The sequence below is a fragment of the Bacillus sp. N447-1 genome, assembly GCF_022701035.1.
GTDB classification, from domain to species: Bacteria; Bacillota; Bacilli; order Bacillales; family Bacillaceae_G; genus Bacillus_A; species Bacillus_A cereus.
Map to the genome: position 1 here is coordinate 3,568,509 of NZ_CP065509.1, position 55,101 is coordinate 3,623,609.

A 55,101-nucleotide genomic window follows, 5' to 3' on the forward strand; every position below is an offset into this window, starting at 1 on the left:
TGATGCCAGAAGAAGTAGGCGATGAGCCATTAGCACTTCAAAAGTATTTAGTAACTAATGCGAAGAAAATCGGCTTAATGGTAGCTGGATTAGCTGCTCAAAAATACGGTAAAGCATTAGATAAAGAGCAAGAAATTCTTGTAAATATCGCTGACATCGTAAGCAATCTATACGCAATGGAATCAGCTGTTCTTCGTACAGAAAAAGCAATCAAAACAACTGGTCTTGAAAAGAATAAACAAAAAGTGTTATACACTGAAGTATTCTGCCAAGAAGCATTTAACGAAATCGAAGCAGATGCGAAAGAAACACTTATCGCAGTTGAAAACGGCGACATGCTGCGCATGATGTTATCATCATTACGTAAATTAACTCGCCACACACCACTTAACGTAATTCCGAAGAAACGTGAAATCGCTGCGAAAATTTTAGAAGATGAGCGTTACACAGTTTAATATCTTTAAAGAACAGTAGTCGTTTATACGGCTACTGTTCTTTTTTTGAAAAAAAGAAATTTTTAGTGACATAAAACTAATACCATTAGTATAATAAAACTAATGGTATTAGTTTTCGTGAAAAGGGAGATGGGACTATGAGGATGATACATGAAAAAACGTTATATCAATTGTCATTTTTGCCAAGAGCGTTTCCTGTAAATTGTTACTTTGTAGAGGAAGAAGATGGTTTAACTTTAATTGATGCGGCTTTGCCATATAGCGCAAAAGGTATTTTACAGGCGGCTGAGAAAATAGGAAAACCAATTACTAAAATTGTATTAACACATGCGCATGATGATCACATTGGTGCATTAGACGCATTAAAGGAAGTACTTCCTCATGTTCCAGTCTATATTTCTAAGCGGGACGGAAAGCTCTTAGAAGGAGATACGACGTTACAAAAGGATGAACCGAATATACCGATAAAAGGCGGTGTACCTAAAAAATTAAAAACGGTACCTGATGTTTTATTGGAAGATGGAGACCGAGTTGGATCGCTTCTTGCGATTATGACACCGGGACATACGCCGGGCTCCATGTCGTTTCTTGATGTAAGAAATAAAGCTCTTATTGTTGGGGATGCATTTCAAACAAGAGGAGGTATGGCCGTTTCGGGACAAATAAAATTTTGGTTTCCGTTTCCGGCGATGGCAACGTGGAGCAAAGAAATATCATTACAAAGTGCAGAGAAGTTAAGAGAATATGAGCCTTCCTTGCTTGCGGCAGGACATGGAAAAATGATAAACGATCCAGTGGCTTTCATAGAGCTTGCTATTAAAGAAGCGAAGCGGAATATAGAAAGTAAGAAAGAGGGGTAATTGATGTCACCGAGAATCGGACTTACATTACAGAAAATTGTAGAAACAGCTGCAGAAATTGCAGATACAAATGGAATACAAGAAGTAACGTTAGCTTCATTAGCGCAAAGATTAGGGGTACGTTCGCCCTCACTATATAATCATGTAAAAGGGTTACAAGATGTACGGAAAAATCTTGGCATTTACGGAATTAAAAAGCTGCATAACAGACTGGAAGAAGCTGCCGAGGATAAACGGATGGATGAAGCAATTCATGCTTTAGGAGAAGCGTATGTAGCATTTGTCCGAAAACATCCTGGACTATATGAAGCAACTTTTTTACGAGATGAAGAAGTAAGAAAAGCAGGTGACGGAATTGTAAAGCTTTGTCTTCAGGTTTTACAACAGTATGGCTTAGAAGGAGAGAATGCACTTCATGCGACACGCGGATTCAGAAGTATTTGTCATGGATTTGCTTCGATTGAACAACAGGGCGGATTTGGTTTGCCGTTAGATTTAGATATAAGTTTACATGTATTGTTGGAAACGTTTATTAAAGGGTTACGTGAATAAGAAGCGAGGCAAACAAAAACCTTAGAAGTGATTCTAAGGTTTTTTAGTGCATATAATTCGAAAAGAGCGGTAGGCTTTTTCTCATTACATGATATTATTTTACAGGTTTGAAAAATGTGTATATGGCTAAGAAAAAGCAAACGAAACTGAATACGGTAGGATCTTGATATGGACTAGGCTCAGAGCCCTTCTGGATTTCTGTAAGGAAGTCATGTGTTTTCATGTTCATTGCTCCTTTAACTAATAAAATTTATATGATGCGAGGGTTATGGTGGATAGATAAGAAATTTTTGGAATTTCATCTAATAATTATTATATAGTAATCTAATTCCAAAAACTATATAATACAAAGCTTTCATGATATGTAAAATTGCATATTATTCTTTTTGAAAAATTTGTTATATTATCTATATATTTGTATTAAAGGGTTTTTTGTTAAGGTAATGAAAACAAATGGAGGAATAGTATGAGAAAAACAGTATTAGACGCGTATAATGCAGAAAGAGAAGTAGATAACATAACATATAAAAATCTAGTTGTAACGATTGCAAGCATTCTAGGGTTCTCACTCTTAGGGGGATTATTCCTTGCTTTAGCCCTTGGAATTTTTGGAGAAGAGGTATTACGTGCTAATTTAGAGGGATATTATTTACTTCTATTTGATGCAGCTGTTGTTACTATTGTTTTATTTGCGTATAAACCAGTGCTTCATTTTATTAAGAACATATGGGATGTATCTATTTTAAAAAATGGGAAAACCTACTTGTATTTATTAATAGGTTTTATCATCATTGCATTAACTCAGTATGTAATGTTAGAGTTATTTAGCTTTGAAAGTGCAGAGCAGCAACGAGATCAATTAGGGAGCTTAGGACTTCAAAATAGTCTACAAAGTATTATATATGTGTTAAGTGTTGCTATAATTACACCAATTAAAGAAGAAATTTTATATAGAGGTATTTTGTATCGATTTTTTGAAAAGAAATATAGTTTTCTAGTTGGTATCATTATTTCTTCCTTTATCTTTGGGATTCTTCATGGTGGTTTTCCAGTTACGGCAATGATTATGGGGATTGTATTTGCTATGTTATATAAGAAAACACAATCTATTTTACCTAGCATCATTTTACATATTGTATGGAACCTACTTGTGAGTATAAGTATGATTGTTTCTTTATAAAATTGAATGAATATTTAGCATAAAAGATGAATGGCCTAGCTATTCATCTTTTATTTTGTTTATATGTAGGAAAAGTTGATGAATACAATCCAAAAAGAACCAAATACTAATGATGAATGAACAAAGAAAGGCGGGTATGTTATATGCAAAACTTAACAGAGCTTGAAGTAGAAAATTTACGTCATTTAATTGGTGGACACGCAACAATTATTAACAAGTTGGAGCAGTATGCACAGACGTGTACAGATCCACAACTGAAACAAATGCTACAAAAAGATGCGCAAGATGCACGAAATACGAAACAGCAATTAATGACTTTCCTAGGATAGGAGGAAGCGGAAAATGAATGAAAAAGATATGGTAAATGATTATTTAGCAGGATTAAATGCAAGTTTAACAAGCTATGCAAATTATATTGCTCAGTCTGATAATGAACAGTTACATCAAACGTTAATTCAAATTCGTAATCAAGACGAGGCGCGCCAACGTAATATGTATGAGTACGCAAAGCAAAAGAGTTATTACAAACCGGCAGCACCTGCTAATCCGATGATTGTACAGCAATTAAAAAGCCAATTAAGTGCGGAATAACAGGAAAAAGAAAACGAGCGAATTTATTCGCTCGTTTTCTTTTTGTATATGTCAATAAATACATAATAAATATTTTTCCAGTTGTAACAAATATGACGAAAATGGAATATGACAATTCACAAAAAGGACAAAAACTTTGTTCAACATTTCACAAAGTATCCATGGTTTCTATCGTGGGAACCTCTATAATTAAGAATGTAAAGAACAAAAGAAATAGATTATATGATCAATTAGGAGAGATTGCTATGAAAAGACATACAAGAAAAATTGCAATTATCGGTACTGGATTAGTTGGATCCAGTTGTGCGTATTCCATTGTAAATCAAGGAATTTGCGAAGAGCTATTATTAATTGATATAAATCATGAACGTGCAGTTGGGGAAGCAATGGATTTATCACATTGCATTAACTTTACAAATACAAGAACAAAAGTATATGCAGGAAGCTATGAAGACTGCAAAGATATGGACATTGTCATTAGTACAGCAGGGCCAGCACCAAAACCAGGGCAAAGTCGCTTAGATACTTTAGGAGCGAGTGCGAAGATTATGGAAAGTGTTGTTGGTGGTGTAATGGCAAGTGGATTTGATGGTATTTTCTTACTTGCATCGAACCCAGTTGATATTATTACATATGAAGTGTGGAAATTATCTGGATTACCTAGAAATCGCGTAATCGGTACTGGTACATCACTAGATTCTTCTCGCTTAAGAACAATTTTATCTGAAATGCTACATGTAGATCCTCGTAGTATTCATGGGTATTCATTAGGAGAACATGGTGATTCTCAAATGGTTGCTTGGTCTCATGTAACTGTTGGTGGAAAGCCAATTCTGCAAATTTTAGAAGAACAAAAAGAGCGATTTGGTGAAATAGATTTAGATGAAATTGTTGAGAAGACTGCAAAAGCTGGCTGGGAAATTTATAAACGTAAAGGAACTACTTATTACGGGATTGGAAATTCTCTAGCATATATTGCGAGTTCAATCTTTAATGATGATCACCGTGTCATTGCTGTATCAGCCATTTTAGATGGTGAGTACGGTGAATATGATATTTGTACAGGAGTACCAGCTATTATTACTAGAGACGGTATAAGAGAAGTTGTAGAACTCAATTTAACAGAGGATGAAGAATCTCGATTCGCAAAATCAAACGATATTTTACGTGATTATATGAAAACAATTGGTTACTAACTTATAGGAGAAGGTGAAACAAATGAAGGAATATATAATGTCTCGTGTATTTAAAGCATCTGCTGGAATCGCACAAGGTATTTTCGTATCCCTCGGAATTGGTTTACTGATCGAAAATATAGGAAGAATTGTTGATATACCATTACTTATTACAATCGGAGTTGTTGCAAAATCACTAATGGCACCGGCAATTGGTGCTGGAATTGCTTTTATGCTCGGTGCAAACGGTCTTGTAATCTTCTCGGCGATGGTAGCCGGAGCGATTGGTGCCGGATCCATTTCGATTACTGAAGCTGGTCTAATTATTAAAACAGGTGAGCCAATCGGTGCATTATTAACAGCAACTTTAGCTGTATATATTGGTAAACGTTTAAGCGGAAAAACTGCGTTAGATATGATGCTCGTTCCATTTGCGGCCATATTAGGTTCTGGTTTAGTAGGCATTTGGTTATCTCATAATATTACTCCTGTTTTAAATGCAGTTGGAGCGTTTATTAAAGATAGCTCAGCTGGTAGCCCATTCATCGCTTCTATCGTCATTGCAGTAGTTTGGGGACTATTACTTATCTCTCCAGCTTCATCAGCTGCGTTAGCAATTGCACTTAGCTTAGACGGTGTTGCAGGTGGTGCAGCTCTTGCTGGATGCGTTGCTCAGTTTATCGGATTCTCTGTCATCTCAGCAAAAGAAAACAATTTAGGTGGCATATTAGCTCAAGCACTTTGTACTCCGAAAGTACAGTTACCAAATATCACTAAAAATCCAATGATTCTCGTCCCAACTGTCGTCGCCAGTGCTATAGTCGGTCCAGTATCAGCATTAATTTTCCAACTGGAAGCAGGAAAGGAAATTGCAGGTCTTGGATTAAGTTCTCTTATAGCACCAATTAATTTAATTTCCAGCCAAGGATGGGAAGTTCTCCCGGCGATGGTAATTACTTATATCGTCATTCCAGTAGCTGTTTCTTATATACTTTACATTGCTCTTAAAAAAGCAGGTCGTATTCATTCTGGTGATATGACTGTACCGCAATCTTAAATTGAAAATCTCCTTAATAATAGATAAAAGCAGACTGAAGCCACAGTCTGCTTTTTTGTCATGCTACATTCTATGATTTTGTTTTACTGGAACTTTTATTGGTTCTTTTGCTAATAAGAGCTGAACTCCGAAGTATAGTATGCTTGCAAGTGTCATTCCAGAAACGGCATCTAAAAAGGCATGCTGCTTCGTAAATAGCGTTGATAAAATAATAAGTGTACCGAAGAAAGTAAGGATGTAATATTCAAAAGCATGTTGTTCTCTACGCTTAAAGGCAGCTAACATAATTACAAATGTAGTAAGAACGTGAATGCTAGGGAAACAGTTTACCGGTTGATCGATACTATAAATATAGCGAACTAGTTCAGAAAATACATCTGTTCCAACGACAGTCGGACGCGGTACAGTTGTTTGCCAAAAATAATAAATAGAAAAACAAGCAAGCTTTCCAAAAATAACACTACTTAAAGTAACATAATATTGCTTTCGGTCAGCAAAACAGTAATAAATAAGTGCGCCGTATAAGTATGGAAACCAAAGTAAATAAGGAATAATAAATGCTTTTACAAATGGAATCCAATCATCTACTACAGTTGTAACGTCTACTGCGTGAACAGTCGATTTATTTAATACGTCGTAAAGGGGACTTACGAGTACGAGTAGAAGTATATAACTTAACGGAAGAAAAGATGAAAGTTTAAATTTCTTCATGTTGATCTCCTATGTTTAGTAATGTAAGTAAATTCAATTGATTATAATATAGAAACGTGAATTGGGCTATCGATTTTACTTACATTTTCTTGAATTAACCTTACGTTTTTGTCACTTGACTAAAAAGAAGGGTGAGGGTGCTAAATGAAGCGTTTATCATATTTTTTAGTTTTTATATTGTTATGCCTAGTAGGTGCTGGGTGTGCAAAGAATAACGAAGGAGAAAAATTAGAATATAACGGAAGAGCACTCGTAATTGGAGTTGTTGGAGAAAAGCCGAAAGATACGTTTAGGAATATAAAGTTTGAGGAAATGAAGTTAGAGGAACTGGAAAAGAAATCTAAGGAAGTAGATGGTTTTCTAATAATGAAAGATCACTTTCAAGAAGCCTCAACAGAGCAATATAAAAATGTATTTTCATCACTAAAGAAACCAGTGTTTTTTATCGGTTTACAAGATAAATCATATTCGATTTTTATTACAAAAGGGATAGAGTATAACAGTGCCCGAAAAGATGTAAATGCTATGTATACGCAAGGGTTTGCGAATATCGGAAGTGGTGAAGGACAACAATGGGCAATTGGTTTATCGAATGGTGGAAATACAGAAGAAAGTATTCATAATATGTATATCGTCGTATTTCAAACAATTGCAGATTATTTAAATAGATAATGAAGGAGCCTACAAAAGAGGCTTCTTATTTTTTTAATCAAACGTTTGTTTAAGCTGTATGTTCGGTAGGAAGAAACCGATGTAACTCAAGGGTTAACAAAGAAAAATAGAGAATTAATCAAACGTTTGTTTAAGCTGTATGTTCGGTAGAAAGAAACTCCTGTAGTTCAAAGGTTAAGAAAGAAAATGGAGAATTAATCAAACGCTTGTTTAAGATATATGTTTGGTGCAGAATCTAAAAAATTTATATATTTATTTTTTCTTAACAAATGGCGGAAAAATAAGAAAAATTCGCAGGATTATTAAAAATTATCACGAAATAAGTAAAAGTTTAGCGAATAATGGTTTGAAATAATAAAACGTTTTCTATATGATAAAGGTAAAGGTTAGTAAAAAAGTAGGTGAATTTATGACAGTAACATTTTATTCATATCCAAAGTGTGGCACATGTCAAAAGGCAAAGAAATGGTTTGAGGCAAACGATGTAGCATATGAGATGATTCATATTGTTGAAAATCCACCATCAAAAGAAGATTTACGTAATTTACATGAAAAAAGTGAATTACCATTAAAAAAATTCTTTAATACAAGTGGAATGCGTTACCGTGAACTTGGTCTAAAAGATAAGTTGAAAGATGCAAGCGAAGACGAAATGTATGAGCTTTTAGCATCTGATGGCATGTTGATTAAACGTCCAATTGTAACAGATGGAACGAATGTAACACTTGGTTTTAATGAAGAGCAGTTTGAAAGTGTGTGGAAAAAGTACCAATAAGGTATTTTTACATAATTAATACATTCACTGGAGGTACAGTCATGAGCATTCCAAATAATTTACGTTACTCTGAAGAACACGAATGGGTAAAAACTGAAGGTAATGAAGTTGTTATCGGTATCACTCACTTTGCACAAGGTGAGCTAGGCGATATCGTATTCGTTGAACTTCCTGAAGTAGGTGCAACAATCGAAGCTAACGAGCCATTCGGAAGCGTAGAATCTGTTAAAACAGTTTCTGAGTTATACGCACCTGTAAGCGGTAAAGTTGTAGCAGTAAACGAAGAATTAAGTGACCAACCAGAACTTGTTAACGAATCTCCATACGAGGGTGCATGGATGGTTAAAGTTGAACTTTCTGATGCAAGCCAAGTTGAGAAGTTATTAACTGCAGAAAAATATGCAGAAATGACAAACCAAGACTAATTATAGTCGACTAAAGGACAGCCTTTGTGCTGTCCTTTTTTATTTTTTGTGAAATAATGAAATTCAAGTTATATGTAAATAAATAAGCTATTATGAGAAAAACTGTTTTTTGGTAAGGTTTCATAAGTCTTCACAATCTAAACGAGCCGCTTGCGCTTTTCATTGTCCAGCTCCAGCTCCTAGCCCTTCATGTCTAAGAACCTTCCGCACGAGAAGACAAAAAGCGTCTTCTGTGCGAAAGAACCTTAGCCAACAGGGCTAAACAGTCGGTTCCGCTTTTCTTTATGATCCAGCTCCAGCGGCTAGATTGTTCGGTGGCTTCGCTTCTTCCTACAAGGCCAAAAGCGCCTTTACGTCAGAAGCTCCATCCCCCCTCACAATCTAAACGAGCCGCTTGCGCTTTTCTTTTGCAAAAATAAACAGGAAACAACATGAAAATAACGAATATACTATATACTAAGTTCAAGGTTGTATAGTATATGGTGATCGGGTGATGACATATGATTTATGTAGAAAAAGTCATTATTGTAGAAGGTACATCAGATAGAAGAAAGATTGAATCTATTATTCGTGAACCGGTGGAAATTGTTTGTACAAATGGTACAATTGGTTTGTCGAAAATGGATGAGCTCGTTGATCAGTTTTTTGATAAGGAAGTGTATGTGCTAGTGGATGCTGATGATGCTGGAGAAAAGTTAAGGAAACAATTTCGAAAAGAATTCCCGCAAGCCGAGCATATCTATATTGATCGCTCGTACCGAGAAGTGGCAACTGCGCCATCTACACACTTAGCAAATGTATTATGGGGAGCCGACATTGACGTTTATACAGAATATTTACGGTAAGGAATGATAGAAGTGATTGATTGGACAGGAGCCGAAGCTACAGCCCTAATAGAGAACGAAGAAAAAACAGTATTATATGTATATACTCCAATGTGTGGAACATGCCAATTAGCAAAAAAGATGTTAACAGTCGTTGAGATGACAATTGAAGATTTGAAAATTGGGATGTTAGATTTAAATTATGCTCCGCATTTAGCAAAAGAGTATGGGATTGAAAGTGTACCTTGTTTACTTGTTTTTGAAAATGGGACACTGATGAAGAAGATATACGCATTTCATTCGGTTGAATATTTATATACGGAATTAAAGTAGGCGGCAAAAATTTTGCCGCCTCGACATATTTCTTGGGAAATATGTCGAGATGCAGGATGGATACAGTATTTGTCGAGCGAAAATAACAGGATTGCTCTTTAGTGAGAGGGAATGATATGTAATAGAAAGTGATATGAAGGATGTGATTTAGGGTGAGATTATATTCTTTGCTTCAATCATTTGTAAATTACGCTAATGGTCAATATCATTTAGAACCGCTTTTAAGACAAGAAGAAAAAACTGTTAATTTTCGCTTTGGAGATGAAAGTTGTTCGTTACAAATTTCAAGAGATTATATAGAGTTGGTACATGAGGAAAGAGGAACGGAACAAATCATTTGCTTAGATGAAAAGGATATAGAACAATTGGTGAATGGAAATGTACGATTGCAAATGCTAATGAATGATGGACGTGTACAATATTCGGGAACGTACCGAACGATGTTATTAGTGGAATCGATGTTTCATATATGTAAACCGATGTCAGTAGGTGCTTAAAATTCTGAAGTTTCATTTTTTGCGAAAATTTCTGTTGACATGGTGAGTGTATATTGATACAATTCAAGTCATAAAATATAGACAATTTCATAAATTTCAAATCAGACGAAAATTGAATCTGATTTCTCTTATCAAGAGAGGTGGAGGGACTGTGCCCTGTGAAGCCCGGCAACCGTCAACTTATGTTGAAATGGTGCCAATTCCTGCAAAGCAAATGCTTTGAGAGATGAGAGAGAGGGATAATGTTGTTATATACGCATAAAAACCTTTCTGCTTCTCTAAAGCAGAAAGGTTTTTTTATTGTTTGAATGTGGAGGACATTCAAATAATAAAAGTAATGATAACAGTGGACTACACGCATTAAAAATAAAAAATTGCGGAGTCGACCTAAAATCTTTATGAAATCTAGCTCCAGCGGCTAGAACAGTCGGTCGTTTCATCCCTTCCTATGAGGCAAAAAGCGCCTCTACGTCAGGGATTCAAACGCCCTCTTGTTCTAAACGAGCCGCTTGCGCTTTTTATTTAAAAAAGGGGTGATACACCATGATTCTATTAGAGAATGTAAAGAAAATATATAAAGCAAAAAGCGGTGATGTCACTGCTGTAGATAATGCCAATTTAAAAATAGATAAAGGTGAAATATTTGGTGTTATCGGATATAGTGGCGCTGGAAAAAGTTCTTTAATTAGATTGTTCAATCAGTTGGAGAAACCAACTTCTGGCCAAATTACAATTGCAAATCGTGTCATTTCAGCAATTACAGGAAGCGAACTTCGTAAGGCAAGGCAAGAAATTGGAATGATTTTTCAGCACTTCAACTTACTTTGGTCACGAACTGTACGTGAAAATATAGAGTTTCCACTTGAAATTGCAGGTGTTGATAAAGCGAAGAGAAGAAAACGTGTTGATGAATTAATTCATCTTGTTGGATTAGAAGGAAGAGGAGACGCGTACCCATCTCAGCTGAGCGGGGGACAAAAGCAACGCGTCGGGATTGCAAGAGCATTAGCTAACAATCCACAAGTGCTTTTATGTGACGAAGCAACGTCAGCTCTTGATCCGGAAACGACAGATCAAATTTTGGATTTACTATTAGACATTAATAAGCGCCTTGGTTTAACAATTGTACTCATTACACATGAGATGCACGTAATTCGAAAGATTTGTAATCGTGTTGCGGTAATGGAGAAAGGAAAGATTGTAGAAACAGGTCCAGTACTTGATGTATTCCGTAATCCGAAGCAAGATATTACGAAACGATTTGTAAAGCAGTTAACGGATTCTGAAGATACAAATGAAACGATTGAAAGTTTAATTGAAAAATATCCAGATGGAAAAGTAATTCGTTTGCAGTTTATCGGTGAGGCTGTAGAAAGACCAGTGCTTCAACGATTGATGCAACGCAGTGACATAGAAGTTAGCATTTTGCAAGGAAATATCGCACAAACGAATAACGGTTCTTACGGTAGTTTAGTCGTTCATTTAAATGGTGAGGAAACAGCGATCCAGCAAGCAATAGAAGGAATTCATCAAGATCAAGTAGAGCTGGAGGTGATTGCACATGGATAAGTTACTTGCAAATGTTGATTGGAATCAAATGTTAGAAGCAACTGGTGAAACGTTATATATGACGGCAATCGCAGCTCTTGCGACATTTGTTTTAGGACTCATTTTAGGATTGTTACTCTTCATGACAGCAAAAGATAATTTATGGGAAAACAAATCAATTAATACGGTGATTGGAGCATTCGTAAATATATTCCGTTCTATACCATTCATCATTTTAATTATTTTATTAATCCCATTCACAAAGATTCTTCTTGGAACAATTCTTGGAGCAAGTGCAGCTTTGCCGGCTTTAATTATTGGAGCAGCACCATTCTACGCGAGAATGGTTGAAATCGCACTTCGCGAAATTGATAAAGGTGTAATTGAAGCTTCAAAAGCAATGGGAGCAAAAACAAGCACAATTATTTTGAAAGTGTTAATTCCAGAATCGTTACCAGCATTAGTATCTGGTATTACGGTTACGACAATTGCTTTAGTAGGCTATACAGCAATGGCAGGAGTTGTTGGTGCTGGTGGCCTTGGAACACTTGCTTACTTAGAAGGATTCCAAAGAGGGAATAACGATGTAACAATCGTTGCGACAATTTGTGTATTACTAGTTGTATTTTTAATTCAGTGGATTGGTGATAGTTTAACGACTCGAATAGATAAACGATAATAAAAAACGGGAGGATGCTTCAAATGAAAAAATTGTTACTTACGGCACTTATTTCAACTTCAATTTTTGGGTTAGCTGCTTGTGGCGGGAAAGATAAAGATGAAAAGAAACTTGTTGTGGGTGCTTCTAACGTACCGCACGCTGTTATTTTAGAAAAGGCAAAACCGTTACTTGAGAAAAAAGGAATTGAGTTAGAAATTAAAAAATTCCAAGACTACGTATTACCAAATAAATCGTTAGCGGATAAGGATTTAGATGCAAACTACTTCCAGCACATTCCGTATTTAGAAAAAGAAATTAAAGATAAAAAATATGACTTTGAAGTAGCAGGAAAAATTCATTTAGAACCAATTGGTGTGTACTCTCAAAAGTATAAGAGCTTAAAAGAGCTTCCGGACGGAGCGACAATTATTATGAGTAATTCAGTTGCTGACCATGGACGTGGTTTAGCAATTTTACAAAAAGAAGGTATTTTAAAAATTAAAGACGGAATAGATCCAGTTAAAGCAACTCCAAAAGATATTGCAGATAATCCGAAAAATCTAAAATTCAAAACGGATATCGAGCCTGGTTTATTGCCACAAGTGTATAACAATAAAGAAGGCGACGCTGTTTTAATTAACTCTAACTATGCAATTGATGCAAAGTTAAATCCGGAAAAAGATGCAATTGCAATTGAAGGAAATGATTCACCATACGCAAACATAGTAGCTGTTCGTAAAGGCGATAAAGATAAGAAAGAGATTAAAGCTCTTGTAGAAGTATTGCATTCTAAAGAAATTGAAGACTTCATTAATAAAGAATATAAAGGGGCAGTTGTTCCTGTAAAAGAATAATTGCTGAAAAGGGCTGGTGTATGCCGGCTCTTTTTATAACTACATAACCATTGGGGAGAAGGGGAAATCATATGAAAAAGGTTCTACTGTCAGTTGTTACAGCGTTGTCTGTATTTACATTAGCTGCTTGCGGAGGAAAAGAGGAGAATAAGCTTGTTGTGGGAGCTTCTAACGTGCCACACGCTGTTATTTTAGAAAAGGCACAGCCGATTTTAGAGAAAAAGGGTATTAAATTAGAAATTAAAAAATTCCAAGATTATGTGTTGCCGAATAAGGCTTTAGCGGATAAAGAAATTGATGCGAACTACTTCCAGCACATTCCTTACTTAGATAAAGAAATTCAAGAAAAGGGATATAAAATTGTAAACGCAGGAAAAATCCATTTAGAACCAATGGGTATTTATTCTAAGAAATATAAAAGCTTAAAAGACTTACCAGATGGCGGGACAGTGATTATGAGTAATAACGTAGCGGAGCGTGGCCGCATGCTAGCACTGTTACAAAAAGGCGGCGTTATTAAATTAAAAGACGGAGTAGATGTTGTTAAAGCAACAGTAAAAGATGTTGTAGAAAACCCGAAAAACTTAAAATTTAAAACAGATGTTGAACCTGGACTTTCACCGAAATTGTATGAAAATAATGAGGGAGATGCTTTATTTATTAATTCAAACTATGCAATTGATGCAAAATTAAATCCAACAAAGGATGCAATTGCGATTGAAGGATCAGACTCTCCGTATGCAAACATCATTGCAGTTCGTAAAGGTGATGAGAAGAAAAAAGAAATTAAAGAGCTAGTAGAAGTGCTACATTCAAAAGAAATTCAAGATTTTATTAATAAAGAATATAAAGGTGCTGTACTTCCGGTAAGTGAATAAATATAAGGAAAGGGCTGGAAAATTACCAGTCCTTTTTTCTTTATATAAATAAGAAGAAAGGTGTATCATAGAAAGATGTGAAGGAAATACTTATATACATTTGTGAAAAAACGGTTACTTTTTTTCGTCGTTTGCGATATCATTTTATTTGATATAAAATTAGAATGAGAATAAAATGAGAATATGAACGTTTTAGGAATTTTTAAAATGTATATATAGGATTAATGGAGGTATTGAGATGGCTGGTTCTACATTAACGGTTAAAGACTTACACGTATCAATTGATGGCAAAGAAATTTTAAAGGGTGTAAACCTTGAAGTAAAAGGTGGAGAAATCCACGCAATTATGGGACCTAACGGAACAGGTAAATCAACTTTATCTTCTGCAATTATGGGTCACCCAAAGTATGAAGTAACAGAAGGTAGCATCATCATCGACGGTGAAGATGTATTAGAAATGGAAGTAGACGAGCGCGCACAAGCGGGTCTATTCCTAGCAATGCAATATCCAAGTGAAATTAGCGGAGTAACAAACGCTGACTTCTTACGTTCTGCAATTAACGCACGTCGTGAAGAAGGCGATGAAATTTCTCTTATGAAATTTATCCGTACATTAGATAAAAACATGGAATTCCTAGAAATGGATCCAGAAATGGCACAACGTTACTTAAACGAAGGTTTCTCTGGTGGAGAGAAAAAACGTAACGAAATTCTTCAATTAATGATGATTGAGCCAAAAATCGCAATCTTAGATGAAATCGACTCAGGTCTTGATATCGATGCATTAAAAGTTGTATCTAAAGGTATTAACGAAATGCGCGGCGAAGAGTTCGGTTGCCTAATGATTACGCATTACCAACGTTTATTAAACTACATCACTCCAGACTTCGTTCACGTTATGATGAACGGTCGTATCGTTAAATCTGGTGGCCCTGAGCTTGCACAACGTCTAGAAGCTGAAGGTTACGACTGGATTAAAAAAGAATTAGGTATTGAAGACGAAACAACAGAGCAAGAAGCGTAAGAGAGGAGCATAAACATGACAATCGGTACATTACCTTTCGATCAAGAAACAATCCGTCAACGCGCAAGCGAAGTAAACGAAGCAGCTTGGTTGACTGAGTTCCGCTTACAAGCTCTTGCACAAGCAACTGAACTTCCAATGCCAACGCCTGATAAAACGAAAATTGACAAATGGGACTTTATCGGAAAAGGCGACGCTGCTAAGCAAGAGCCTGTAAGTTCTTTAACTGAACTTCCAGAGGCAGTGAAAAACTTAATCGATGAAAATAACAGCGTATTAGTGCAACGTACTGGTACAACTGCATTCGTTTCTTTAGCAGACGAAGCAAAAGAAAAAGGTGTTATTTTTACAGACATCGTAACAGCAGCAACTGAGCACGCTGAACTAGTACAAAAGTACTTAATGAAAGACGGCGTGAAAGTAGACGAGCATCGTCTAACTGCACTTCATGCTGCATTAATCAACGGCGGTGCATTCGTATATGTTCCGAAAAACGTTGTTCTTGAAACTCCACTTCAAGCTGTATTCTTAGTAGACGGCGAAGAAGCTAACGTATATAACCACGTATTATTCGTAGCTGATGCGAACAGTACTGCAACTTATGTAGAAAACTACGTTGCAAATGAAAATGCTAAAGGTATTGCAAATATCGTAGCAGAAGTAATCGTGGAACAAGGCGCACAAGTGAAATTCGGTGCGGTTGATCTATTAGCAAAAGACGTAACAACTTACGTTAACCGCCGCGGCGTTGTAGGACGCGACGGCCGTATTGATTGGGCTCTAGGCCTTATGAATGACGGAAACACAATTTCAGAGAATGTTACCAACTTAATGGGCGACGGTTCATATGCTGATACGAAAACAGTAACAATTGGCCGTGGTAACCAAACACAAAACTTTACAACTAAAGTTGTTCACTTCGGTAAACACTCTGAAGGTTGGATTTTAAAACACGGTGTACAAAAAGATAGTGCAACATCTATCTTTAACGGAATTGGTAAGATTGAACACGGTGCATCTAAATCAAATGCACAACAATCTTCTCGCGTTCTTATGTTAGATGAAAAAGCACGCGGTGATGCAAACCCAATTCTTTTAATCGACGAAGATGATGTAATGGCAGGTCACGCAGCTTCAGTAGGTCGCGTAGATCCAGTCCAACTATACTACTTGATGAGCCGTGGTATTCCAAAACGCGAAGCAGAACGTTTAGTCATCCATGGATTCTTAGCACCTGTAGTTAATGAGCTTCCAATTGAAGGAGTAAAGGCACAGCTTGTTGAGGTAATTGAAAGGAAAGTTCGCTAATGAATATTCATGAAATACGCAAACAGTTTCCAATTCTTGATCAAAAAGTGAACGGCAAACAACTTGTTTATTTCGATAGTGCAGCAACTTCTCAAAAACCAATTCAAGTCATTGAAACGTTAGAACGTTACTATAAAGAATATAATTCTAACGTGCATCGCGGTGTTCATACGCTCGGTACGAAAGCTACCGACGCGTATGAAGGTGCACGTGAGAAAGTTCGCAAGTTTATTAACGCGAAATCAATGGAAGAGATTATTTTCACACGCGGAACGACAACTGCATTAAATACAGTAGCAGCTAGCTATGGTCTTGAAAATGTAAAAGAGGGCGATGAAATCGTTATTTCTTACATGGAGCACCATAGTAATATCATTCCGTGGCAACAAGTTGCGAAGAAAACTGGTGCAACTTTAAAATATCTTCCGCTTCAACCAGACGGTACAATTTCTTTAGAAGATGTTCGTCAAACAGTTACACCGAATACAAAAATCGTTTCTATTATGCAAGTATCAAACGTACTTGGAACGATTAACCCTGTAAAAGAAATCGGAGCAATCGCACACGAAAATGGCGCAATTATGGTCGTTGATGGTGCACAAAGTACACCTCACATGAAAGTGGATGTACAAGATTTAAACTGTGATTTCTACGCATTATCTGCTCATAAGATGTGCGGACCTACAGGTATCGGCGTATTATATGGTAAAAAAGAATTGCTGAACAATATGGAGCCAATTGAATTTGGCGGTGAAATGATTGATTTCGTAGATTTACAAGAATCTACGTGGAAAGAGCTTCCGTGGAAGTTTGAAGCAGGTACACCGATTATCGGTAATGCAATCGGACTTGGTGCAGCAATTGATTTCCTAGAAGAAATCGGTCTTGATAATATTGAAAAGCATGAGCATGAATTAGCGCAATACGCTTTAGAAAGACTATCAGAAGTAGATGGCGTTACAATTTATGGTCCAAAGCATCGCGCTGGTCTTGTTACATTTAATATTGAAGACGTACATCCTCACGATGTAGCGACTGTATTAGATGTAGAAGGCATTGCAGTTCGCGCAGGACATCACTGTGCACAACCGCTTATGAAGTGGCTAAAAGCTTCTTCAACAGCACGTGCGAGCTTCTATTTATATAATACAAAAGAAGAAATTGATACATTTGTTGAATCGCTAATCAAGACAAAGGAGTATTTCACAAATGTCATTTAATAATTTAGATACGTTATATCGTCAAGTTATTATGGATCATTACAAAAATCCTCGTAACCATGGCGTGTTAGAAGATAGTGTTACCGTTAACTTGAACAATCCAACTTGCGGCGATCGTATTCAACTTACGATGAAAGTAGAAGAAGGTATTGTGCAAGAGGCGAAGTTTGAAGGTGAAGGATGTTCAATCTCAATGTCTTCAGCTTCAATGATGACACAAGCAGTAAAAGGTAAGAAAATTGAAGAAGCACTTCAGCTTTCGAAAATTTTCTCTGACATGATGCTAGGAAAAGAGTACGATGACAGCATCGATTTAGGAGATATTGAAGCATTACAAGGCGTATGCAAGTTCCCTGCACGTATTAAATGTGCAACATTAGCGTGGAAAGCGTTAGAAAAGGGCTTAAACGAAGATAAGTAATGTTAAAGGTTCCTAAAAACGAGGTTATCTAAGGAGGGACACACCAACATGGCGAAGCAACTGCCAGATATCGGCGATTATAAATATGGTTTCAAAGACAAAGACGTTTCGATTTTCCGTGCTGGACGCGGTTTAACAAAAGAGATCGTTGAAGAAATTTCACGTATGAAAGAAGAACCACAGTGGATGTTAGACTTCCGTTTAAAATCACTGGATAAGTTCTACGAAATGCCAATGCCACAATGGGGCGGCGACTTAAACGACTTAGATTTCGATGAAATTACGTACTACGTAAAACCATCTGAGAAATCTGAGAAGTCTTGGGATGAAGTACCTGATGAAATTAAAGCAACATTTGATAAATTAGGTATTCCAGAAGCTGAGCAAAAATATTTAGCTGGTGTATCTGCACAGTACGAATCTGAAGTTGTATACCACAACATGAAAGAAGACCTAGAAGCTCTAGGAATCGTCTTCAAAGATACAGATAGCGCATTAAAAGAGAACGAAGATATTTTCCGTGAGCATTTCGGAAAAGTAATCCCACCAACAGACAACAAATTCTCTGCATTAAACTCTGCAGTTTGGTCTGGTGGATCATTCATCTACGTTCCAAAAGGTGTTAAAGTTGATACACCACTTCAAGCGTATTTCCGTATTAACTCTGAAAATATGGGACAATTCGAGCGTACGCTTATCATCGTAGACGAAGGCGCACACGTACACTACGTAGAAGGTTGTACAGCACCTGTTTACACGACTAACTCACTTCACAGTGCGGTAGTAGAAATCATCATTAAGAAAGATGCATATTGCCGTTATACAACAATCCAAAACTGGGCGAACAACGTATACAACCTAGTTACAAAACGTGCGGTTTGTGAAGAAAACGCAACGATGGAATGGATTGACGGTAACATCGGATCTAAATTAACGATGAAATACCCAGCAGTTATCTTAAAAGGCGAAGGCGCTCGTGGTTTAACATTATCTATCGCGATTGCTGGTAAAGGCCAACACCAAGATGCTGGTGCGAAAATGATTCACTTAGCACCAAACACGTCTTCAACAATCGTTTCTAAATCGATTGCGAAGCATGGTGGTAAAGTAACTTACCGTGGTATCGTACACTTCGGACCAAAAGCGAAAAACTCTCGCTCTAACATCGAGTGTGACACGTTAATCATGGATAACCAATCTACATCTGATACAATTCCTTACAACGAAATCAAAAACGATTACGTTTCACTTGAGCACGAAGCGAAAGTATCGAAAGTATCAGAAGAACAATTATTCTACCTAATGAGCCGCGGTATTTCTGAGCAAGAAGCTACAGAAATGATCGTAATGGGCTTCATCGAGCCATTCACTCGCGAACTTCCAATGGAATACGCAGTTGAAATGAACCGCCTAATCAAGTTTGAGATGGAAGGTTCTATCGGTTAAATAGAAATGCGGAGCCGACTGTTCAGACCCGTTGGCTAAGGTTCTTTCGCACAGAAGATGCTTTTTATCTTCTCGTGCGGAAGGTTCTTAGACATGAGGGTCTAGGAGGCGAAGCTGGACATATTTAAAGTGGAAGCGGCTCGTTCAGAATGTGAGGGGGATGGAGCTTCTGACGTAGAGGCGCTTTTTGCCTCATAGGAAGAAGTGAAGTCACCGAACATTCTAGCCGCTGGAACTGGATAATATATGTATGAAGAAAGCGTCCTGCTGTGCAGGGCGCTTTTTTGTTTTGCGGATTTGTCTTGGCGTGGGAGAGGATACCCGGGTGGGTGTTCAGCTAAATATATCAACGATTTTTCAAATATATCGATCATAAACGGGAATATATCAACGATTATTTCAATATATCAACGTTTCGACAAGGAATATCGATTTGTCGACAAGATAAGGCAAAAGAAAATCCTCACATACCCCAAATATTTTATAAGAACAGAGAACGACTAGGTTTAAGACAAAGATACTGACAAATCCACTTGAACAACCACCCACTGAATTCTCTATTAAACTTTTTGACAAATCCACCCCTCCCTCCACTATCTGGAATTATTTCCTGCATTAGCAAAAGTTTCTCATATAAAAAGGACAATCTTTTGCTTTTTCTCACAATGCGAGTACAATGTAAAATAGCAAGAAAAGACGAAAAGTATTTACAGGATTATTGTGTGCGCATAGCGTAAATGGCAGTAAGGAACTGAGAGGAGGTTTTTTCTCTGAATACAAATAAAGAAACAATCATCCACCTTTATCATACAAACGATATACATAGTCATTTTGAAAATTGGCCGCAAATTTCTCGGTTTGTTCTAGGGGAGAAAAAGCGAAGACAGGAAGCGGGAGAGACTGTTTTGACGGTTGATATCGGTGATCATGTGGATCGTTTTCATAGTATTTCGGAAGCGACAAATGGCCTTGGGAATACGAAGCTTTTAAATGAGGCGTTATATGATTATGTAACAATCGGAAATAATGAAGGCATTACGTTAGCGAAGGAACATTTAAATCGGCTCTATGATAATGCTGGATTTGAAGTGCTTGTCGCAAATTTATTTGAAAAAGAAGGTGTACGTCCATCATGGGCAAAGCCTTATAAATTGCATACAACGACGGATGGGGTTACGATCGCTTTTATCGGATTGACGGTAGCTTATCCAGAGTTTTATCATATGCTCGATTGGCATATTGAAGATCCGCTTATCCATTTAGAGTCTATTTTAGAAGAAGTGAAAGATGAGGCACATATTACCGTTGTCCTATCTCACCTTGGAAAAAGTATGGATGAGTATATGGCAGAGCATTATGATATAGATGTTATTTTAGGTGCACATACGCATCATTTATTTGAGCGTGGTGTTCTACTGAACAATACTTTACTTTGCTGTTGTGAAAAGTGGGGACGTTACGTTGGCCACGTTCAGCTTACTGTGGATAAAGAGACGAAGAAGTTGTTGGAAAAGGACGGTAGAGCGATTAAGACGGAACGGTTAGGTGCTTATAGCGATCCGTTATCCACAATTGAAATACTGCAGGAAGAAAGTAAGCATATAATGGCAGAGCCTGTCGTTCATTTAAAAGAGTCATTACCGGTTGATTGGTTTCAGGAGACGCAGTTTTCTCATATGTTAGCAAGTGCGCTGAAAACATGGTGCGGTGCAGAAATTGGCATGGTGAATGCTGGTGTACTTCTTGAAGGGTTAGAAGAGGGTGTCGTAACGCGCGGAGATATTCACAGAATTTGTCCACATCCAATTAATCCGTGTGCTTTGAAAGTTCCAGGAAAGATATTAAGAGAAGTTATTTTGAAAGCACGTAAGCCGAATATGGAGAATCTTGAGGTGAAAGGATTCGGATTTCGGGGGAAAGTGATGGGGAAAATGATTTACGCGGGTGTAGAAGTAATTCCAGATACGATTCCTGGGAATAAAATTTTACTCGAAGACGTATTAATTAACGGGGAATCGCTGGAATTAGATCGTATATATACAGTAGGAACGATTGATATGTTTACATTTGGCTACTTATACCCAGAGCTATCCACACTTTCTGACAAACAATATTATATGCCAGAACTACTTAGAGATGTGTTAACAGATATGTTAATAACTTATAAATCTTCCGTTAAACTATAGGCTAGTTAACTTGTAACACTCATTTTTCTCTTGTCATACAGATAAGAAAGAGAGGAGTGTGAACTATGGTTAATGTGGAGCCAATTATAATTGATAATTATACGTTTATTGCGGTTAGCGTGAAACTTCCAAAGACAAATTTGCTAGCTGTAATGAGCGATAAAGGATATATTATGTGTGGTGCATTAGATGTAGGTCTTTTAAATGAGAAGTTAGGTGATCGAGGAATTATTGCTGGCCGTGCGGTTGGTGTAAGAACGATTGAACAACTTCTTGAAGCGCCGCTAGAATCGGTAACGACTGGAGCTGAAGCATTAGGCATTCCAGCAGGAACGATTGGAAAAGAAGCATTATTAAAAATGAGATAAGCATATATCGTCCCTCCTTCTTGCATAGAAATGATATAAGAAGGAGGTTTTTTTATGAGTATATTTCGCTCGAAAAACTCGCGGTTTCGAAGGGGACCTATTGCCTTTCGGTATATACTGCTTATGTCGTTTATTCTTTTTGTTATATTACTTACGCAAGGGTTGTGGATTGTGAATAATAATATTCAGCCGACCTTAATTAAATATGGGGAAGTAGAGACGCATAAAATGGCGACGGCAATTATGACGAAGGCAGTAAAGGATCGAATTAATGAAGGATTCGATGTAGATTCATTAATGAAAGTACAGAATGATAAAAACGGAAAAGTATCTACAATTAATTTAAATACAAAGCAAGTAAATGAAATCGTAACGTCAACGACCACGTACATAGAAAAATATTTGCAGCAAGTAGAACAAGGGAAGTTGAAGGAGCTAGGTATTTCTGAAAAAAACGGGGCGACTATGGCAGTTCCTTTTGGGCGTGTAACTGATAATGCGCTTCTTGGTAATATAGGACCAGATATTCCGATTCATTTCACGCCAATTGGGCATGTGAATACAGATATTAAACAAAAAATTGAGCCGCATGGGATTAATACTACAGCGATTCAAATTGTTATGGAAATGGAAGTAACATTGCAAGTAATTATTCCATTTCATACGAAAGAGATAACGGTGAAACAAAATGTTCCGATTGCGACGCGTATCGTTCAAGGGGAAGTGCCTACGTATTATGGAAGTGGAAGTGTTGCTGTACCTGATAAAAAGAAAACAGATAGTTAGTTGTAAATAAAGTGAAACCCGGATCAGCCAGGCTTTTAATGGATAAAAAATAACCGTAGCAATGCAGCTACGGTTATCGTTTTGTATTTGCTCGTTCTTTGCGTTCCCAAAGGCTTAAATGCATGTATGGATCGAAGGCCCATTCTGTATAGCCATTGTCTTTATATATGCCAAAATGTAAGTGGGGCGGAAATTTTCCGGCTGTACCAGGAGGTCCATAACCAGTGCTACCAACAAATCCGATTACTTTCCCTGGCTCAACAATTTGTCCAAGCTGTATTTCTTTTGAGAACCCGCCTAAATGAGCGTAATAATGGTAATTGTTATGAAGGTCGCGAATACCAATGCGCCATCCACCAAGGCGGTTCCAACCTTTCGTTTCAATAATGCCATAGCAAGTCGATCTTACTGGCACGCCATATCCGGCGAAAATATCTGTTCCTTCATGAATCCTTCTGCCGCCAAAACTTCTTCCAGCGCCGAAAGTACTACGGTAGCTATGGTCACTACGGATCGGAAGAGGAAAAGCATTTCCCTCTAAATTAATACGTCCATAATGTTTATAAATTTGGGCATATTCACTAATTAAATCAACTGTTTTTGCACGTCTATAATATTCCCAGAGCATAATTTTAATACGGTCTTCTGACGTTCCTTGTTTCCTTAAAATAGTCGCTGCGGTATGCAGAAGATCACGGTCGCTATTTGCATTTGCAAATCCATCTTTGTCACCATCTAAACCTATTCCGCCAAATAGAGAAATTGTATGGGGGAGAGTATCGTTACTATTAATAGGTCCAGCCCATATTTCTGGTTTGAAATAAAGGGAAATGATGGCATCTGGTTTTTTCGGAATATCTTTTCTTACGCTCCGTATATTTCTTTCATATTGATCCATTGCAGCTAAGTAATACCATGGAATGCCTGAAGACTGCTCGGTTTCTTTATATAGTGCCATGCGCTTTTCGTATATGCTTTGCTGATTATCTTCACCGTAAGCGATGTTTTGGTGGAGAAGAAAACAAATAGAAAGCAAAAGAGAAATTTTTCGAAGCATGAAATAGACTCCTTTCACAACATCACTCTTTTTAGTGTGGGATATACGGAGTATTTCATTATAGGGAACGATTGGAAAAAATCTTAGAATCTTCATTTGAGCAAATCGCTTTCATACGTTAGAATAGATATGTTACATTGAAAGAAGCGAACACGGTAAACTATTTCATATTGTGCGGAGTTGATAACCATGACAAAACAAACAGAATATAAGCGCAAGCCCGAATGGTTGAAAATTAAGTTAAACACGAATGAAAACTATACAGGCTTAAAGAAAATGATGCGTTCTAAGAATCTTCATACCGTTTGTGAAGAGGCAAAATGTCCGAATATTCATGAATGCTGGGCTGTAAGAAAAACAGCAACATTTATGATTTTAGGTGCGGTTTGTACACGTGCTTGTCGTTTTTGTGCGGTTAAAACAGGCTTACCAACTGAGCTTGATTTACAAGAACCAGAACGCGTAGCAGATTCAGTAGTACAAATGGGCTTAAAGCACGTTGTTATAACAGCGGTTGCACGTGATGATTTAAAGGACGGGGGAGCAGCTGTTTTTGCTGAAACAGTACGCGCAGTACGTCGTAAAAACCCATTCACGTCTATCGAAGTATTACCATCTGATATGGGTGGAGTAGAAGAAAACTTAAAAATGTTAATGGATGCAAAACCAGATATTTTAAACCATAACATTGAAACAGTACGTCGATTATCTGACCGAGTTCGCGCTAGAGCAAAATATGAACGTTCATTAGAGTTTTTACGTCGAGCGAAAGAAATGCAGCCTGATATTCCAACTAAATCGAGCATTATGGTGGGCTTAGGTGAAACGAGAGAAGATTTAATTGAAGCAATGGATGACTTACGTGCAAACAATGTGGATATTTTAACTCTTGGGCAATACCTACAACCATCTAAGAAGCATTTACCAGTTCTTAAATATTACCCACCAGCAGAATTTGCAGAGCTTAAAGAAATTGCACTTAGCAAAGGATTTAGCCACTGTGAAGCTGGCCCACTTGTGCGTTCTTCTTACCATGCGGACGAGCAAGTACGTTCTGCAAAAGAAAAAACAGCAGAAGCTAAATAATGAAAAAAAGAGAGCTAATGATTAGCTCTCTTTTTGTTTGTACTCTAAAACGGTATTTGGACATGTTAATAAAATCTTTTTTAATTCTTCTGTGGATAATTCAATTGTAAATTCAGGAACACCAGGTGTAATTAAAATTTTATCGTACGTATAAATAGCGTTATCCACAATAATTGTTACATCGTGTGAATATCCGAAAGGAGCCACACATCCCGGCGTACAACCAGTTTTGTCTCGCAGTTCATCAGGAGAACAGAGAGATAAGCGTTCTCCTGATAGTTCTTTCATCTCTCCCCGGTTGAGCCTTGTGCCCTCTAACGTAAAAAATACGTAATAATCTCCAGACTTTGATTTTAAAAATAAGCTTTTACTTGGAGTGCCTTGTAAGCCAAGTCTCTCGCGTACGATCCGATCGGTCTCATAATCGAGTACTGGTTCGTGTTCGAATTTTTCATAAGAAACATTTGTTTTATGTAGTAAAGCAAGTACGTCTTCGTACATATGAAATGATACCCCTTTCTATTGTTAGAACAGTCTCTTCTCGTGGCGTCAACTGAATGTTTTGGAAAGGGATATTACTTGGACGATGCTTCCCATAAGCGTTTTATGATACATTGTTCGTCGATTGTAATTTCGTAAATATCAGGATTCGTTAGAGTTCTCCATTCATTAAAGCCAATCGTATGATCAAAATGCTTTAAAATGAGCGTAAGTAAATTGCCATGTGTAACAAGTAGTGTTGTCGTATGGTTTAATTGTAAAACGTCTTGAATAAGCGATAGGGCCCGGTCTGTTGCTTGTTTTGTTGACTCTCCGCCTGAAAAGGCAATATCTATATTTGTAAAAGTAGATTCTAGTTTTTGCATCCAATCATCCATTGGAATGTTGCTCAATATGCGTTCAGTTAATCGTTCATCTTCTTGGATAGATAAGTTAGCTTGGAGCGCATAGGGCCGAATGGAATCGATAGCTCGGACAAATGGGCTTGAAATAATATGATCGATTTGTAGATGATTTTCTAAGAGGAATGTAGCAAGGGTGTTTGCTTGGTCTTTTCCATCGGTCGTTAATTCATCATCACGTTTTTGCCCAATTGCTGAACAATGTCGTATTACAATAATTTTCTTCATAATTCATCCCCATCTTTCAAGTTGACGCTATATACTTCGACAAATGTAGAAATAATTCCTTTTTATTGGAAACAGCATATTGATTTAAATATGTGGAAAAGTAATGTGGATAATGAACATTTGAGGTGCAATCATGAATAAAATGATATGTATTGTATTTAGTCTTTGTTTTTTTATACACTTGTCCACAACTTATGCAGAGTCGAATCAAAAACTAAATTATCCAAGCAATCGAAATAAGTCATTTGTGAGTGAGGATGTTTTTTATAAACAGTTAGATAAGAAAATCTATAAAGAATACAATAATGCAGCATATAGTGTTCGGAAAAAAATCTTATTTAAAGAAGTGGCTGATGAGGAATTTTCTTTCCTACAAAAAACAACCATGGGTTGTCGGAGTAGTGTGATGCTTCAAGATTTTTTTGTTCATCCTGATCGCCAAGTTTATTTTTTCGCTTCCTTTTCTCAAAATGAAGTAGAAGAGTTTCATAAGTACATCGTTATAGATGCAGAAACAAAGAGGGAGCTGCAAGAAGGAAAAAGCTATCACCATTGCGACAATCCATAAAAAATAACCCACCAATCGGTGGGTTATTTTTTACTCCGGCACACTCATTAATTTCGCTTTCATCTTGCGAATAAGAACGACAGCCCCAATTGTGAAGAGAAGGGTAATTCCTTCGGCAACAAAGATATTGATTGTTTTTGTTTGGTAAAGTGCCGCGAAAAAGTCTACAAATGCGTGGAATAGTATAGCGTATACTAGGAAGATATATTTCTTCTGTTTGACTGCGTATAAAACAAGCATTGTAAAGGCGATTTGAAGCACGAGTGCCATAATTCTTTCTAAGCTACCAAGGAAGTATAAGTAGGCAGGTTGCTGAATTAACATGTCCTGTAAAATGCTAAGCTCGGGTTTTTGTTCAATCAGTCGAGCGAAGCTACCATCGTTAATAGAATTAGCAAAGATTAATGCTTGTAATGCAGAAAAACCGCCAATTAAAATAGATTCAATTCCGCCGTGACCAATTCCATAAGCGAAGCCATCTTTATATTCTAGATATTTTTTTAGTAAGAAGAAGAAGGCAACGAAGCGTCCTAATTCTTCAAAAATACCAGCAGTCAATCCGCCATAAATTGCGAAGACAAACGGATTTTCTAAAAATGGAGCGATTGTTGGATTACCGCGCATAAATAGGTGGAATGGTGTTTCAAGAATTTGGGTGAATCCGATAAAGATAAGAACACCAACGCCGACCACTTTCCAATTCATATTATATTTTTTACGGAAATAAACGAGTACGATAATTGGGACCAGAATCGAGACAATGAGTTGAAAAATGATGCTGGCAATTACAGTATTTGAAACCATACTTTCACCGCTTTCTAATATATGTACATATCTATTATGCATGAAATAGGGGAGAGATGAAACTTTTAGAAAGAAAATGAATTTACTTATTGACTCTAACGTTGCGTCATACTTTATCGTATGTACTAAGGGGGAGATACAAATGACAATGAGAGTAAAAGAAGTAGCTGATTTAGTTGGAATTAGTGTGCGCACACTGCATCATTACGATGAAATTGGGTTGTTAACCCCAGACGAGACGACAGAGTCTGGATATCGTCTGTATTCCAATGAAAATTTAGAGACATTGCAGCAAATTTTGTTTTTTAAAGAGCTTGGCTTCCCTTTGAAGAAAATTAAAGAGATTATCATGAGTCCATCATTTGATCGCGAAGAGGCACTACAGCTCCATAAGAAGATGCTTCTTGAAAAGCGTGCCAGATTAGATAAGGTGATTGCGACGATTGATAAAACAATTCAGCATACAAAAGGAGAGATTGAAATGACGAATAAAGAGAAATTTGAAGGATTCGATTTCAGCCATAACCCATATGAAGAAGAAGCACGTGAAAAATGGGGAGACGCAGCTGTAGATAAAGCGAACGAATATGCAAAAGGTATGTCAAAAGAGAACCAAGAGGAGTTTAATGCTATTTATAGAAATTTAGCAACGCTTAGACACGATGCACCAGATTCTAAAGAGGCGCAGGCAGCTATTAAAGTATGGTACGATTACTTGCAAAACTTCGGTGAATATTCGTTAGATGCTTTTAAAGGACTCGGTCAAATGTACGTCGCTGATGAGCGTTTTACGAAAAATATCGATAAGTTTGGTGAGGGATTAGCGCAGTTTATGTGTGATGCGATGGAGGTTTATGCGGATCGTAATAAAAAATAAAAAGTAAAACAGGTGGAGATTTTCTCCACCTGTTTTACTTTTTAATCATATCATTCAAAGTCTGATCTCCCGTATTGTTCAAATGAGGATTTTTACTCATTTCTCGTTTTAACATATCGAGGCTTTGTGTATATTCTGTATCATTTAATGCGCCAGATTGAAGCCCTTGAATTTGAGAAATCAACTTTTGGTCTGTTGATACATATGCTTTATAATAGCGAGGAACGATGGACAAAGCAGCTCTATATACTTGATCCGCTACGAGTTTTGGATCCGTTGTGTTTGCACGGTATACAACGAACACTTCATCATCAGTAACGAGTGTAGCAGCGTTTGTAACGTCAGGAAGTTTGACTGTCATGCTTGTAATCATTTCAGCGACCTTCTCGCGATTAATGGCCCCTACTTGTTTGTTAGATACTTCATGCTTTTGTTTAGAAGAATAACCGACTCTTGTGAGTCTTGTATTTGTATTTTCCGTATGATACATGTCGTTTTTATTGGAAACAAGAACACGGCTTCCTTCTTCACGTTCCATTTCAGCTTTGTTCGCTGATTGGCAGCCTGCAAATAAGGAAAGAGTGAGAAGGGAAAGTAAAATTTGTTTTTTCACGATGTATCACCTCCTTCTCCATAGCATGTACTAATTTGCAATTTTTTGTATTTGAAATTGTTGGTTGTTATGCTTTGTGATACGATAAAAAGAAGAATGCTTAGAGAGGAAGTTAATGATGGAGCAAAAGCAAGAGCAAGAGATTCATGCTACGGTGAGCATTAATAATGTTCAGTACGAAGTAATTAAAAACTTTCGTGACGGTTTTAGTGAAGAAGCATTTAAAGAGCGCTATGCAGAAATTTTAAATAAATATGATTACATCGTTGGGGACTGGGGATATGAGCAACTTAGATTGCGCGGATTCTTTGATGATAGTAACCAACGTGCGACATATGATACGAAAATTAGTACGTTAACGGAGTATTTATACGAGTACTGTAACTTCGGTTGCGCACATTTTGTATTACGAAAAGTGAAGAAATAAAAAAATCCTCTTACAATTGTAAGAGGATTTTTTGCATATTTTTGCTTACAAACAAATCGAGATATGATCGCCTTCAGAAAGTATTGTATTTGGCTTCATTTGTTGTCCGTTTAATTGAATATCCCCATTTTTAATTTTATCCACAATGCGTGTACGGCTCCAGTCGGAAATATATGTGGATAAGGCTTTATCGATGCGGTGGGAACCGAAAACAATATCTAATACGATCGTGATTTCGGTTATGCCGCTTTCTTGATGTTGCGTAATGGAAATGGTAGTAGTTGTTTCTGGCTGATCCTGCTGCGTCATATCGACTGTTTCAACGTGATCAGTAAATGCTTTATAAATACGAAGTTTTTGATTCCACGTATGGTCTTTCGGACATTTATAAATGGCAAAGCGGTATATGTTTTTTCCGTTGGCGTTATGCCTACGAATATTTGTGTCGGTAAATAGGGTAGTACGTCTGCAATTTTTACAATATTTTTCGATTGTGTTTTGCTCGTTTTCATATAAACTCCAAGAAAGTTGTACTTTCTGCATTTTCCTTCACCTCTTATAGTAGTGGTAAAGGAACGTAATACAGCTATTTGGATGTCTTGTAGTATGAAGGCATGAGAAAAAGACAAGAATAAAAGGAGGTCCCCAAAGAGGAACCTCCGTAAACATCATACTACAGATGCAATACGCTCCTTTGTAATGGGAATGGGCAGACTACTCCCTTGAAAAAGCACGGTGCTTTTTTGAGAGTAATGCTATCCAATTGCTGGTCCATTACAAAGGAGTTGTTGGCATACGTCGTAAACGTCCTTTCTATCATGCCTTTCGAGAGGACCCCCACCTCTAAACGTAAGTGAAGGTGGTGAGGTGAATCGAAAGAAATATTTTATTTTTGAGAAAAACAGAAACGTATGTTCCTTTTTGCTATAATATCCTTAACAAGGAGGTGAATAAAATGGCAAAAGAAAATCCATCAAACTATAAAACTCTTCAAATTTGGATTAAAAAAGGGCATCGTATGTATTCTTATTTTCAAGAATGTTGTCATAACGCTAAGAATATGTACAACACTACAAACTTTTATATACGCCAGGTGTACACTGGATTAACACAAGAAAAAGAGTTACAGCCATTGCAAAAAGAAGTTCTGGATCATATTCATAAAAATATTGGTAAGATGAATGACACACAACTTCTTGCCTATCAGAAGAAATTGGAAAAAGAGAAATTAAAGCCTAAAGAAGAACAGAAAGAGATTACATGTAATTTGTTTTCAGAACCTAATTTTGAAAAACCTTATGTAGATTACAACTTTCTAGATGCACTATTTAAGGCTATGATTCAAAATGATTATCGAGCTTTGCCTACGCAATGTAGCCAGTCAATCATGAAAGGTGTGTTCCAAAATTGGAAATCTTTTTTTGCTAGTTTAAAAGACTATAAAAAGAATCCAAACAAATATGCTGGAATGCCTAGGATTCCAAAGTATATTCGTTCTTCTGAAAAAGAGATTCTGTATACAAACCAAGATTGCATCATTAAAAACAGTAGATTTTTAAAGTTTCCAAAGACGAAATTGCAATTAAATATTGGGAAACTAGGTTTCACTGAAGGTAAACTGAAACAAGTTCGTGTGATTCCAAAATACAATGAATATGTAGTGGAATTGGTAATTGATGTTCCTTCTGAACAACAAATTATTGAAGGGAATGCTCGTTATATGAGTATTGATTTAGGTATTGATAACCTTGCAACCATCGTAACAAACACAGGTATGAAACCTGTCCTTGTTAAGGGCAAACATGTCAAAAGCATAAATCAATATTACAACAAAATGAAGAGTCATTTTACAAGCATTCTTAGAAATGGAAAACAAACGAATGAAGGACCTTTTACTTCTAAAAGGATAGAAAAACTTCATCAAAAACGTTACTTGAAAATAAGAGACGTCTTCCATAAAGTTAGTCACCATATCGTAAAACTAGCACAAGAAGAAGATGTTTGTAAAATCGTTATTGGTCAAAACAAAAGTTGGAAACAAGAAACAAATATGGGAAAAAGAAATAACCAATCGTTTTGTCATATCCCACATAGTTTATTGATTCAAATGATTACATACAAAGCAAATGCTGTAGGCATTCAAGTTATTGTAACTGAAGAATCATATACATCGAAAGCAAGTTTTCTGGATAACGACTTCATTCCAACGTATGGAGAAAATGACCAAAATACAACTTTTTCAGGAAAACGAATAAAGCGCGGCATATATTGTTCAGCAAATAAAACTTTAATTCATGCAGATGTAAATGCTGCGGCTAACATTTTACGAAAAGTAATCCCAAATGCATGGACAAATGGGATAGAGGGGTTAGGTGTGAAACAGCTCGCTAATGTGTTAACTCCCCTGACGTTAATCGTCCGTTAGGTCGAAACGTTAGAAACCCCCACTTCAAGCTTTGCTAAGTGGGGGAGTGTTCATCCAAATAGATTTATTCTTAATTATAATTAAAAGATTGAAAATTTAAAATAATTATAATGAAAAACACCAGCTAAAAAGCTGGTGCCTAAGATAAATTATATAAGTTCAAATAAAAATGAGCGTAATTCTTCTGCAATTTCTTCAGTCATAGAAAATGCGTGCTCTAAGTAGCCTGGTTCGTTTAAATCGTCAGCGCCGATGATTGCGAATTTATTACGCTGCATATCAAGGACAATTGTTTTACCGTAATGACGATCGGAGTATAATAGCGCTAAATCATGACGCTCATTTTCTCCCATAAAGCTAACGAAACGAGTTTTTGTAGCGACAGTGTCGTCGTACAGAAAGAAACGTTCTTCCATACACATGGCTCCTTTTATTAAATATCTAAGTTTAAGTGTGGCTTATGATCTAAATGGTGATGCGTTTTAATGAATCGTACTGTTCTTGTTTTGTAACGCATTACGATAGAGTATGTTTCAGCTAAGTCTCCGCCAAGGAATTTAACACCGTCTAATAACTCACCAGCAGATACACCAGTTGCTGAGAAGATTGCATCATCCCCAGATACTAAGTCATCTAACATAAGAAGTTGACGAGGATCTTCTAATCCCATTTCACGACAACGAGCTTCTTCTTCTTCGTTCATTGGAACTAAGCGAGCTTGCATTTCACCTTCAAGGCACTTTAATGCTGCTGCAGAAATAACACCTTCTGGAGCTCCGCCAATACCTACGAATAAGTCGATACCCGTTCCAGGTAGTGCTGTTGCGATTGACGCACCAACATCACCGTCACCAAATAATTTTACGCGTGCACCTTTTGCACGAACACGGTCAATAATATCTTGATGACGTTCACGTTCTTGAACGATAACTGTTAGATCGCGAATCTTTTTATTGTTAGCTTCTGCTACAATTTCAATTGTTTTTTCAATTGGATCATCTAAGCTAATTTTACCAGCTGCTTTTGGACCAACCGCGATTTTTTCCATGTACATATCAGGAGCATGAAGAAGGTTCCCTTTGTCTGCGATTGCAATAACTGCCATTGCATTTGCAAGACCTTTTGCAACGATGTTTGTACCTTCTAATGGATCAACGGCGATGTCTACTTCTGGACCATTACCTGTTCCTAGTTCTTCACCAATATACAACATCGGTGCTTCATCAAGTTCTCCTTCACCAATTACAACTGTACCTGCCATGTTTACTGAATCGAACATATCACGCATTGCTGTAGTTGCTGCATCATCTGCTTCATTTTTCTTTCCGCGGCCCATCCACTGTGCGGATGCTAAGGCTGCTGCTTCTGTTACACGGACAATTTCTAGTGCGAGTTCACGTTCCAAGATTCCATTCCTCCAATTTCAAAAATCATACAAATATAACTATAACAAATAACGGAGAAAAGGTGAATTCGAAAAATTGTCGATTTTTTCAGAAGAAAGCGTTACAATTAAAATGTAAATGCTTTAATTTCCAGGTAGGTGACATTCATGTATTTTGTAGACAGAAAGAAAATAGAACAAATGCTAGTATGTTTAGAACGAGCAACAAGTACATTTCAAGAGAAAAAGATATATGAAACCGAGTTTGAATTTTACGCATTAGAGCGCATAGCCCATCTTATTATTGATTGTGTATTAGATGTAGGAAATGCGATGATTGATGGATTTATTATGCGTGATCCAGGAAGCTATGAAGATATTATTGATATTTTAATGGACGAGCGAGTGATAAGTGAAGAAGATGGACAAGGGATGAAAGAAATTATCCTTCTTCGAAAAATGCTTACGCAAGATTATATTCAAATGAATCATGATGAATTATATAAGACGATTCAAAAACATATTGCAGTGGTAGAGAAATACCCAGCAAATATTCGCAGTTATTTAGAAAAGGAATTAGGACCTGTATCTGCATTTGTACCAGAATAATTATGCTTATAAGATCCCCAGAGAATGCCTTTTGGGGATCTTATATTGTATGTGAGAAAGAAAAGGGAGAAGGGTGAAGTATGGGGGAAGCACGTACTACGAAAGACGAGATTGTACAATTGTTGAAAGTAAAGGGAGAGCACACGGTAGCGGAACTAGCTGACGTTTTAGAGATTACAGAAATGGCGATTCGAAGACATTTAAGTAATCTTGAGAAAGACGGACTCATTTATTCTAAGATGGTAAGGCAACATGTCGGAAGACCAACTTATTTGTATGGATTAAGCGAAAAGGGAGAAGATACATTCCCGAAAGAGTATAAGCAATTTGCGATTGATATGCTAGAAGATTTAGCTCGAATGGGCGATGAAAAAATACTTCGTTACGTTTTAAAAGAGAGAACGAAGCGAATGGAAGAACAGTTACAAAAGAGAGTGAGTAATCAAAAGAATTTAGCATATAAAGTGCAAGAGATAGCAGCTATGCAAGAGAAAAATGGTTATATGGTTCAAATAAAGAGAGATGGAGAGAAATCTTTCGTAATTGAAAAACAAAACTGTCCGTTAAAGGAAATTGCCGAGAGATTCCCGCAAGTGTGTGAAGATGAAAAAGAAATGTATAAGCGTTTATTTACGAACGCAGAAGTGAAAACGCTAGCAAATATGTGCGAGGGCGATTGTAGTTGTTCTTACCAAATAAAAGAGAAAAAATGAACGTTATGGGGCGCTTTAAGGTAAAGCGTTTTTTTCTTTTGGAAAAGCGGGTAATATAAGAGTGGTATGATAAGGTGAGAACGTTAGCATAGAAGGAGAGACATAATCGATGTATAAAGGTTACTTAATTGACTTAGACGGTACGATGTATCGCGGAGAAGAACAAATTGAAGAAGCAAGCGACTTCGTAAAAGCATTAGGAGAGCGCGGCATTCCATATTTATTCGTTACGAATAACTCAACTCGCAAACCGGAACAGGTAGCAGAAAAGCTTGTTCGTTTCGATATTCCAGCGAAAGCAGAGCAAGTATTCACAACGAGTATGGCGACTGCGAACTTTATTTATGAACGTAAACAAGACGCAACTGTATATATGATTGGTGAAGAAGGCTTACACGATGCACTTGTGGAAAAAGGATTTGAACTTGTGGATGAAAATCCTGATTTCGTTGTTGTGGGTTTAGATCGTGACATCACATATGAAAAATTAGCAAAAGCGTGTCTTGCTGTGCGTAATGGCGCAACGTTTATTTCTACAAATGGGGATATTGCCATCCCAACTGAGCGAGGATTATTACCAGGTAATGGTTCATTAACATCAGTTGTAGCAGTATCAACAGGTGTGGATCCAATCTTTATCGGAAAACCAGAATCAATCATTATGGAACAAGCTTTGAAAGTGCTTGGCATAGAAAAGAATGAAGCATTAATGGTTGGGGATAACTACGATACAGACATTTTAGCAGGAATAAATGCTGGTATGCATACGCTTCTTGTCCACACTGGAGTCACAACTGTGGAGAAGTTAACAGAATACGAAGTTCAACCGACGCAAGTTGTGCATAACTTGACGGAGTGGATTGAGAAGATGTAATGAAATGCAGGTAGCCGGAAGAGGTTACCTGCATTTTTTATGCATAATTGCATATGTACTATAGGTATGCGGAATGTAAAATTTAAATGTATTGATATAAGGGAGGAATAAGAATGTACTGGATGTCATGTATTATGCTTGTTTTTACATTATGCGTTTTGTTCTTTGTTCTATGGAAAATATATATAATAAATGAAATGAAAAAAAGCGCAGGAAAACTTATTGCAATGTATCCTCGGGTGAAAAGACGTTGGATTGCATTACTTGGACCAGCATATTTCATTGGACAATGTATGTATATATATGCTCAGTACGTAAGTGGCGATATTGATACAGTTGAACAGTTTTTTATTCAGCTAGGTATTCATGCTGTAGCAAGTTGTTTTATGACTTTAATAGCTATACATCTTATTAAAAGTGTACAAATATATGAAAAAGGTGTAATAGATGGATTAAACTTTTATTCATATGAAGAATTGAAAGGCTATAAAACATCAACATGGGAAAATCCAAAAGAAAATATATTTTTATATCGCGGGCGAGAAAAAATGAATGACAATGTGAATTTACTTATTAGACAGGAAGATATGAATGAATTAGAAAGCATTCTTCAAAGATATATTCCGAAATTAATGATGAAATAAAAAAACTCCGGTTGTTAAAGCCGGAGTTTTTTTATTAGAATGCACGATTCACAACGTCTTTTACTTCTTCAAGATATTGTTTACGCACATCATTATCCACAGAAGGGACACTTGTATAGAATGTATGCTCAATTGTTTCAATACCTGTGAATTCAAAAATACCAACATCCGCTGTTTTCTTCATTGCATCAAACATGCCGCCTGCTGTGTATGCCTCTTTCGTATTGCCCATTGTAGATAATAACAATCCTTTTTTACCGCTTAATAACTTTTCAATGCCGTTTTCACCGTAAGCATAAGCAAATCCATGGCTGAATACACGGTCAACGTATCCTTTTAAAATAGCAGGAAGTCCCGCCCACCACACTGGATAAATGAATGTAATGCTGTCAGCCCAAGAGATATGTTCTTGTTCTTCTTTAATATCTTCTGGTGTATTTCCTTGAGAAAATGAGATGAAATCGGAAGCGCCTAATACTGGATTAAAGTTTAATTCGTATAGATCGCGAACGCGTACTTCGTGACCTTTTCCTTCTAATTCACTTTTTACCGTTTCTAAAATCGCATGGTTGAAGCTTTCTGTATTCGGGTGTGCATAAACGATTACATGTTTCATTTTTCTTCCTCCTATTTGTGGATATGTGAATAGCTATTTGTATTTCTGTAACTATTATGGTTACTACTTTTATAGAAGTCAAGTAATACATATGTATGTATAAAAAGACGCTCGAAAATCGCCTTTTTATACCCCGCTCATACAAAGTACAAAGAAGACGAATAAAATGATAACAATACCAATGCCAAAGTTAAATACGAGAGTACTATCCATATATGTAGCCTCCTTGTTTGAAAGTAAAAAGCACTCTAGTTAAGAGTGCTTTTTTATTTTGAATCTACTTTATAACTTTTAGAAAGTGATTCATGCGTGTCATGATTTACATTATTTTATGTATTTATACTTTGAAATGAGTAAGTCCTTGTTGGATATAGAAAAAAAGACACTCGTTGGAGTGTCTTTTAAGATGACAAAATGTTCCAATTGCTTGAGGTTGATAAGACGCTAATTTCCGTTTTAACGCCTTTTCTCTAATCAAGAAGTGTAGCAACAGCGATTCAAATAAATTGTACCATCTGTTTAATAGCTGTGTGTATGTAATTCTGCATATTGCAATTAGAGGGAAATTTAATGTGAAAAATGAATGAGTAAATATATAGAAATTTGATAAGGAGTGAGAAGGTTGGATATACATGTGTTAACAAAAGAAGAAGCGATGGAGAGAAATACGTGGACGTACGAGGAACCTTATAGTTTATATAGTTTTTCAGGCGAGAAAGAAGTAATAGAAGAGCTATTAGATGGAACGTATTATGGCTGTTGTGACGATCAAGGAGACCTCATCGGTTATTTTTGTTTTGGAGCAAATGCACAAGTGCCAGGTGGAAGAGATGCTAATTTATATGGTGGAGAAGATGTGATTGATATCGGACTTGGCATGAAGCCGGCGTTAACTGGGAAGGGAATAGGGAAAGAATTCTTCCAAGCTGGAATAGCGTTTGCCACGAAAGAGTTTAATGCAAAAATGTTTCGATTAAGCGTAGCAACATTTAATACAAGAGCGATTACGTTATATAAAAATATCGGATTTAAACAAGGGACTATTTTTTTGAGTCGCGGAAGAGAATTTATGCTTATGGAATACGAAAGGCCGTCAGCATGAAACTGACGGCCTAGAAAACATTATTATTCTGAGTGCTCAGCTCGGTGCGCTAAACGGCTTGAAGCTGCGGCAGCAATTCCGCCAACGATATCGTCAAGGAATGTGTGTACTTTTCCAGTTGATTTATCATTTAAGTATTCTAAAATACCAGGTTTTAATTTATCAATATATCCAAAGTTCGTGAAACCGATAGAGCCGTACACGTTTACGATAGAAAGTGCGATAACTTCATCAATTCCGTATAGGCCTTCATCACGTTTTACAATATCTTGTAACGGTTCACTTAGCATTCCCTTTTCAGCAAGGACATCGAGTTCGATACCAGTAATCAGTGCGTTTTGTACTTCACGTTTTGATAGTACACGTTCTACATTGTAACGGCATTCTGACATCTCTAAATTTGGATGATATTTTTTTTGAAGAAAATGAACAAGTTCAGCAATATCGTCAATTGTTACACCACGTTCTTGTAATAGTTGTAATGCTCTTTCTTGTAGTTGATTTGATTCTTTCATGTTTATCACCTTTTTTTCTTTTTAGTATTTGTATACGTTTCGTTGCTTTATCCTGTGCATAGGAATGAAAGGCGAGCACAAGCTCATATATATATAGAAAAACCATAGGTGGCGACTGCGATGATTCAGCATATTTATGAGCATTATCACATGCATGTTAAAGAATTAATCCCCCTTGGCCCCTATAAAAGCTTTTGGATTCGCAACAAAATTTATGTACTTGTTCCAATTGGAGAAATGGAGGAAGAAGTACTTGTAGAGATGAAAAAGCTCAGTGACTATATGAACCAGCAAGGGGATATAACTGTAGCGACTTTCGTTCCAACTATACACGGCTACTATGTAAGTGAGATAGAAGAACAAAATTACTGCTTATTAAAAGGTATGCGAGCGTTAGAACGACATGCTACGTCATTAGGAAGTGAACTTTCTATATTCCATAAACGAGGTGCATTCTTTCCAGAAGAAATCGAGCAATTAAGCCGCATTGGTGAATGGAAAGCGTTATGGGAAAAGAGACTCGATCAGTTAGAAAAGTTTTGGCAATCACAAGTGATGAACCACCCTACAGACGTATTCGATCAATTGTTTATTGAATCCTTCCCGTATTACTTAGGAGTTGCAGAAAATGCCATTCAATATGTTGTTGATACAGAAATGGATGATACGCCGCAACTAACGGATGCAGCGACAATTTGCCAAGAACGATTCACACCTTTATTATGGCATCAAACGAAGCGTCTCAAACTCCCTTTTGATTGGGTGTATGATCATCCAACTCGAGATATAGCAGAATGGATTCGCTATATGATGATTGAAAAAAAGAAAAACTGGGATCAAACAATCGTTCAATTTGTTACAGATTATGAACGGAATTACTCGCTGTCCTCATTTGGTTGGCGTTTATTATTTGCAAGGCTCCTGTTCCCACTTCACTATTTTGAAACGGTCGAACGATATTACCAAACTGGAAACGAAGAACAAAAAAGCATATATAGAGATCGCTTAGAAGCCATTTTACACGATGTGAACCGCTCAGAGCAATTTATGAAGCACTTTTATGGCTCACTTCGTTTACCAGTAGATAAGCTCGGGATTAGAAAATTAGATTGGTTATCTTAAAAATATAAAAAAGAGACCGAGTGAGGTCTCTTTTTTATATACCACAATTTTATGTAATACATTATGCCCCTACCTGCTGATCTGTACATATATTTAAAACGAATTGATGCCTTTCGAGCTTTTCATTTACTTTACCCAATAATTCTTGCTGGATTTCTTTAAATAAAAATTGATAGCTTGTATTCCATGTTGGTATAACGGATGAAAGGCCTAATAAATACTCTTTTTTCTTTTCTAGTTCTTGAATTGTTACAAAAGTGTTCCCCATTATTGGCATTTGTCGTCCCCCTATGTTTTTTTACTGTATATGTGTGAACGATTCACTATATAGTATTAATTATCGCATTTTTTGAGAGGGATTTCCAATTTTGTTTTATGATGTTAACGGATAAATGTGATTTGAATAAAAAAAGGAGACCAAATTTGGTCTCCTTTTAGCAAGTGACTTTGAACGAGCCGCTTCTGCTTTTAGATTAATATCCAGCTCCAGCGGCTAAAATGTTCGGTGGCTTCGCTTCTTCCGCCGAGGCAAAAAGCGCCTCTATGTCAGAAGCTCCATCCCCCCTCACATTTTGAGCGAGCCGCTTCCGCTTTTAGATTAAAATACTTGTTCTACTTCGATAACGCCTGGTACTTCTTCAAGTAACGCGCGCTCGATACCAGCTTTTAGTGTGATTGTAGAACTTGGGCAGCTTCCGCATGCACCCATAAGGCGTAGTTTTACGATACCTTCTTCAATGTCTACTAATTCAACGTCTCCGCCATCGCGAAGTAAGAATGGACGTAATTTATCTAATACTTCTAATACTTGTTCTTGCATATGTGGGTTTTCCATTTTTATCGACTCCTTTCATCAGTTTTATTATAATCAAGATAGAGGGGAAAATCTATTTTTTCTCTTCTTGTTTTATTGTCGAAATATTGTATCGTGTTTTTTCAGTATAGGGGTATGGAATAAGTTTGTAAAATGATGTGCTTATGTAATAAGACATCTGAATATACTGTTGGGACAAGAAGTGGGGGAGAAGAAATGGTTAATGTGCAAGTGTATGGGACGAAAGTAATTTGTGCGAGCTGCGTCGGAATGCCATCTTCAACAGAAACGTTTGAATGGTTACAAGCGGCAATTGGTCGTAAATATGAAGGACAAGAAAATAAATTTAATTTCGAGTATATTGATTTCCAAGAAGAACAAGAAGATGCGGATAAAAAAGCATTCGCTGAGCGCGTAGTGGAAGAAGATTTATTTTATCCGGTCGTTCTTGTAAATGGAGAAATTGTTGGAGAAGGAAATCCTCGTTTGAAGGATGTTTATGAAGAAATCGAGAAATATTTATAAAACAAGAAGTCTTTGCGAATTTGCAAAGGCTTTTTTATTGGAGGGATAGATATGAAAAATGGAGTGAAGCATGCGTTACCAACGGAAGTACAACAGTTAATGGAGCGGTACACAGTAGAATTAAAAGAAATTTTTTTGGATGAAAAAATAGTCGGGGTATATATTTACGGATCCATCGCACTAGGTGCATTTCATAAGGAAACGAGCGATGTTGATTTTGTTACAGTGATAAATGATTCCGTGAATGAAGCTGAAAAACAGCAGCTTGTGGAACTACATAAGAAACTTAGTGACAATACGCTAGGTAAAAGAATGGACGGTATGTATATTCCGCTTGCTGACTTAGGGAAATACAATGATGAAATGAACGAGTACGTGTATTGTGCAGATGGTAAAGCTAATGTTGGTCATTGGGACATTAATGCGGTCACATGGTGGACGTTGAAAAATCAAGGCATTACAGTTACAGGAAAAGAAGCAGAAGATCTTCCGCTGCAAATACAATGGAATGATGTAGTAAATACGATGAAATACAACGTAGAACAGTACTGGAGTGAAAAGGCGAAGAAGCCATATTTATTTTTTATAGAAGAGTGGGTAGAATCAGCTGTCGTTACGATGGGACGTATTTTATATACACTAGATCATAAAACAATCGTTTCAAAAGATAGAGGATTGCAATACTTGTCAGAACGTTCAGCGGAAGAATGGGAGCTTTTATTAAAAGAAGTAGCGAGAATACGGCACAATCTAAAAGAAAAGAGAATGCTCTCAAGGTGGAGAAGAGCAGATATGACGAAGAGGTATTTACTGCATTTAATTGAGACGTGTAGAGAGAAATGGTAGGGAAGAAAATGGACAATACAGTGGGGGGTATTGTCTTTTTTATTTTGTAGTAGATAGAAAAGTATTTACAAGTATTGTGTAGAGGAAAGATAATAGAAAAAAATATGCGCATGGGGGAAGATGATGAGTAAATATAAATTACATATAGATAGAGAACAATTATGGAAAGGATGCGTTTTAAATTCGATTGCCCATGCAATTAATGTAGCGCATTGTCCAGATTTCTCACATGAAAGTTCATGGGATGGATTTAACTATAGTATGCAAGATAGCCAAGGGGGACAAGGGACAATTACGTTTCATCCGAATTACACGATTGTATGTCTTCAAGATGTGAATAGCGAGAGAATTGATGAGTGGATTGATGCGAAAAATTATTTTGAAGGGGCACCTTCGGAAGTAATAGATATTGCGAAAGAAGAAGCACTTCAATACGTATTAGAAGAAGTAGAAGGCGAAACAGTTCCTTTTATTACAACTGCATTTTGGATTGAGGATAGCGGTGCGTATTCAATTGATTCATTTGAAGAGATGGAAGAGCACGGCGGATTCTTATTAGAAATTCCATTACTTGATACAGAATCAGCAATGGAAAGACTGGAAGAAGAGTATGAACTGACAGAGGAACAAATAGAGCTTTTACAACTCGTGTATAAGAAAAAAATCCAAAGTCCAAATGAGGAAATTAAGTTGTCCAAAGAAGAAGTAGCAATGATTGGAACGGAAGATAGTAAAGGATTGGAAGTTAGTAAGGATTCATTTGAAGAAATGAATATTACTTGGGAGTTGTAGGGGGGATAACATGTTTCCGATTGGTGATCAGCCGAAGATTATGAAAGACTTAGCAGGTATAGCTGGTGATTTAGAAGAAGTAGCGATTGAGGGGAAAACAAAAAATATAGAACGACTAGCATCTTTGAAAGTTAAAAAGTTATGGATGTTCACAGTAAATCAAAAGCAGTTTGATCATATTCTTACGTATGTTTGTCCCGATATATTATACGTGTACGAAATGAGGGTCGAGGATTTAAGTAGCCTTCAGAAATTGTCTAATTTACAACAGTTGTATATGTGCTGGAATACAAAAGCGAAGACGTTATGGGACATTGATTATAATAAAAAACTCAAATCCTTACTAATTGATGATTTTTCTAAGTTAGAAGATTTAAGTGCTTTAAGTAAGTGCACACAACTTAATACCTTCTATATGGGTGGTGGAATAAATACAGCGATGAAAGTACAAACTTTAAAACCACTCGCTGAATTACAGCAGTTGCAAAAGCTTACTTTGATGAATTTAAAGGTTAAAGATGATTCATTAGAACCGTTAATGCAATTGAAAAATTTAAAGGAGTTAAGCTTATCTAATCAATTTAAAGTGGAAGAGTATGCAAAACTCTCTGTAGCATTGCCATATACGGTATGCGAGTCTTTTAAACCTTACGTATATATGAACGATGCAATAGATGGGAAAAATATAATGGTGACTGGGAGAAGAAGGCCAGTCCTTAATTCAAAAACGGATACTGTGAAGATGCAAAAGTATGAAGAACGATTTAAAAAGTTACAAGAGGAATATAAAGCACTAGTAGAAAGTACAATGTGAAATTACATTGTACTTTCTACTAGTTTTTTCATATACATATCAACTTCGTGAAAGAATATGGGCTCTTTTTCCTCGGTATTCAGATGCACGGTGCAATGTAAATATTGCTGTAAGTAGCGATTAGCTTGTTCGTACTGTTTTAATTTGTAGAAAGAAAAACAGGTAAGAAGTAGAAACGCTTTTTCTTCTAATATTGGAACGACAGCTAGTATCGGAGTAATGGAATGTATATTTATTTCCACTAAATTTTCATAAGATGCCCACGTTTGAAACCAGTCGAAAATAGTAGAAAGGTAATTCGGAATGTTGATAGTTTCATGTGAAACATTGTGCAATAGCTGGTTCTGTTTGATATGTATAGGCTCTATTCTTGTTTGTAGAATGCAAGCGAATATTGAAATGTTTTCTTTTATTTGTAATTGGTTCGTAATAAGCTGCGGGAGACCGATAGGGTGAACTCCTATATTTATATAAAAATCATCTCCAAACTGGCTTTTTTGTATGTTAATGAGCTTATAAAATCCGTTTTCAGCTTTGAAAAATGTATGTCTTTTTTTCTTAAAGCCGAGTGGTTTTAAAGTGGCGTGTAAATTTGTAATAAAATCTTGCTCCTTTTTAGAGCCAGGCTTATTCTTCGTCATATTCATAAGTAGTTAAGTTTTGTAAGAACCTTTCAAAGTTAGGTGCTAATTCAATAATTTCCTCAAATTCATTATCGATAAATATAACTGGAGGATTTTCAGCTACATTTCGATAGTCTAATGCAATCCATGTATGTCCATCACCAGATAAAAGTACGATATTCTCAGGCATTTCCCATTCTCGAATTAAATAGCGGCTCTCTAAAATACTAGATTCATTTTCATTAAAAGAAATACCATATAAACCAGATACATTAACGTGATCGTCTGCCCAAGAATTTGGCTTTGAAGTAGGGTGAACATCGAGACGAAGAGTTCCCCCATTTTGTTCTTTTAGAAGGTTTATATATGATTCTGGAAGTTTTACGTTCAGTACTTCTTCTGCTTTTTTGATTAGTTCATCGTTAATGGGTGCTAGTTTTAAATAGTCATCGTCTGCCCAAATTGTACTCTTCATATTCGGTCACCTCAAATAATAGTTTTAAGAATCTTATGTCATATATTATAGTTAGTTTAGATAACACGCAATAGAGGGAGGAAATAATGAAAAAGTTTCAAATCGAACTAAATAAACTGCCGACAGAAAATGCCGGAGAAATAGTACTTAGTATAGATGAGAGTATTGTGTTTCAAGAAAAAACAGACATAATAGACCCGATTTGTCAGTTGTTTGACGCTTGTATCGAGGTCTTTAGATATGATGACGCTACAATTTTCTTAAATGAATATGAAAAAAAGATGGAATTTAAGAAGAAAGATGGGGAGTTTCTCATTATTAATCAGAGAGGCAAGAAGTTAGCTAGTGTTGATAGCGAGCAATTTTTACGAGTACTCTTTTCGTTTCTTAAAAAGGAGATAGGGCAGATTTACATGAGTGGAGTTGATTCTTTTCGAATCAAAGATGCTTACCATAGAATGTTAGAAATTGATCCATTTGTTCCTAAACTTGTAAATGGAAATGACGAAATTATGTATCGAACTTATCATTCTACAAGTGACAAGTATGAATTAAAATGGAAGTATTTAAAAGGGAGAGAGGTTGAACCGATATTTACTCCGGTACTATCTCATGATAAGAAGAGTATCTTTTATGTAGAGGAAAATAACCACAGAATTCGTAAACTCGATAGTGAAACGAAAGAAGAGATTTGGCAGTGCCGTATTCCAATAGTAGAAGATTGTAATTGCATTACTGTGAATGGTGTCGTAATTATTTGGCATGCAAATAGATTTGGAGAAAGTATTGCGAAATTGTATGCTATTTCATCAAGTTGTGGAGAGCTTCTATGGGATTTAGAAATAGAAGGGCATATTATACAAGATGTAAAAACTACGGGAGAAGAGTTACCACGTTTACTAGTTATTACACAAGAAGGCTACAATGTTTTATTAGAGCTTGAAAGTGGAGTAAAAGTATGGGAAAAGAATGTTCGAGTCGGAGGAGAAAAATTGCAGTGCCATCTTGGCCCAGATTACTATGTATTAGCAGGGAATCCTTTTGATGAAGATGGGGAAGTTGATGCATATAGTAATGTTGCAATTGCCATTCAATTATTAGATGCTTCTACACGATGGAAACAAATGATGGAAGATTGTAATCCAAATGAACCAGTTACTTTAACTAATGAACATTTTATATGTGTAGCAATGGAGGTATTACAAAAGTGGGAATATGGAAAAGAAGGCTGTAACTTAATTTTTGAAAAAGCTTTTGATGAGGTATGGTACTCTTGCATTGAATCAAAGGAAGCAAAAATACTATTAACAAGAACTGAGTATGGATATGAAGGGGTAAGTAGACAAATACAATGTTATGATCATAAGAGCGGTCAAAAGTTATATGAAGTAAATATGTCTTTTGAAATTGAATTGCCTCCATTTCTTATCGGAGAGATGATGGTATTGTCCTTAGGAGAAGGCAGAATTTGTGGTATTAATATTCAAACAGGTAAAGTGCTTTGGAACAATACTACTCTACATGATATTACAGAGGTTCTGTTATATAAAGATGGAGAAATTTACATTGCAACTTCAAATTTAGAATTGATAATACTTGATGCTGAATGTGGTGAAGTAAAAGATATAATTAAACTCCCTAAAAATGTTGTTGTAATAGATTTTATTGTATCAATTGAGGCAGGTAATAATGGACTATTCATTAGTTGTGTAAGTGGAAATATGTTTGAAATAGTAGAAGGCTAATTTGTGAGCGCTCTTAAGTCGAGATGTTTGTTTTAAAATAGTAGTATATATTCACTAAAAGGATGTATAAAAATGATTTTGATGCATCCTTTTAGTGAATATATAAAATAATTAACTTAGTGTATTAAAGGTATGATACACGATTATTTTAATATATTTAAAAGTAAAATGAAATAAGAAACGGATAATTGTCGGAATATATTCGATTTCCGTTCACTTTTATGAAATATGTGTACTTTTTGTTAGATTCCTTCATTTTGTCCATATACAATAAATGTATATAGAAATAAGAAAAGGATGATGTACGTGAAGGACACGGTTTTACAAGAAACGATTTCTCCACAAGAATTACATAAAGTTGTTCAAAAGAATACAGCTTATTATGACTTTAAGTGGGGTAAAGTAGAAAATCCAGCGCAAGGGAATACATGGAATTGGGTAGCCTTTTTCTTCCCAACTTTTTGGTTAGCTTATCGTAAAATGTATAAGTTATTTATTATATTTGCGTTATTGGCTATACCTAGTATAGTTATACCCCCTTTTATAGATATTCCAGATGGGATTTATGTAACATTTAGTTTAGCTCTTCAATTAGGAATGATGATATTTACTGGATGGCAAGGAAACCGTTTATATTATAAGCAGGCTGTTCGTGTTTTTCGTAAGGGAGAAGATGCGTCTGATCATGAGAAGGCGTATTTCTTACAATCAAAGGGCGGCGTGAGTATTGCTGGTATGATTGGTTTACAGATTATAGTCGGGATTGTGTATGGATTAGCTGCGTTCGGGCTGTCCTTTTTACCAACTGAGCCGAATATTAAAAACGTTGTTCGTTCAAGTGGCGAAGGGGTTACTTTAGAGATTATGACTGATAATCCAACTTGGAAGTTTGTGAAGAAAGAAAAAGATTATGACGTAGTAGAGTTTACTGGTTATGATTATACAGAGAAGAAAAACGTGAAAATTAAATTTGCTGTTTATTTCGATGAAGATTATTTCGAGTGGCAAGAGGTATATGAAAATAATAAGAAGTTAAGTGAAGAAGAAGTAGAAGAATATCAAATTTACATTGAAGAAAATAATTGGGGTTTCTAGAGGGAACTCGTTCATTTTGAAAAGAAGAATCTTGTGAAGGTTCTTCTTTTGTTTATTAGGGGGAGAGAAATGATTTCAGCAGTAATAGAAGCTCTAATAGGATCGATTAGTTTAAGTACGGGTTTACACACGAAAAAGATTGATGCTAACATACTTTACTTGCAGCAGTATGAATGGTTTCGAATGATATATGAAGACGAAAAGTATCGAAAGTTATTTATTACGAACTACAAAGTTCGCTCATATTTACAAAGTAAGCTAAGAGTTCGATTGCTTGTAAAAAATAAAAATGCACAACGAAGATTTTTAAAATTAGTAGAAGAGCAAATAGAAAAACGGCATACAAATTGAAATTTTGTAAAATACAATAAAAAATGAGAATTTGAGGTAGGCTTGTCAATAACGTGAGACTATGGCACTATAAAGAAATGCTATACAAATTTTATTTATCGAGATGTAAACATCAATTTTGATTTTTACGTATAAATAATGAACGGAGGAAATGAATTTATGGCTACTTTACCAAATTGTCCAAAATGTAATTCAGAATATACGTATGAGGATGGCGTTCTTTTCGTATGTCCAGAATGTGCTCATGAGTGGGGCCAAGAAGCAGAAGCTGAAAATAATGATGGTGCGAAAGTTGTAAAAGATGCGAACGGAAACGTTCTTCAAGACGGCGATGCAGTTACTGTTATTAAAGATTTAAAAGTAAAAGGAACTTCTTCAGTTGTGAAGATCGGTACGAAAGTAAAGAGTATCCGTCTAGTTGATGGCGATCACGATATCGATTGCAAAATCGACGGTTTCGGAGCTATGAAGTTAAAATCACAGTTCGTGAAGAAGGCGTAATACAAATAAAAAGAGGAGGCAAATAGCCTCCTCTTTTTATTATGTCACTTTTTGTCGGTAAATCGATATTTCGTACAAAATCGTTGATATATTCTGAGTTATGATAGATATATTTGAAAAATCGTTGATATATTGCAAGTTATGATAGATATATTGAAAAAATCGTTAATATAATTTCATTCATCGTGAACTATGCACGATTCACCGTGCACCATAGTCAATTTCTTTCAATTGACATCGCTTATTAAAGAACGTTTTATATCCAAGCTGTAAAAAGATAATGACAGCAAAGGCAGTACTTCCAGAAATACCGAGTATGATGGCGATTTGATATTGAATGGCTGTGAATGGTGATACACCGGATAATATTTGACCAGTCATCATGCCTGGTAAGCTTATAATTCCCATTCCGACCATAGAATTAATTGTTGGTAAAATAGCAGAGTCAAAAGCGTCTCGAATGAGCGGAGCAGCTGCTTCTTTCGGTGTTGCGCCGAGCATAAGTGCACCTTCAATTTGACCTCTTTGCGATTTCATATTGTTTAAGAACGTATTTGCGCCGAGAGAAACACCAGTCATGGCATTCCCAACTAACATTCCTGTAATAGGGACGATATATTGCGGAGCATACCACGGATCATGTCCGATAATAACAAAGATAAATAGTAGAAGTGGCCCAATTGATCCAGCGACCATGGAAAGGGCGGCTACTCGTTTTAATTCTTTAGACATTGGGATGTTAACTCGTTTATAAATATTAAAAATTGCAAAGGTAGTAATAGAAGTAATGAGAGCAATTGTATAAAATGGATTACTGTTTTCAAATACGTATGTAAGGACATATGCAACAAGTACGAGCTGAATCGTCATACGGAATGTTGCGAGAGCGATTTGTTTTTCGCGAGGTATTCCTTTTAATTTTACAAGTCCAATTAAAATAAGAATGAAAATATAGGCAGCTGCAAGTTGCCAAATTTGGAGTTCAATAACGCCCTTCAACAGAGAGCACTTCCTTTCTAGTTGCACCGTTTGCTTTACTAATCTCAATAATGTCGTCTGCAACTTCTTTTGGAAGTTGTTGTGAGTGTGTGATGAAGATAATTGTTTTTTTCTTTTTTCGTGCTAGTTCAGTAAATTGTTTCATAACGTGGCGTTCTGTATCACTGTCTAATGCTGAAGTAGGTTCATCTAATAAATAGACAGGCGGATCCATAAGTACGATACGTGCAAAGGCAAGTCTTTGTTTTTCACCGCCAGATAGTGAGGAGGCGCTATCTTCTAATTGCTTGTCTAAGCTAACGGTTTGTAATGCACTCTGCAGGGCATCATCATTTGGAAATGGTTTTTCAGAAAGACGAAGTCCCATTAATAGGTTGTCTTTAACGGTTCCATCAAAAATAGGTGGAGTTTGCCCAAGCATAACTACGTCACGACGTAATTGAATAGGGTGATAATCAGAAATTAATTTTCCGTTATATTCAATTGTGCCGGATGTTGGAGATTGTAAATCGTTTAACATGCGAAGCAACGTGCTTTTTCCGCTTCCGCTTTCACCGATAATGCAAGTAATCTTTTCTTTTTGAATCTGTAAATAAGGAATGTGTAGTATATCTTTATATATAACGTTTTTTAATATAAACATAAATCGCTCCTTTCTGATTCTAGTTATATCGTATCAAAAAAGAGAAGATAACGGTTATAAAGAGCAACGTTTTTTCTTCGTCTTGAGTTTTATTAATAAGTTAAGTAAACGATCTAATTCTTGGCTGAAAGAAATCACTTTATCATGAGTCAATCCGTATCGTTCAACGAGATAGATTAACTCTTTCTTTTTCGCTTCTATTCGATTGTTTAGTTTCGATAAGTTCATAAGTGGAATGTAATGCCTCCTACAAAAGTATTTATCACATAAAAAATAAGACCGAATGAATTCGGTCTTCAAGGAAATAATAAAACAACTTACAAATAGCATACAATGTTTATCAATATTTTTTAATATAAAAATGAAAAATAAATCATTATAAATATTGAGAAAGATGTGTCTGATAATTTTTAAAAACTGATGCAAAGAGGCTGCCTACATAGTAGACAGCCTGTAAAGTATTAACCCTTATGATATTTGTACATCCAAAGAAGACCAGATTTTAATAATCTCGGTACACGTCCCATTAACGGTTGGTTTGCGAGTAAACCAAATCCGTGTTTTTTACCAAGAGATCCTAGAACACCTTTTAATTTAATAACAGGTAGTTCATCAGGGAGTGGTTCATTATTCCAACGTTTTAATAATATTTGGACAATTTGTTCTCCTTGACCTTCAGCAAGTTGGGCAGATGGTGCATGTGGAAGTGCTGCGCAATCTCCTACAACGTAAACATGCTCGTTGTTTGGAATATTGTGATATTTCGTTAAGACAACCCGTCCGCTACCATCTTGTTCAACTGGAAGGTTTCGAACAACTTCATTTGCTTGAATACCAGCTGTCCAGACAATTGCATCACATTCAAGTGGTTCATCGTGATTATACACAATATTTGGTTCCACTTTTGTAATGTTAGAGTTTCTTATAATATTAACTTTATGTTTTACGAACCATTCTTCTACGTATCTACTTAATTTCTCTGGATACGGGAATAAAATTCTATCTTTTCGATCAAATAAATAGATTTTTAAATCAGAACGGCTTTCACGAAGTTCACTTGCTACTTCAACGCCACTTAAGCCAGCACCAACAACAGCTACTGTTGCATTTGGTTCTAGACTATTTAATTGTTCATATGTTTTACGTGTTTGTTCAATTGATTGTAGACTATGTGTATATTCCCTAGCCCCAGGAACGTTATGATATTTATCTTCACAGCCAAGTCCGATAATTAAGTCATCATATTGGATTGCTTCGCCGCCATCGAGATGAACAGCTTTTTCTTCGAGGTCAATATTTGTTATTGTGCCGTATTGAATATTGAGGCGTGGGTGTTCAGGAAACGGTATACGAATATGCGTTTCTGAAATAGTACCCGCAACTAATGCATAATATTCAGTTTTGAAGCAATGATATGGTACTTTGTCGATTAATGTCACTTGTACATCATCTGGAAGTTGGTTGCTTGGAAGTAGCCTTTGCAGAATTCTCATTCCACCGTAGCCGCCACCTAGTATTACGAGGTGTTTCATGATGGATTACCCCTTTTCTGTTGAAATATCCCCTAATCATAAAATTTTATATTAATAAAATATTTTGACTTTACTCAATCAAATTATATCGAATTTGTGAACAAATAACAATGCATGAATGAATACTCTGTTGTACAATAAGAAGAAAAGTAAAATAAACTGTTTTTCCTTTGTAGTTACTATTTCATTGGAAGTAGCATGTTATATAGAAGAAGTCATCTACTTTGAAGTGAAGTAATGAAGTAACTAAATAGTTTAGACTGTGTAACGAAAACAACAAGAAACAGCTTAGTTTTCTTCTTATAGATAAAGTGAAAAGGTAATTTGTTTTGTAGTACAGGGGGGAGAATTTTGATTAAACCATTAATTGAATTTTGTGTAGGTAACCTTGCAAGTGGTTCACAAGCAGCTCTAGAAAAATTAGAAAAAGATCCGAATTTAGATGTAATGGAGTACGGTTGTCTAGGGTATTGTGGTATTTGTTTTGAAGGACCGTTTGCACTTGTAAATGGTGAAGTTGTACAAGGTGCAACAGTAGAAGAGCTTGTTAATAATGTATATGAGTATTTGGATGAAAATCCAATGTTTTAAGGTGTTGCGAATTAGCAGCACCTTTTCCATTAGATAAAACTTTATTTTGTGGGGAAGACTAATGCTGATTATTAGCCTTCCCCAATTGAAAATAGTGGGATAAATAAAAAAAGGCCCTTTTTAGAAGGGCTTTTTTCTTACACAAATTGTGTAAGAGTGGCTCATCGCCAAACGTTGTCAAATATGAGAAACGGGGGACATTCATATTGTGTTCTAAAAGCATGCATTTTATACTTAACATAACAAATTATTTTTGGAGTGAATATAAATGAGCCAATTTTCTTTTACAAAAATGCATGGTCTTGGCAATAGTTATATATATGTAAATATGTTTGAAGAGCAAATTCCTGAAGAAGATTTAGCCCTTGTGGCCGAAAAGGTTTCAAATATTAATACTGGTATTGGAGCAGACGGGATGATTTTAATTTGCCCTTCAGACGTAGCTCCGGTGAAAATGCGCATGTTTAATAATGATGGTTCTGAAGGAAAGAGCTGTGGTAATGGTTTGCGCTGCGTAGCGAAATATGCGTATGAGCATAAACTAGTAGAAGAAACAGTTTTCACAATTGAAACGTTAGCTGGTATTGTAACGGCTGAAGTAACAGTAGAAGATGGTGTCGTGACATTAGCGAAAATCGATATGGGGGCACCGCGTCTAACACGTGCAGAAATACCGATGCTTGGTGAAGGTGAAACGCCATTTATTCGTGAAAACTTCTTATATAATAATCATCGTTATGCATTTACAGCTGTTTCAATGGGAAATCCGCATGCGGTTATTTTGGTTGATGATGTAGAAAAGGCACCTCTTACAACACTTGGACCAGTTCTTGAAACACATGAAATGTTTCCAGAGCGAGTAAATGTTGAATTTATCGAAATTTTGAATAAGGACGAGATGAATTTCCGCGTTTGGGAACGTGGATCTGGTGTAACACAAGCTTGCGGAACAGGAGCGTGCGCTGCAGTTGTAGCTGCTATTTTAAATGGAAAGATGGAACGAGGTAAGGAAATTACAGTTCATTTAGCTGGCGGCGATTTAATGATTGCGTGGACTGAAGAAGGAAACGTGTTAATGAAAGGACCAGCAGAAGTAATTTGCCGCGGAGTGTATGAGTACAAGATAGAAGCGTAAAGATGTATAATAGAAGAAGAACAGAAAGGATGGTGTATTTCATGATTGAAGTAACAGAACAAGCAGCTTTTCAAATTAAAGATATGTTAAAAGATGCTGAAGATGGAGAGAAGTACGTGCGCCTTGCTGTACACGGCGGCGGATGTAGCGGTCTTTCTTACGGCTTAGGATTTGAAGTAGAACCAAAAGAAGACGACACAGTTCTTGAGTTTTTCGGTGTTGAATTTGTTATCGATACAGAAAGTGCTCCAATTGTTAAAGGAGTAAAAATTGACTATAAACAATCTATGCTTGGCGGTGGATTCACAATCGACAATCCAAACGCAATCGCATCATGCGGATGTGGATCATCTTTCCGTACAGCGACGAATGCTGGTAAACCAGAAGAATGCTAAGTTTTTAGCCGAAATAGAAAAGGCCTTTTTAGCGATGGAATAAAGTCGTTAGAAAGGTCTTTTCTTTTGGCGTTAAAACAGAAAATGCATGTAAAGTTACTTTGGAATTTAATTTAAATGTTATTATATATAGTATATGCGATTTATATTGTGAATTCCAGTTTCATATTGCTCGTTTTAAGATAAGATTTCGTAACGGAAATGTAAATAAATAGAAGAAATATACTATTTATTAGTTGTATTTAATGTTAATATTTGTAACGAAGATGATTGGCGATCGTGTTCGGACTAGCTGTAGTTTCACCGGTTATTACTAATAGGTAGATTTATCCCATAAAAGCCCGATTGGTGAGGGCTGATTAAAGTTTCACTTTATATAAAAAAGGTGTATGAGGGAGAAGGCTATAGCAAATTGTATAGAACTGAATAGTTCCGTATTCATTAAAATACGTTGATTACTAGATATTAAAAAACACCGGGGGGATTAGAATGAAGTTATTTAAGAAAGTACTTATAGTAGGGGTGGCGTTGACTACAGTATCGATTTTGGGAGCTTGTTCTAGCGATACAGACGTATTAACAAAAGTAGGAGCAAAGCAACCAGCGAAGGCCGAAGGTGAAGAAGTATTAAAAGATCAGAAGAAAACACCTATGACCACGAGTAAACGTGAAAGTATTAAAAATGAGGATGCTCCATCATCAAAGAAGCGTTATATTTCTCATGACGAATCTCAAAAGATTGAGGAAGGTATGACGTATACGGATATTCTTAATACGATTGACTACGATGGTGAGAACATAAAATATTATAATAACAATGAAAAACGCGTATTTTATACTGAAAAAGATACGGATGGTACATATGAAATTATGGTTGAATTAAATACATATGGTTACGTTGTGAATATTGAACGTACTGCTATAAAGGATACAGATAAAGATAAGGAGAATCGGGTATCTACGAAACGTATTGAAGAGCCTGTAAAGGAATATGAAGAAAAAAACGATCGTGTACCGTGGTATAAAGATGTAAATAACAATTCGGCAGCAGTAAGTTACAATCACTATTTGAAAATAAAAAAAGGTATGCCCGCGAATCAGGTAAAAGCTACAATTGGACAGCCACATGTGATTGAGAAATATAAATCTTATTCAGTATATGACTATACTGGTTATGGTGGAGAAGGATCATTACGTGTAATCTTTGAACCGAATGGAACTGTTACGGATGTAGTGGAAGACGGTTTACCACGATAATAAATTAATTACGGGAAGAATTGTAGTAAAGTTGTCTTTGATTTTATAAAGTTTTTGGGAGCATCTCCCAATATAGGTGAAAAAATAATTATAGTATTAGTATTTACCGAAGCTTCTTCCAAATTCAATAGCGTTATTGTGGATGTTGTTGCCGTATTATTTTTGTTGATATATACCGCAGTAGGGCAGCAATTGTAACTGGACGTAAAAGGATGTGGAGGAGTAGCAGCTTCCTTTTGAAAGAAGGAGGAAAATATGATAGAGGATATTTTTGAATTCATAGGGAGATACGTAATTAAACCTATTATTAATTTAGTAAGATATTTTGTAATAGAGATTATAATTGAGGGTATAATAGAAGGCGTAATAAACGGTATAAGGAAATTACGTGATAAGTGGAAAAATTGGCGTGAAAGACGTTATTGGCGGTAGTGTAGCTGATAAGCGTGCGAAACAAAAACGTTATACAGAAGTTTAATGAAATGATAGAAATCGACCCGCATTTACAATCTGTACTCGTTCCAATTGATGATGGAATGACAATTTCTAAAGTGAAGAAATAATTATTATCTTACAAAAGTGTAATGTTCATGTC

Annotated in this window: 68 protein-coding genes, 2 pseudogenes and 1 riboswitch (1 of these 71 cut by a window edge); of the genes and pseudogenes, 51 read left to right on the plus strand and 19 right to left on the minus strand. The window is 36.2% G+C overall.

Annotated features, from left to right (window positions below; translation table 11 throughout):
- The 8 genes from IQ781_RS17950 to IQ781_RS17985 all read left to right on the plus strand — a co-directional run.
- Positions 1-455, plus strand: partial view of an acyl-CoA dehydrogenase family protein gene (locus IQ781_RS17950; RefSeq protein WP_000416282.1) — the end only. Its footprint begins 1,330 nt before the window's first position; only the last 455 of its 1,785 coding nucleotides appear in the window; its start codon lies beyond the left edge, outside the window; its stop codon occupies positions 453-455.
- 137 nt (positions 456-592) lie between these two features.
- Positions 593-1,315, plus strand: a complete 723-nt coding sequence (locus IQ781_RS17955; protein ID WP_050293029.1) for an MBL fold metallo-hydrolase — start codon at positions 593-595, stop codon at positions 1,313-1,315.
- Positions 1,316-1,318: 3 nt separating this feature from the next.
- Entirely contained in the window at positions 1,319-1,867 is a 549-nt protein-coding gene (locus tag IQ781_RS17960; protein ID WP_060634793.1) for a TetR/AcrR family transcriptional regulator, read from the plus strand.
- A 466-nt stretch (positions 1,868-2,333) separates the two neighbouring features.
- A complete protein-coding gene (locus tag IQ781_RS17965) occupies positions 2,334-3,047 on the plus strand; it encodes a CPBP family intramembrane glutamic endopeptidase (protein ID WP_001232991.1) in 714 nt (237 codons plus the stop codon).
- Between the two features lie 143 nt (positions 3,048-3,190).
- The gene (locus IQ781_RS17970) at positions 3,191-3,376 is read left to right on the plus strand and encodes a hypothetical protein (protein ID WP_001180555.1); all 186 of its coding nucleotides are present in this window, start codon (positions 3,191-3,193) and stop codon (positions 3,374-3,376) included.
- A gap of 13 nt (positions 3,377-3,389) precedes the next feature.
- On the plus strand, positions 3,390-3,638 hold the full coding sequence (locus IQ781_RS17975; protein ID WP_001002981.1) for a spore coat protein: 249 nt from the start codon (positions 3,390-3,392) through the stop codon (positions 3,636-3,638).
- A gap of 245 nt (positions 3,639-3,883) precedes the next feature.
- A complete protein-coding gene (locus IQ781_RS17980; protein ID WP_481748660.1) occupies positions 3,884-4,834 on the plus strand; it encodes an L-lactate dehydrogenase in 951 nt (316 codons plus the stop codon).
- A 22-nt stretch (positions 4,835-4,856) separates the two neighbouring features.
- Positions 4,857-5,870, plus strand: a complete 1,014-nt coding sequence (locus IQ781_RS17985; protein WP_000666172.1) for a PTS sugar transporter subunit IIC — start codon at positions 4,857-4,859, stop codon at positions 5,868-5,870.
- A gap of 63 nt (positions 5,871-5,933) precedes the next feature.
- Here the strand turns inward: IQ781_RS17985 and IQ781_RS17990 are convergent, their stop codons facing one another.
- Positions 5,934-6,581, minus strand: coding sequence for a phosphatase PAP2 family protein (locus tag IQ781_RS17990; protein ID WP_017674516.1), 648 nt, complete (start codon positions 6,579-6,581; stop codon positions 5,934-5,936).
- A gap of 144 nt (positions 6,582-6,725) precedes the next feature.
- On the opposite strand from IQ781_RS17990, the gene IQ781_RS17995 reads away from it, so the two are divergent.
- The 18 genes from IQ781_RS17995 (at position 6,726) to yunB (ending at position 22,807) form a co-directional block, all read left to right on the plus strand.
- Entirely contained in the window at positions 6,726-7,253 is a 528-nt protein-coding gene (locus IQ781_RS17995) for a hypothetical protein (RefSeq protein WP_000826909.1), read from the plus strand.
- A 409-nt stretch (positions 7,254-7,662) separates the two neighbouring features.
- A complete protein-coding gene (locus IQ781_RS18000; RefSeq protein ID WP_000218968.1) occupies positions 7,663-8,028 on the plus strand; it encodes an arsenate reductase family protein in 366 nt (121 codons plus the stop codon).
- A 41-nt stretch (positions 8,029-8,069) separates the two neighbouring features.
- Positions 8,070-8,453: a glycine cleavage system protein GcvH gene (gene gcvH / locus IQ781_RS18005; RefSeq protein ID WP_000026897.1), complete on the plus strand. Its 384-nt coding sequence runs from the start codon at positions 8,070-8,072 to the stop codon at positions 8,451-8,453.
- A 500-nt stretch (positions 8,454-8,953) separates the two neighbouring features.
- Positions 8,954-9,298 carry a toprim domain-containing protein gene (locus IQ781_RS18010; protein WP_000640870.1) on the plus strand — a complete coding sequence of 115 codons (345 nt, stop codon included), beginning with the start codon at positions 8,954-8,956 and terminating at the stop codon, positions 9,296-9,298.
- Positions 9,299-9,301: 3 nt separating this feature from the next.
- Positions 9,302-9,610, plus strand: a complete 309-nt coding sequence (locus IQ781_RS18015; RefSeq protein ID WP_002008881.1) for a thioredoxin family protein — start codon at positions 9,302-9,304, stop codon at positions 9,608-9,610.
- A gap of 152 nt (positions 9,611-9,762) precedes the next feature.
- The gene (locus IQ781_RS18020; RefSeq protein WP_001242139.1) at positions 9,763-10,107 is read left to right on the plus strand and encodes a hypothetical protein; all 345 of its coding nucleotides are present in this window, start codon (positions 9,763-9,765) and stop codon (positions 10,105-10,107) included.
- A 125-nt stretch (positions 10,108-10,232) separates the two neighbouring features.
- Positions 10,233-10,340, plus strand: a riboswitch (SAM riboswitch).
- A 310-nt stretch (positions 10,341-10,650) separates the two neighbouring features.
- The gene (locus IQ781_RS18025) at positions 10,651-11,676 is read left to right on the plus strand and encodes a methionine ABC transporter ATP-binding protein (protein ID WP_000601753.1); all 1,026 of its coding nucleotides are present in this window, start codon (positions 10,651-10,653) and stop codon (positions 11,674-11,676) included.
- Positions 11,669-12,334, plus strand: a complete 666-nt coding sequence (locus IQ781_RS18030) for a methionine ABC transporter permease (protein ID WP_000359401.1) — start codon at positions 11,669-11,671, stop codon at positions 12,332-12,334. Before IQ781_RS18025 ends, IQ781_RS18030 begins: the two co-directional genes overlap by 8 nt.
- Positions 12,335-12,357: 23 nt before the next feature.
- A complete protein-coding gene (gene metQ, locus IQ781_RS18035; RefSeq protein ID WP_000735099.1) occupies positions 12,358-13,170 on the plus strand; it encodes a methionine ABC transporter substrate-binding lipoprotein MetQ in 813 nt (270 codons plus the stop codon).
- Between the two features lie 71 nt (positions 13,171-13,241).
- Positions 13,242-14,048, plus strand: coding sequence for a methionine ABC transporter substrate-binding lipoprotein MetQ (gene metQ, locus IQ781_RS18040; RefSeq protein ID WP_000757013.1), 807 nt, complete (start codon positions 13,242-13,244; stop codon positions 14,046-14,048).
- Positions 14,049-14,286: 238 nt separating this feature from the next.
- Positions 14,287-15,072 (plus strand): Fe-S cluster assembly ATPase SufC, encoded by a 786-nt coding sequence (sufC, locus tag IQ781_RS18045; RefSeq protein WP_000929160.1) that lies wholly within the window; start codon positions 14,287-14,289, stop codon positions 15,070-15,072.
- A gap of 15 nt (positions 15,073-15,087) precedes the next feature.
- Positions 15,088-16,380 carry a Fe-S cluster assembly protein SufD gene (gene sufD / locus IQ781_RS18050; protein WP_000152167.1) on the plus strand — a complete coding sequence of 431 codons (1,293 nt, stop codon included), beginning with the start codon at positions 15,088-15,090 and terminating at the stop codon, positions 16,378-16,380.
- Complete coding sequence (gene sufS / locus IQ781_RS18055; protein WP_001020767.1) at positions 16,380-17,600, plus strand: cysteine desulfurase SufS; 1,221 nt, start codon at positions 16,380-16,382, stop codon at positions 17,598-17,600. The genes sufD and sufS overlap by 1 nt, the downstream gene beginning before the upstream one ends.
- Positions 17,590-18,021 (plus strand): Fe-S cluster assembly sulfur transfer protein SufU, encoded by a 432-nt coding sequence (sufU, locus tag IQ781_RS18060; RefSeq protein ID WP_000009523.1) that lies wholly within the window; start codon positions 17,590-17,592, stop codon positions 18,019-18,021. The genes sufS and sufU overlap by 11 nt, the downstream gene beginning before the upstream one ends.
- A 48-nt stretch (positions 18,022-18,069) precedes the next feature.
- The gene (gene sufB, locus IQ781_RS18065; RefSeq protein ID WP_001118827.1) at positions 18,070-19,467 is read left to right on the plus strand and encodes a Fe-S cluster assembly protein SufB; all 1,398 of its coding nucleotides are present in this window, start codon (positions 18,070-18,072) and stop codon (positions 19,465-19,467) included.
- A gap of 848 nt (positions 19,468-20,315) precedes the next feature.
- Positions 20,316-21,653, plus strand: a complete 1,338-nt coding sequence (locus IQ781_RS18070) for a bifunctional metallophosphatase/5'-nucleotidase (protein WP_242808314.1) — start codon at positions 20,316-20,318, stop codon at positions 21,651-21,653.
- Between the two features lie 65 nt (positions 21,654-21,718).
- Positions 21,719-22,021: a YunC family protein gene (locus IQ781_RS18075; RefSeq protein ID WP_000248466.1), complete on the plus strand. Its 303-nt coding sequence runs from the start codon at positions 21,719-21,721 to the stop codon at positions 22,019-22,021.
- 54 nt (positions 22,022-22,075) lie between these two features.
- Positions 22,076-22,807, plus strand: coding sequence for a sporulation protein YunB (gene yunB, locus IQ781_RS18080; protein WP_000021803.1), 732 nt, complete (start codon positions 22,076-22,078; stop codon positions 22,805-22,807).
- 73 nt (positions 22,808-22,880) lie between these two features.
- On the opposite strand, the gene IQ781_RS18085 is transcribed toward yunB, so the two are convergent.
- Entirely contained in the window at positions 22,881-23,864 is a 984-nt protein-coding gene (locus tag IQ781_RS18085; RefSeq protein ID WP_000944663.1) for a M23 family metallopeptidase, read from the minus strand.
- A 189-nt stretch (positions 23,865-24,053) separates the two neighbouring features.
- Here IQ781_RS18085 and lipA point away from each other — a divergent pair, with 189 nt between their 5' ends.
- On the plus strand, positions 24,054-24,950 hold the full coding sequence (lipA, locus tag IQ781_RS18090) for a lipoyl synthase (RefSeq protein ID WP_000166372.1): 897 nt from the start codon (positions 24,054-24,056) through the stop codon (positions 24,948-24,950).
- Positions 24,951-24,971: 21 nt separating this feature from the next.
- Here lipA and IQ781_RS18095 read toward each other — a convergent pair whose 3' ends face one another.
- Together IQ781_RS18095 and IQ781_RS18100 are read right to left on the minus strand one after the other, a co-directional pair.
- Positions 24,972-25,451 carry a YbaK/EbsC family protein gene (locus IQ781_RS18095; protein ID WP_000272746.1) on the minus strand — a complete coding sequence of 160 codons (480 nt, stop codon included), beginning with the start codon at positions 25,449-25,451 and terminating at the stop codon, positions 24,972-24,974.
- A 74-nt stretch (positions 25,452-25,525) separates the two neighbouring features.
- Positions 25,526-26,080, minus strand: coding sequence for a histidine phosphatase family protein (locus tag IQ781_RS18100; protein ID WP_000721022.1), 555 nt, complete (start codon positions 26,078-26,080; stop codon positions 25,526-25,528).
- Positions 26,081-26,213: 133 nt separating this feature from the next.
- Here IQ781_RS18100 and IQ781_RS18105 point away from each other — a divergent pair, with 133 nt between their 5' ends.
- A complete protein-coding gene (locus IQ781_RS18105) occupies positions 26,214-26,648 on the plus strand; it encodes a hypothetical protein (RefSeq protein WP_001038433.1) in 435 nt (144 codons plus the stop codon).
- A 30-nt stretch (positions 26,649-26,678) separates the two neighbouring features.
- Here the strand turns inward: IQ781_RS18105 and IQ781_RS18110 are convergent, their stop codons facing one another.
- Complete coding sequence (locus IQ781_RS18110) at positions 26,679-27,494, minus strand: YhfC family intramembrane metalloprotease (RefSeq protein ID WP_002164635.1); 816 nt, start codon at positions 27,492-27,494, stop codon at positions 26,679-26,681.
- A gap of 100 nt (positions 27,495-27,594) precedes the next feature.
- On the opposite strand from IQ781_RS18110, the gene IQ781_RS18115 reads away from it, so the two are divergent.
- Positions 27,595-28,329, plus strand: a complete 735-nt coding sequence (locus IQ781_RS18115) for a MerR family transcriptional regulator (protein ID WP_000178775.1) — start codon at positions 27,595-27,597, stop codon at positions 28,327-28,329.
- Positions 28,330-28,363: 34 nt separating this feature from the next.
- Here IQ781_RS18115 and IQ781_RS18120 read toward each other — a convergent pair whose 3' ends face one another.
- Complete coding sequence (locus IQ781_RS18120; protein WP_000744132.1) at positions 28,364-28,942, minus strand: YhcN/YlaJ family sporulation lipoprotein; 579 nt, start codon at positions 28,940-28,942, stop codon at positions 28,364-28,366.
- A 115-nt stretch (positions 28,943-29,057) separates the two neighbouring features.
- On the opposite strand from IQ781_RS18120, the gene IQ781_RS18125 reads away from it, so the two are divergent.
- A complete protein-coding gene (locus tag IQ781_RS18125) occupies positions 29,058-29,369 on the plus strand; it encodes a YutD family protein (RefSeq protein ID WP_000970508.1) in 312 nt (103 codons plus the stop codon).
- A 45-nt stretch (positions 29,370-29,414) separates the two neighbouring features.
- Here IQ781_RS18125 and IQ781_RS18130 read toward each other — a convergent pair whose 3' ends face one another.
- Positions 29,415-29,912, minus strand: coding sequence for a hypothetical protein (locus IQ781_RS18130; protein ID WP_001174567.1), 498 nt, complete (start codon positions 29,910-29,912; stop codon positions 29,415-29,417).
- A gap of 412 nt (positions 29,913-30,324) precedes the next feature.
- On the opposite strand from IQ781_RS18130, the gene IQ781_RS18135 reads away from it, so the two are divergent.
- Positions 30,325-31,794 (plus strand): RNA-guided endonuclease InsQ/TnpB family protein, encoded by a 1,470-nt coding sequence (locus tag IQ781_RS18135; RefSeq protein WP_139847264.1) that lies wholly within the window; start codon positions 30,325-30,327, stop codon positions 31,792-31,794.
- A 149-nt stretch (positions 31,795-31,943) separates the two neighbouring features.
- Here the strand turns inward: IQ781_RS18135 and IQ781_RS18140 are convergent, their stop codons facing one another.
- Together IQ781_RS18140 and glpX are read right to left on the minus strand one after the other, a co-directional pair.
- Positions 31,944-32,210, minus strand: a complete 267-nt coding sequence (locus IQ781_RS18140; RefSeq protein ID WP_000392606.1) for a DUF3055 domain-containing protein — start codon at positions 32,208-32,210, stop codon at positions 31,944-31,946.
- Positions 32,211-32,227: 17 nt separating this feature from the next.
- The gene (gene glpX / locus IQ781_RS18145) at positions 32,228-33,199 is read right to left on the minus strand and encodes a class II fructose-bisphosphatase (RefSeq protein ID WP_000439090.1); all 972 of its coding nucleotides are present in this window, start codon (positions 33,197-33,199) and stop codon (positions 32,228-32,230) included.
- A 147-nt stretch (positions 33,200-33,346) separates the two neighbouring features.
- Between glpX and IQ781_RS18150 the strand changes: the two genes are divergently transcribed.
- From IQ781_RS18150 to IQ781_RS18165, 4 genes are all read left to right on the plus strand, one after another.
- Positions 33,347-33,787 (plus strand): DUF86 domain-containing protein, encoded by a 441-nt coding sequence (locus tag IQ781_RS18150; protein WP_000274006.1) that lies wholly within the window; start codon positions 33,347-33,349, stop codon positions 33,785-33,787.
- An 80-nt stretch (positions 33,788-33,867) separates the two neighbouring features.
- Positions 33,868-34,500 (plus strand): helix-turn-helix transcriptional regulator, encoded by a 633-nt coding sequence (locus IQ781_RS18155; RefSeq protein ID WP_000503345.1) that lies wholly within the window; start codon positions 33,868-33,870, stop codon positions 34,498-34,500.
- A gap of 109 nt (positions 34,501-34,609) precedes the next feature.
- On the plus strand, positions 34,610-35,374 hold the full coding sequence (locus IQ781_RS18160) for a TIGR01457 family HAD-type hydrolase (RefSeq protein ID WP_000276467.1): 765 nt from the start codon (positions 34,610-34,612) through the stop codon (positions 35,372-35,374).
- Between the two features lie 113 nt (positions 35,375-35,487).
- Complete coding sequence (locus tag IQ781_RS18165; protein WP_000289908.1) at positions 35,488-36,018, plus strand: hypothetical protein; 531 nt, start codon at positions 35,488-35,490, stop codon at positions 36,016-36,018.
- Positions 36,019-36,052: 34 nt separating this feature from the next.
- Here IQ781_RS18165 and IQ781_RS18170 read toward each other — a convergent pair whose 3' ends face one another.
- Positions 36,053-36,634, minus strand: a complete 582-nt coding sequence (locus IQ781_RS18170) for an NAD(P)H-dependent oxidoreductase (RefSeq protein ID WP_000683440.1) — start codon at positions 36,632-36,634, stop codon at positions 36,053-36,055.
- 622 nt (positions 36,635-37,256) lie between these two features.
- Here IQ781_RS18170 and IQ781_RS18175 point away from each other — a divergent pair.
- On the plus strand, positions 37,257-37,736 hold the full coding sequence (locus tag IQ781_RS18175; protein WP_050229036.1) for a GNAT family N-acetyltransferase: 480 nt from the start codon (positions 37,257-37,259) through the stop codon (positions 37,734-37,736).
- A gap of 23 nt (positions 37,737-37,759) precedes the next feature.
- On the opposite strand, the gene IQ781_RS18180 is transcribed toward IQ781_RS18175, so the two are convergent.
- Positions 37,760-38,251: a phosphatidylglycerophosphatase A family protein gene (locus IQ781_RS18180; protein ID WP_000665103.1), complete on the minus strand. Its 492-nt coding sequence runs from the start codon at positions 38,249-38,251 to the stop codon at positions 37,760-37,762.
- Positions 38,252-38,371: 120 nt separating this feature from the next.
- Here IQ781_RS18180 and yutH point away from each other — a divergent pair, with 120 nt between their 5' ends.
- The gene (gene yutH, locus IQ781_RS18185; RefSeq protein ID WP_242808145.1) at positions 38,372-39,373 is read left to right on the plus strand and encodes a spore coat putative kinase YutH; all 1,002 of its coding nucleotides are present in this window, start codon (positions 38,372-38,374) and stop codon (positions 39,371-39,373) included.
- A gap of 61 nt (positions 39,374-39,434) precedes the next feature.
- On the opposite strand, the gene IQ781_RS18190 is transcribed toward yutH, so the two are convergent.
- Together IQ781_RS18190 and IQ781_RS18195 are read right to left on the minus strand one after the other, a co-directional pair.
- The gene (locus tag IQ781_RS18190) at positions 39,435-39,650 is read right to left on the minus strand and encodes a hypothetical protein (protein WP_016125644.1); all 216 of its coding nucleotides are present in this window, start codon (positions 39,648-39,650) and stop codon (positions 39,435-39,437) included.
- A 321-nt stretch (positions 39,651-39,971) separates the two neighbouring features.
- Complete coding sequence (locus IQ781_RS18195; RefSeq protein ID WP_000431159.1) at positions 39,972-40,208, minus strand: NifU family protein; 237 nt, start codon at positions 40,206-40,208, stop codon at positions 39,972-39,974.
- Positions 40,209-40,403: 195 nt separating this feature from the next.
- On the opposite strand from IQ781_RS18195, the gene IQ781_RS18200 reads away from it, so the two are divergent.
- The 4 genes from IQ781_RS18200 (at position 40,404) to IQ781_RS18215 (ending at position 43,164) form a co-directional block, all read left to right on the plus strand.
- Positions 40,404-40,712: a YuzD family protein gene (locus IQ781_RS18200; protein ID WP_000248588.1), complete on the plus strand. Its 309-nt coding sequence runs from the start codon at positions 40,404-40,406 to the stop codon at positions 40,710-40,712.
- 51 nt (positions 40,713-40,763) lie between these two features.
- Positions 40,764-41,558 (plus strand): nucleotidyltransferase domain-containing protein, encoded by a 795-nt coding sequence (locus IQ781_RS18205; RefSeq protein ID WP_139847263.1) that lies wholly within the window; start codon positions 40,764-40,766, stop codon positions 41,556-41,558.
- 123 nt (positions 41,559-41,681) lie between these two features.
- Complete coding sequence (locus tag IQ781_RS18210) at positions 41,682-42,350, plus strand: hypothetical protein (RefSeq protein ID WP_139847262.1); 669 nt, start codon at positions 41,682-41,684, stop codon at positions 42,348-42,350.
- Between the two features lie 10 nt (positions 42,351-42,360).
- On the plus strand, positions 42,361-43,164 hold the full coding sequence (locus IQ781_RS18215; RefSeq protein WP_000483944.1) for a leucine-rich repeat domain-containing protein: 804 nt from the start codon (positions 42,361-42,363) through the stop codon (positions 43,162-43,164).
- A 2-nt stretch (positions 43,165-43,166) separates the two neighbouring features.
- On the opposite strand, the gene IQ781_RS18220 is transcribed toward IQ781_RS18215, so the two are convergent.
- Together IQ781_RS18220 and IQ781_RS18225 are read right to left on the minus strand one after the other, a co-directional pair.
- Complete coding sequence (locus tag IQ781_RS18220; RefSeq protein WP_063220579.1) at positions 43,167-43,805, minus strand: DUF4304 domain-containing protein; 639 nt, start codon at positions 43,803-43,805, stop codon at positions 43,167-43,169.
- Positions 43,792-44,262, minus strand: coding sequence for an SMI1/KNR4 family protein (locus tag IQ781_RS18225; protein WP_002184004.1), 471 nt, complete (start codon positions 44,260-44,262; stop codon positions 43,792-43,794). The genes IQ781_RS18220 and IQ781_RS18225 overlap by 14 nt, the downstream gene beginning before the upstream one ends.
- A gap of 86 nt (positions 44,263-44,348) precedes the next feature.
- On the opposite strand from IQ781_RS18225, the gene IQ781_RS18230 reads away from it, so the two are divergent.
- The 4 genes from IQ781_RS18230 to phnA all read left to right on the plus strand — a co-directional run bounded on the left by IQ781_RS18230 (position 44,349) and on the right by phnA (position 47,954).
- Positions 44,349-46,007, plus strand: a complete 1,659-nt coding sequence (locus IQ781_RS18230; protein WP_000714467.1) for an outer membrane protein assembly factor BamB family protein — start codon at positions 44,349-44,351, stop codon at positions 46,005-46,007.
- 297 nt (positions 46,008-46,304) lie between these two features.
- Complete coding sequence (locus IQ781_RS18235) at positions 46,305-47,102, plus strand: DUF2628 domain-containing protein (protein ID WP_002026505.1); 798 nt, start codon at positions 46,305-46,307, stop codon at positions 47,100-47,102.
- A gap of 69 nt (positions 47,103-47,171) precedes the next feature.
- Complete coding sequence (locus IQ781_RS18240; RefSeq protein ID WP_000622366.1) at positions 47,172-47,453, plus strand: hypothetical protein; 282 nt, start codon at positions 47,172-47,174, stop codon at positions 47,451-47,453.
- 159 nt (positions 47,454-47,612) lie between these two features.
- Positions 47,613-47,954: an alkylphosphonate utilization operon protein PhnA gene (gene phnA, locus IQ781_RS18245; RefSeq protein WP_000212737.1), complete on the plus strand. Its 342-nt coding sequence runs from the start codon at positions 47,613-47,615 to the stop codon at positions 47,952-47,954.
- 201 nt (positions 47,955-48,155) lie between these two features.
- Here phnA and IQ781_RS18250 read toward each other — a convergent pair whose 3' ends face one another.
- From IQ781_RS18250 to IQ781_RS18265, 4 genes are all read right to left on the minus strand, one after another.
- Positions 48,156-48,953, minus strand: coding sequence for an ABC transporter permease (locus IQ781_RS18250; RefSeq protein WP_000679254.1), 798 nt, complete (start codon positions 48,951-48,953; stop codon positions 48,156-48,158).
- Complete coding sequence (locus tag IQ781_RS18255) at positions 48,937-49,596, minus strand: ABC transporter ATP-binding protein (RefSeq protein WP_000470310.1); 660 nt, start codon at positions 49,594-49,596, stop codon at positions 48,937-48,939. Before IQ781_RS18255 ends, IQ781_RS18250 begins: the two co-directional genes overlap by 17 nt.
- 54 nt (positions 49,597-49,650) lie before the next feature.
- On the minus strand, positions 49,651-49,824 hold the full coding sequence (locus IQ781_RS18260) for an aspartyl-phosphate phosphatase Spo0E family protein (protein WP_001054091.1): 174 nt from the start codon (positions 49,822-49,824) through the stop codon (positions 49,651-49,653).
- 233 nt (positions 49,825-50,057) lie between these two features.
- Positions 50,058-51,128 (minus strand): NAD(P)/FAD-dependent oxidoreductase, encoded by a 1,071-nt coding sequence (locus IQ781_RS18265; RefSeq protein WP_000682068.1) that lies wholly within the window; start codon positions 51,126-51,128, stop codon positions 50,058-50,060.
- A gap of 351 nt (positions 51,129-51,479) precedes the next feature.
- On the opposite strand from IQ781_RS18265, the gene IQ781_RS18270 reads away from it, so the two are divergent.
- The 6 genes and pseudogenes from IQ781_RS18270 to IQ781_RS18295 all read left to right on the plus strand — a co-directional run bounded on the left by IQ781_RS18270 (position 51,480) and on the right by IQ781_RS18295 (position 55,069).
- A complete protein-coding gene (locus IQ781_RS18270; protein WP_000595026.1) occupies positions 51,480-51,719 on the plus strand; it encodes a YuzB family protein in 240 nt (79 codons plus the stop codon).
- A gap of 268 nt (positions 51,720-51,987) precedes the next feature.
- Positions 51,988-52,854: a diaminopimelate epimerase gene (dapF, locus tag IQ781_RS18275; RefSeq protein WP_050252168.1), complete on the plus strand. Its 867-nt coding sequence runs from the start codon at positions 51,988-51,990 to the stop codon at positions 52,852-52,854.
- Positions 52,855-52,895: 41 nt separating this feature from the next.
- Entirely contained in the window at positions 52,896-53,249 is a 354-nt protein-coding gene (locus IQ781_RS18280) for a HesB/IscA family protein (RefSeq protein ID WP_000573826.1), read from the plus strand.
- 489 nt (positions 53,250-53,738) lie between these two features.
- Positions 53,739-54,506, plus strand: coding sequence for a hypothetical protein (locus IQ781_RS18285; protein WP_139847261.1), 768 nt, complete (start codon positions 53,739-53,741; stop codon positions 54,504-54,506).
- 54 nt (positions 54,507-54,560) lie between these two features.
- Positions 54,561-54,781: pseudogene (locus IQ781_RS18290) on the plus strand (hypothetical protein).
- A gap of 113 nt (positions 54,782-54,894) precedes the next feature.
- A pseudogene (locus IQ781_RS18295) lies at positions 54,895-55,069 on the plus strand (methyltransferase).
- The last annotated feature ends 32 nt before the right edge of the window (positions 55,070-55,101 follow it).

What these genes read in the sequence shown, in the direction of transcription:
- IQ781_RS17955 (WP_050293029.1), top strand. Translation starts at nt 593, where the DNA reads ATGAGGATGATACATGAAAAAACGTTATATCAATTGTCATTTTTGCCA.
- IQ781_RS17960 (WP_060634793.1), top strand. Translation starts at nt 1,319, where the DNA reads ATGTCACCGAGAATCGGACTTACATTACAGAAAATTGTAGAAACAGCT.
- IQ781_RS17965 (WP_001232991.1), top strand. Translation starts at nt 2,334, where the DNA reads ATGAGAAAAACAGTATTAGACGCGTATAATGCAGAAAGAGAAGTAGAT.
- IQ781_RS17970 (WP_001180555.1), top strand. Translation starts at nt 3,191, where the DNA reads ATGCAAAACTTAACAGAGCTTGAAGTAGAAAATTTACGTCATTTAATT.
- IQ781_RS17975 (WP_001002981.1), top strand. Translation starts at nt 3,390, where the DNA reads ATGAATGAAAAAGATATGGTAAATGATTATTTAGCAGGATTAAATGCA.
- IQ781_RS17980 (WP_481748660.1), top strand. Translation starts at nt 3,884, where the DNA reads ATGAAAAGACATACAAGAAAAATTGCAATTATCGGTACTGGATTAGTT.
- IQ781_RS17985 (WP_000666172.1), top strand. Translation starts at nt 4,857, where the DNA reads ATGAAGGAATATATAATGTCTCGTGTATTTAAAGCATCTGCTGGAATC.
- IQ781_RS17990 (WP_017674516.1), bottom strand. Translation starts at nt 6,581, where the DNA reads ATGAAGAAATTTAAACTTTCATCTTTTCTTCCGTTAAGTTATATACTT.
- IQ781_RS17995 (WP_000826909.1), top strand. Translation starts at nt 6,726, where the DNA reads ATGAAGCGTTTATCATATTTTTTAGTTTTTATATTGTTATGCCTAGTA.
- IQ781_RS18000 (WP_000218968.1), top strand. Translation starts at nt 7,663, where the DNA reads ATGACAGTAACATTTTATTCATATCCAAAGTGTGGCACATGTCAAAAG.
- gcvH (WP_000026897.1), top strand. Translation starts at nt 8,070, where the DNA reads ATGAGCATTCCAAATAATTTACGTTACTCTGAAGAACACGAATGGGTA.
- IQ781_RS18010 (WP_000640870.1), top strand. Translation starts at nt 8,954, where the DNA reads ATGATTTATGTAGAAAAAGTCATTATTGTAGAAGGTACATCAGATAGA.
- IQ781_RS18015 (WP_002008881.1), top strand. Translation starts at nt 9,302, where the DNA reads ATGATAGAAGTGATTGATTGGACAGGAGCCGAAGCTACAGCCCTAATA.
- IQ781_RS18025 (WP_000601753.1), top strand. Translation starts at nt 10,651, where the DNA reads ATGATTCTATTAGAGAATGTAAAGAAAATATATAAAGCAAAAAGCGGT.
- IQ781_RS18030 (WP_000359401.1), top strand. Translation starts at nt 11,669, where the DNA reads ATGGATAAGTTACTTGCAAATGTTGATTGGAATCAAATGTTAGAAGCA.
- metQ (WP_000735099.1), top strand. Translation starts at nt 12,358, where the DNA reads ATGAAAAAATTGTTACTTACGGCACTTATTTCAACTTCAATTTTTGGG.
- metQ (WP_000757013.1), top strand. Translation starts at nt 13,242, where the DNA reads ATGAAAAAGGTTCTACTGTCAGTTGTTACAGCGTTGTCTGTATTTACA.
- sufC (WP_000929160.1), top strand. Translation starts at nt 14,287, where the DNA reads ATGGCTGGTTCTACATTAACGGTTAAAGACTTACACGTATCAATTGAT.
- sufD (WP_000152167.1), top strand. Translation starts at nt 15,088, where the DNA reads ATGACAATCGGTACATTACCTTTCGATCAAGAAACAATCCGTCAACGC.
- sufS (WP_001020767.1), top strand. Translation starts at nt 16,380, where the DNA reads ATGAATATTCATGAAATACGCAAACAGTTTCCAATTCTTGATCAAAAA.
- sufU (WP_000009523.1), top strand. Translation starts at nt 17,590, where the DNA reads ATGTCATTTAATAATTTAGATACGTTATATCGTCAAGTTATTATGGAT.
- sufB (WP_001118827.1), top strand. Translation starts at nt 18,070, where the DNA reads ATGGCGAAGCAACTGCCAGATATCGGCGATTATAAATATGGTTTCAAA.
- IQ781_RS18075 (WP_000248466.1), top strand. Translation starts at nt 21,719, where the DNA reads ATGGTTAATGTGGAGCCAATTATAATTGATAATTATACGTTTATTGCG.
- yunB (WP_000021803.1), top strand. Translation starts at nt 22,076, where the DNA reads ATGAGTATATTTCGCTCGAAAAACTCGCGGTTTCGAAGGGGACCTATT.
- IQ781_RS18085 (WP_000944663.1), bottom strand. Translation starts at nt 23,864, where the DNA reads ATGCTTCGAAAAATTTCTCTTTTGCTTTCTATTTGTTTTCTTCTCCAC.
- lipA (WP_000166372.1), top strand. Translation starts at nt 24,054, where the DNA reads ATGACAAAACAAACAGAATATAAGCGCAAGCCCGAATGGTTGAAAATT.
- IQ781_RS18095 (WP_000272746.1), bottom strand. Translation starts at nt 25,451, where the DNA reads ATGTACGAAGACGTACTTGCTTTACTACATAAAACAAATGTTTCTTAT.
- IQ781_RS18100 (WP_000721022.1), bottom strand. Translation starts at nt 26,080, where the DNA reads ATGAAGAAAATTATTGTAATACGACATTGTTCAGCAATTGGGCAAAAA.
- IQ781_RS18105 (WP_001038433.1), top strand. Translation starts at nt 26,214, where the DNA reads ATGAATAAAATGATATGTATTGTATTTAGTCTTTGTTTTTTTATACAC.
- IQ781_RS18110 (WP_002164635.1), bottom strand. Translation starts at nt 27,494, where the DNA reads ATGCATAATAGATATGTACATATATTAGAAAGCGGTGAAAGTATGGTT.
- IQ781_RS18115 (WP_000178775.1), top strand. Translation starts at nt 27,595, where the DNA reads ATGACAATGAGAGTAAAAGAAGTAGCTGATTTAGTTGGAATTAGTGTG.
- IQ781_RS18125 (WP_000970508.1), top strand. Translation starts at nt 29,058, where the DNA reads ATGATGGAGCAAAAGCAAGAGCAAGAGATTCATGCTACGGTGAGCATT.
- IQ781_RS18130 (WP_001174567.1), bottom strand. Translation starts at nt 29,912, where the DNA reads ATGCAGAAAGTACAACTTTCTTGGAGTTTATATGAAAACGAGCAAAAC.
- IQ781_RS18135 (WP_139847264.1), top strand. Translation starts at nt 30,325, where the DNA reads ATGGCAAAAGAAAATCCATCAAACTATAAAACTCTTCAAATTTGGATT.
- IQ781_RS18140 (WP_000392606.1), bottom strand. Translation starts at nt 32,210, where the DNA reads ATGGAAGAACGTTTCTTTCTGTACGACGACACTGTCGCTACAAAAACT.
- IQ781_RS18150 (WP_000274006.1), top strand. Translation starts at nt 33,347, where the DNA reads ATGTATTTTGTAGACAGAAAGAAAATAGAACAAATGCTAGTATGTTTA.
- IQ781_RS18155 (WP_000503345.1), top strand. Translation starts at nt 33,868, where the DNA reads ATGGGGGAAGCACGTACTACGAAAGACGAGATTGTACAATTGTTGAAA.
- IQ781_RS18160 (WP_000276467.1), top strand. Translation starts at nt 34,610, where the DNA reads ATGTATAAAGGTTACTTAATTGACTTAGACGGTACGATGTATCGCGGA.
- IQ781_RS18165 (WP_000289908.1), top strand. Translation starts at nt 35,488, where the DNA reads ATGTACTGGATGTCATGTATTATGCTTGTTTTTACATTATGCGTTTTG.
- IQ781_RS18170 (WP_000683440.1), bottom strand. Translation starts at nt 36,634, where the DNA reads ATGAAACATGTAATCGTTTATGCACACCCGAATACAGAAAGCTTCAAC.
- IQ781_RS18180 (WP_000665103.1), bottom strand. Translation starts at nt 38,251, where the DNA reads ATGAAAGAATCAAATCAACTACAAGAAAGAGCATTACAACTATTACAA.
- yutH (WP_242808145.1), top strand. Translation starts at nt 38,372, where the DNA reads ATGATTCAGCATATTTATGAGCATTATCACATGCATGTTAAAGAATTA.
- IQ781_RS18190 (WP_016125644.1), bottom strand. Translation starts at nt 39,650, where the DNA reads ATGCCAATAATGGGGAACACTTTTGTAACAATTCAAGAACTAGAAAAG.
- IQ781_RS18195 (WP_000431159.1), bottom strand. Translation starts at nt 40,208, where the DNA reads ATGGAAAACCCACATATGCAAGAACAAGTATTAGAAGTATTAGATAAA.
- IQ781_RS18200 (WP_000248588.1), top strand. Translation starts at nt 40,404, where the DNA reads ATGGTTAATGTGCAAGTGTATGGGACGAAAGTAATTTGTGCGAGCTGC.
- IQ781_RS18205 (WP_139847263.1), top strand. Translation starts at nt 40,764, where the DNA reads ATGAAAAATGGAGTGAAGCATGCGTTACCAACGGAAGTACAACAGTTA.
- IQ781_RS18210 (WP_139847262.1), top strand. Translation starts at nt 41,682, where the DNA reads ATGAGTAAATATAAATTACATATAGATAGAGAACAATTATGGAAAGGA.
- IQ781_RS18215 (WP_000483944.1), top strand. Translation starts at nt 42,361, where the DNA reads ATGTTTCCGATTGGTGATCAGCCGAAGATTATGAAAGACTTAGCAGGT.
- IQ781_RS18220 (WP_063220579.1), bottom strand. Translation starts at nt 43,805, where the DNA reads ATGACGAAGAATAAGCCTGGCTCTAAAAAGGAGCAAGATTTTATTACA.
- IQ781_RS18225 (WP_002184004.1), bottom strand. Translation starts at nt 44,262, where the DNA reads ATGAAGAGTACAATTTGGGCAGACGATGACTATTTAAAACTAGCACCC.
- IQ781_RS18230 (WP_000714467.1), top strand. Translation starts at nt 44,349, where the DNA reads ATGAAAAAGTTTCAAATCGAACTAAATAAACTGCCGACAGAAAATGCC.
- IQ781_RS18235 (WP_002026505.1), top strand. Translation starts at nt 46,305, where the DNA reads ATGATGTACGTGAAGGACACGGTTTTACAAGAAACGATTTCTCCACAA.
- IQ781_RS18240 (WP_000622366.1), top strand. Translation starts at nt 47,172, where the DNA reads ATGATTTCAGCAGTAATAGAAGCTCTAATAGGATCGATTAGTTTAAGT.
- phnA (WP_000212737.1), top strand. Translation starts at nt 47,613, where the DNA reads ATGGCTACTTTACCAAATTGTCCAAAATGTAATTCAGAATATACGTAT.
- IQ781_RS18255 (WP_000470310.1), bottom strand. Translation starts at nt 49,596, where the DNA reads ATGTTTATATTAAAAAACGTTATATATAAAGATATACTACACATTCCT.
- IQ781_RS18260 (WP_001054091.1), bottom strand. Translation starts at nt 49,824, where the DNA reads ATGAACTTATCGAAACTAAACAATCGAATAGAAGCGAAAAAGAAAGAG.
- IQ781_RS18265 (WP_000682068.1), bottom strand. Translation starts at nt 51,128, where the DNA reads ATGAAACACCTCGTAATACTAGGTGGCGGCTACGGTGGAATGAGAATT.
- dapF (WP_050252168.1), top strand. Translation starts at nt 51,988, where the DNA reads ATGAGCCAATTTTCTTTTACAAAAATGCATGGTCTTGGCAATAGTTAT.
- IQ781_RS18280 (WP_000573826.1), top strand. Translation starts at nt 52,896, where the DNA reads ATGATTGAAGTAACAGAACAAGCAGCTTTTCAAATTAAAGATATGTTA.
- IQ781_RS18285 (WP_139847261.1), top strand. Translation starts at nt 53,739, where the DNA reads ATGAAGTTATTTAAGAAAGTACTTATAGTAGGGGTGGCGTTGACTACA.